At 63.9% G+C, this 57,671-nt stretch carries 39 protein-coding genes (2 of these 39 only partly in view); 18 read left to right on the forward strand and 21 right to left on the reverse strand.

Annotated features, from left to right (window positions below; translation table 11 throughout):
- Together HDC35_RS17515 and HDC35_RS17520 are read left to right on the forward strand one after the other, a co-directional pair.
- Positions 1-65, forward strand: the final stretch of a protein-coding gene (locus HDC35_RS17515) for a CsbD family protein (protein ID WP_184648674.1). Its footprint begins 133 nt before the window's first position; only the last 65 of its 198 coding nucleotides appear in the window; its start codon lies off the left edge, out of view; the stop codon is at positions 63-65.
- A 254-nt stretch (positions 66-319) separates the two neighbouring features.
- A complete protein-coding gene (locus tag HDC35_RS17520) occupies positions 320-2,116 on the forward strand; it encodes a sodium:proton antiporter (RefSeq protein ID WP_184648675.1) in 1,797 nt (598 codons plus the stop codon).
- Between the two features lie 21 nt (positions 2,117-2,137).
- Here HDC35_RS17520 and HDC35_RS17525 read toward each other — a convergent pair whose 3' ends face one another.
- From HDC35_RS17525 to HDC35_RS17570, 10 genes are all read right to left on the reverse strand, one after another.
- Positions 2,138-3,157, reverse strand: coding sequence for a sugar kinase (locus HDC35_RS17525; protein WP_260397816.1), 1,020 nt, complete (start codon positions 3,155-3,157; stop codon positions 2,138-2,140).
- Positions 3,154-3,954: a 2-keto-4-pentenoate hydratase gene (locus tag HDC35_RS17530; protein WP_184648676.1), complete on the reverse strand. Its 801-nt coding sequence runs from the start codon at positions 3,952-3,954 to the stop codon at positions 3,154-3,156. Before HDC35_RS17530 ends, HDC35_RS17525 begins: the two co-directional genes overlap by 4 nt.
- On the reverse strand, positions 3,954-4,700 hold the full coding sequence (locus HDC35_RS17535; protein WP_184648677.1) for a FadR/GntR family transcriptional regulator: 747 nt from the start codon (positions 4,698-4,700) through the stop codon (positions 3,954-3,956). The genes HDC35_RS17530 and HDC35_RS17535 overlap by 1 nt, the downstream gene beginning before the upstream one ends.
- A gap of 82 nt (positions 4,701-4,782) precedes the next feature.
- Positions 4,783-5,670 (reverse strand): alpha/beta hydrolase, encoded by an 888-nt coding sequence (locus HDC35_RS17540; RefSeq protein WP_184648678.1) that lies wholly within the window; start codon positions 5,668-5,670, stop codon positions 4,783-4,785.
- A gap of 8 nt (positions 5,671-5,678) precedes the next feature.
- On the reverse strand, positions 5,679-8,531 hold the full coding sequence (locus HDC35_RS17545; protein ID WP_311770793.1) for a TonB-dependent receptor: 2,853 nt from the start codon (positions 8,529-8,531) through the stop codon (positions 5,679-5,681).
- 114 nt (positions 8,532-8,645) lie between these two features.
- Entirely contained in the window at positions 8,646-9,485 is an 840-nt protein-coding gene (locus tag HDC35_RS17550; protein ID WP_184648679.1) for a rhamnogalacturonan acetylesterase, read from the reverse strand.
- Complete coding sequence (locus HDC35_RS17555; protein WP_184648680.1) at positions 9,485-10,237, reverse strand: SDR family NAD(P)-dependent oxidoreductase; 753 nt, start codon at positions 10,235-10,237, stop codon at positions 9,485-9,487. Before HDC35_RS17555 ends, HDC35_RS17550 begins: the two co-directional genes overlap by 1 nt.
- Before the next feature lie 12 nt (positions 10,238-10,249).
- Positions 10,250-11,533 (reverse strand): MFS transporter, encoded by a 1,284-nt coding sequence (locus tag HDC35_RS17560; RefSeq protein ID WP_184648681.1) that lies wholly within the window; start codon positions 11,531-11,533, stop codon positions 10,250-10,252.
- On the reverse strand, positions 11,530-13,692 hold the full coding sequence (locus HDC35_RS17565; protein WP_184648682.1) for a heparinase II/III family protein: 2,163 nt from the start codon (positions 13,690-13,692) through the stop codon (positions 11,530-11,532). Before HDC35_RS17565 ends, HDC35_RS17560 begins: the two co-directional genes overlap by 4 nt.
- Positions 13,689-15,935: a chondroitinase-B domain-containing protein gene (locus tag HDC35_RS17570; protein WP_260397817.1), complete on the reverse strand. Its 2,247-nt coding sequence runs from the start codon at positions 15,933-15,935 to the stop codon at positions 13,689-13,691. The genes HDC35_RS17565 and HDC35_RS17570 overlap by 4 nt, the downstream gene beginning before the upstream one ends.
- A gap of 115 nt (positions 15,936-16,050) precedes the next feature.
- Between HDC35_RS17570 and HDC35_RS17575 the strand changes: the two genes are divergently transcribed.
- Positions 16,051-19,086 (forward strand): TonB-dependent receptor, encoded by a 3,036-nt coding sequence (locus tag HDC35_RS17575; RefSeq protein WP_184648683.1) that lies wholly within the window; start codon positions 16,051-16,053, stop codon positions 19,084-19,086.
- A gap of 397 nt (positions 19,087-19,483) precedes the next feature.
- Here the strand turns inward: HDC35_RS17575 and HDC35_RS17580 are convergent, their stop codons facing one another.
- A complete protein-coding gene (locus HDC35_RS17580; protein WP_184648684.1) occupies positions 19,484-22,114 on the reverse strand; it encodes a TonB-dependent receptor in 2,631 nt (876 codons plus the stop codon).
- Between the two features lie 16 nt (positions 22,115-22,130).
- Positions 22,131-24,653 (reverse strand): glycoside hydrolase family 3 protein, encoded by a 2,523-nt coding sequence (locus HDC35_RS17585; RefSeq protein ID WP_184648685.1) that lies wholly within the window; start codon positions 24,651-24,653, stop codon positions 22,131-22,133.
- A 174-nt stretch (positions 24,654-24,827) separates the two neighbouring features.
- Between HDC35_RS17585 and HDC35_RS17590 the strand changes: the two genes are divergently transcribed.
- Positions 24,828-25,829 carry a LacI family DNA-binding transcriptional regulator gene (locus HDC35_RS17590; RefSeq protein ID WP_311770798.1) on the forward strand — a complete coding sequence of 334 codons (1,002 nt, stop codon included), beginning with the start codon at positions 24,828-24,830 and terminating at the stop codon, positions 25,827-25,829.
- A gap of 417 nt (positions 25,830-26,246) precedes the next feature.
- Here the strand turns inward: HDC35_RS17590 and HDC35_RS17595 are convergent, their stop codons facing one another.
- A complete protein-coding gene (locus HDC35_RS17595; RefSeq protein ID WP_184648686.1) occupies positions 26,247-27,452 on the reverse strand; it encodes a glycoside hydrolase family 6 protein in 1,206 nt (401 codons plus the stop codon).
- Between the two features lie 192 nt (positions 27,453-27,644).
- Entirely contained in the window at positions 27,645-28,718 is a 1,074-nt protein-coding gene (locus HDC35_RS17600) for a non-reducing end alpha-L-arabinofuranosidase family hydrolase (RefSeq protein WP_184648687.1), read from the reverse strand.
- A 484-nt stretch (positions 28,719-29,202) separates the two neighbouring features.
- On the opposite strand from HDC35_RS17600, the gene HDC35_RS17605 reads away from it, so the two are divergent.
- The 7 genes from HDC35_RS17605 to HDC35_RS17635 all read left to right on the forward strand — a co-directional run bounded on the left by HDC35_RS17605 (position 29,203) and on the right by HDC35_RS17635 (position 39,180).
- Positions 29,203-30,174, forward strand: coding sequence for an alpha/beta hydrolase (locus HDC35_RS17605; protein WP_184648688.1), 972 nt, complete (start codon positions 29,203-29,205; stop codon positions 30,172-30,174).
- A 74-nt stretch (positions 30,175-30,248) separates the two neighbouring features.
- A complete protein-coding gene (gene galA, locus HDC35_RS17610) occupies positions 30,249-33,146 on the forward strand; it encodes a beta-galactosidase GalA (RefSeq protein WP_184648727.1) in 2,898 nt (965 codons plus the stop codon).
- A 102-nt stretch (positions 33,147-33,248) separates the two neighbouring features.
- Positions 33,249-34,592 (forward strand): sugar MFS transporter, encoded by a 1,344-nt coding sequence (locus HDC35_RS17615; RefSeq protein ID WP_184648689.1) that lies wholly within the window; start codon positions 33,249-33,251, stop codon positions 34,590-34,592.
- 18 nt (positions 34,593-34,610) lie between these two features.
- Positions 34,611-35,504 carry a 2-dehydro-3-deoxygalactonokinase gene (locus tag HDC35_RS17620; protein WP_221438314.1) on the forward strand — a complete coding sequence of 298 codons (894 nt, stop codon included), beginning with the start codon at positions 34,611-34,613 and terminating at the stop codon, positions 35,502-35,504.
- On the forward strand, positions 35,491-36,114 hold the full coding sequence (locus HDC35_RS17625; RefSeq protein WP_184648690.1) for a 2-dehydro-3-deoxy-6-phosphogalactonate aldolase: 624 nt from the start codon (positions 35,491-35,493) through the stop codon (positions 36,112-36,114). The genes HDC35_RS17620 and HDC35_RS17625 overlap by 14 nt, the downstream gene beginning before the upstream one ends.
- Before the next feature lie 89 nt (positions 36,115-36,203).
- Complete coding sequence (locus tag HDC35_RS17630) at positions 36,204-37,349, forward strand: aldose epimerase family protein (RefSeq protein WP_184648691.1); 1,146 nt, start codon at positions 36,204-36,206, stop codon at positions 37,347-37,349.
- Between the two features lie 25 nt (positions 37,350-37,374).
- On the forward strand, positions 37,375-39,180 hold the full coding sequence (locus HDC35_RS17635; RefSeq protein ID WP_184648692.1) for an IlvD/Edd family dehydratase: 1,806 nt from the start codon (positions 37,375-37,377) through the stop codon (positions 39,178-39,180).
- A gap of 151 nt (positions 39,181-39,331) precedes the next feature.
- Here HDC35_RS17635 and HDC35_RS17640 read toward each other — a convergent pair whose 3' ends face one another.
- The 5 genes from HDC35_RS17640 to HDC35_RS17660 form a co-directional block, all read right to left on the reverse strand.
- Positions 39,332-40,822: an alpha-L-arabinofuranosidase C-terminal domain-containing protein gene (locus tag HDC35_RS17640; protein WP_184648729.1), complete on the reverse strand. Its 1,491-nt coding sequence runs from the start codon at positions 40,820-40,822 to the stop codon at positions 39,332-39,334.
- Between the two features lie 64 nt (positions 40,823-40,886).
- Positions 40,887-41,810: a Gfo/Idh/MocA family protein gene (locus HDC35_RS17645; protein WP_184648693.1), complete on the reverse strand. Its 924-nt coding sequence runs from the start codon at positions 41,808-41,810 to the stop codon at positions 40,887-40,889.
- The gene (gene araD1, locus HDC35_RS17650; RefSeq protein WP_184648694.1) at positions 41,807-42,796 is read right to left on the reverse strand and encodes an AraD1 family protein; all 990 of its coding nucleotides are present in this window, start codon (positions 42,794-42,796) and stop codon (positions 41,807-41,809) included. Before araD1 ends, HDC35_RS17645 begins: the two co-directional genes overlap by 4 nt.
- Positions 42,797-42,824: 28 nt before the next feature.
- Positions 42,825-44,402, reverse strand: a complete 1,578-nt coding sequence (locus HDC35_RS17655) for an aldehyde dehydrogenase (NADP(+)) (RefSeq protein WP_184648695.1) — start codon at positions 44,400-44,402, stop codon at positions 42,825-42,827.
- A 118-nt stretch (positions 44,403-44,520) separates the two neighbouring features.
- Positions 44,521-45,279 carry a FadR/GntR family transcriptional regulator gene (locus HDC35_RS17660; protein WP_260397818.1) on the reverse strand — a complete coding sequence of 253 codons (759 nt, stop codon included), beginning with the start codon at positions 45,277-45,279 and terminating at the stop codon, positions 44,521-44,523.
- A 199-nt stretch (positions 45,280-45,478) separates the two neighbouring features.
- Here HDC35_RS17660 and HDC35_RS17665 point away from each other — a divergent pair, with 199 nt between their 5' ends.
- From HDC35_RS17665 to HDC35_RS17690, 6 genes are all read left to right on the forward strand, one after another.
- Entirely contained in the window at positions 45,479-46,681 is a 1,203-nt protein-coding gene (locus tag HDC35_RS17665) for a cation:proton antiporter (protein ID WP_184648731.1), read from the forward strand.
- A gap of 170 nt (positions 46,682-46,851) precedes the next feature.
- The gene (locus HDC35_RS17670) at positions 46,852-48,003 is read left to right on the forward strand and encodes a fumarylacetoacetate hydrolase family protein (protein WP_184648696.1); all 1,152 of its coding nucleotides are present in this window, start codon (positions 46,852-46,854) and stop codon (positions 48,001-48,003) included.
- 54 nt (positions 48,004-48,057) lie between these two features.
- Positions 48,058-48,840 (forward strand): SDR family NAD(P)-dependent oxidoreductase, encoded by a 783-nt coding sequence (locus HDC35_RS17675; protein WP_184648732.1) that lies wholly within the window; start codon positions 48,058-48,060, stop codon positions 48,838-48,840.
- Positions 48,840-49,721 (forward strand): SMP-30/gluconolactonase/LRE family protein, encoded by an 882-nt coding sequence (locus HDC35_RS17680; RefSeq protein ID WP_184648697.1) that lies wholly within the window; start codon positions 48,840-48,842, stop codon positions 49,719-49,721. The genes HDC35_RS17675 and HDC35_RS17680 overlap by 1 nt, the downstream gene beginning before the upstream one ends.
- A gap of 60 nt (positions 49,722-49,781) precedes the next feature.
- Entirely contained in the window at positions 49,782-51,191 is a 1,410-nt protein-coding gene (locus HDC35_RS17685; RefSeq protein ID WP_184648698.1) for a sugar porter family MFS transporter, read from the forward strand.
- Positions 51,192-51,278: 87 nt separating this feature from the next.
- Entirely contained in the window at positions 51,279-53,162 is a 1,884-nt protein-coding gene (locus HDC35_RS17690; RefSeq protein WP_184648699.1) for a glycoside hydrolase family 97 protein, read from the forward strand.
- Positions 53,163-53,271: 109 nt separating this feature from the next.
- Here HDC35_RS17690 and HDC35_RS17695 read toward each other — a convergent pair whose 3' ends face one another.
- Both HDC35_RS17695 and HDC35_RS17700 read right to left on the reverse strand, forming a co-directional pair.
- Positions 53,272-55,389, reverse strand: a complete 2,118-nt coding sequence (locus HDC35_RS17695; RefSeq protein ID WP_184648700.1) for a glycoside hydrolase family 2 protein — start codon at positions 55,387-55,389, stop codon at positions 53,272-53,274.
- Positions 55,390-55,944: 555 nt separating this feature from the next.
- Positions 55,945-57,000 carry a LacI family DNA-binding transcriptional regulator gene (locus HDC35_RS17700; RefSeq protein ID WP_184648701.1) on the reverse strand — a complete coding sequence of 352 codons (1,056 nt, stop codon included), beginning with the start codon at positions 56,998-57,000 and terminating at the stop codon, positions 55,945-55,947.
- A gap of 160 nt (positions 57,001-57,160) precedes the next feature.
- Here HDC35_RS17700 and HDC35_RS17705 point away from each other — a divergent pair, with 160 nt between their 5' ends.
- Positions 57,161-57,671: the beginning of a glycoside hydrolase family 3 protein gene (locus HDC35_RS17705; protein WP_184648702.1), read on the forward strand. It continues 1,949 nt past the right edge of the window; the window shows 511 of its 2,460 coding nt (coding positions 1-511); the start codon lies at positions 57,161-57,163; its stop codon lies off the right edge, out of view.

The raw sequence follows: 57,671 nt of genomic DNA on the forward strand, positions 1-57,671 counted from the left end.
AAAAATACGGCCGGGCACAGGATGAAGCCGACCGTGAGATCGACGAATTCGAAAACAGTTACTGATCCTTCCTGGGCCAAAGGAAAGTCCGCGTGGCCATGCCCCGCGGGCTTTTTTTGCGCAATCCGCCGGGGAATGACAACGAGATACTGTCCGCGCCCGTGGATTGCGACGCGCTTGCGGCAGGCGTCCAAATCTAACATGATCGAACCGCAGCCGCAGGCATTTCACAGCCTATCCGCGCCCAAACGGTACCTGCCGGCAACTCGCGGGAAGAAATACAAGCAACCTTCGCATTAAGTCTGCATATGCTGACCATATGTTCGCTATCGACTCCCTCCTCGTTAAAATCGCCCTGATCGGCGTCATCGGTATCGGCGCGCAATGGATCGCCTGGCGCACGGGTCGTCCAGCCATCGCGCTGATGCTGATCGCCGGGATCCTCGCCGGCCCCATATTGGGCCTGATCGACCCCGAACGCGACTTTGGAAGCCTGCGCGAACCGATCATCAAGCTCGCCGTGGCCGTCATCCTCTTCGAAGGCGGGTTGAGCCTCAAATTCCGCGAACTGAGACATGCGGGAATCGCGGTCTTCATGCTTGTCTTCGTCGGCGTGCCCGTGGGCTGGGCTCTCGGAACAGCCGCGGCCTATTATGGCGCCGGATTGTCGTTGGAGCTCGCCGCGCTGTTCGGTGGGGTGATGGTCGTAACCGGCCCCACGGTCATCGTGCCGCTGCTCCGTTCGTTGAACATCGCACCGCGCGTCAAGCATATGCTGAAATGGGAAGCGATCGTGAACGACCCGATCGGCGCGCTGCTCGCGGTCGGCGTCTACAGCTATGTCATTCATGGCGGGGCCGAGGCGAACACGGCGTCGATCGTGATCGATGTCGTTGCGGCCAGCACGCTCGCGATCGTTATCGGTACCGCCGCAGGCTTTTTGCTGACCTGGGCCTTCCCGCGCGGCTGGGTTCCCGAATATCTGAAGGCGCCGGTCCTGCTGACGACAGTGATCGCGGTATTCGTCCTGTCCGATCTCGTGATGCACGAAACCGGGCTGATCACCGTAACGGTGATGGGCGTCGTGATGGCCAACCGCGAAACCTATTCGAGCCACGCGCTGCTGCGCTTCAAGGAGGATCTGACCATCCTGCTGGTGTCGGGGGTCTTCATCATCCTGGCCGCGACGCTGGACTGGGAGGTCGTGCGCAACTTCGAGTTGCGTTTCGTCGTCTTCCTGCTCCTGCTCCTCTTCGTGGTCCGCCCGCTCACGATCATGACCGCGCTGCTCTTTACCAGGATACCGTTCAAGGAGCGGCTCTTCGTCGCGTGGATCGCACCGCGCGGGATCGTCGCGGTCGCGGTGACCGGCCTCTTTGCGCTGCGCCTCTCGGAGACGGGAGTTGCAGGGGCCGAAGCGCTGGTGCCGCTCGGCTTTGGCGTGGTGATCGCGACCATCTTCGCGCATGGCTTCACCGCCGCGAGCTTTGCGCGCTGGCTGGGGCTCGATCGCGGCAAGGGCGACGGCATCCTGCTGGTGGGGTCGAACGGCTGGACGATTGCGTTCGCCGAATTCGTCAAGGCGCAAGACCGGTCGGTGCTGATCGCCGATACGAGCAAATTTGCGCTCCGTGCGGCGCGGCGCGCCGATATTCCCGTTTATGAGGGAGATATTCTGGAGGAGACGCACGATGACCGGATCGACATGGGCCAGTTTCAGCAATTGATCGCCGCGACGGACAACGACAGCTACAACGCGCTCGTCTGCAGCGAGCTGGCGCCCGAAATCGGCCACGACCGGGTGAGCCGTACGGTCGGGGAATCGCGCTCGGCGAGCCGACGTCGCGGCCGGGTCTTCACGTTCAGCGGCCTGCCCATCGAGGCGATGCTCGATCGCCTTCAAGCAGGGTGGACGTTCGGCCGCACTCGCATCACCGAGAAATTCACCTATGCGCAATTCGTCGCGCGGATGAAAAACAGCGGTGGCGAAAGCCTCGCAGTGACGCGGGCCTCGGGCGAAGTCGCGATCTTCTCTACCGACCACCGCCCGACCGTGGAGCCCGGCGACACGATCTGGACCTTCGTACCGCCCACCATTCCCGCCCGCGACGGCTGATCGGGCCGCCGGCGCAGCTTTTCAGCGCGCCACATCCCGGGCGGCGGCGGATGTCCCCATCAATGCGGAGCGGGAAAAGGGCGCGAAATCGCCCCGCAGTCCATGTTTGAGCGCGGCTAGCGCGAGGCCGTTCGTTGCGGCGTCGGCCAGGCCCTGCCCCTGCCACAACCCGTCCAGAACCCCGGCGGCAAAGGCATCGCCCGTGCCGATACGGTCGACGATCGGGGTAATGAGCGCCGGCTCGCTGCTGCCACCCTCGGTCCGCGTATCGATACGCGCGGTCAGGCGGTGGGTGTCCGCGCTGACGATATCCCGCGCCGTCGATGCGACATATTCGAGCGCGGGAAAGGCCTCCAGCAAGGCGAGCGCCGCTTCGCGGCGGCGGTCCTCGCCGTCGCCCGAAAATTCCTGTCCCAACAGCAGCGCCGCATCGCGGTGGTTGCCGAACAGCATCGTCGCCTGCGCGATAATCGGCCGCAAGATAGCCGCGGGATCGGGCTGCCAGCGCTCCCAGAGGCGGCCGCGCCAATTGCCGTCGAACGACACGCCGATCCCTGCGGCGCGCGCGCTTGTCACTGCCGCGAGCGCGGCCTCGGCGCTGCCCGGTCCCAGCGCCGGCGTCACGCCCGACACATGCAACCAGTCCGCACCCGACAGCAGGCGACCCCAATCCCAATCGTCCGCCGCAACCTCGGCAAAAGCCGAACCCGCGCGATCATAGACGACGTCGGCGGGCCGCATGGGCCCCGCCGGGATGTGATAATAAAGGCCCATGCGCCCGGCCGGGCGCAGCACGGATTGCATAGCGACGCCGTGGCGGCGCATCTCGCCCAGCACACCGTCGCCGATCGGGCCCGCTGGGATGGCGCTGATCATTGTCGAGCGGCGGCCCAGCGCGGCGAGCGCAACCGCAACATTCGCCTCGGCACCGCCGACATGCGCGTCGAAGCGCGGCGATTGCAGCGGCAGTTCGCCGCACGGCACCGACACGCGCATGACCACCTCGCCAAAACAGGCGATATTTCTAGGAGACTGCATCATTTCTTGAATCCGGTTTCCGCGACAGCAAGGCAGGAAATCTGGACCGAAGGGCCGAAACGCGCCGTCGCCGTCTCGCCGACCGCGATCGGATGGACGCCAGTAATGGCCCCGGCAGAAATCCACTGTCCCGCCGCCAGTTCGATAATATCGCGTCGATGGAGCTCGACGAGGAAATTGAGCGACCCCCACGGGCCGTCGAGAATATCGATCGGACGTCCCACCCCGACCATATTGTCATCGATCCGCGTTTCGACGGCGATGTCGGTAAAATCGCCCATATCGAGGGTCGGGCCGAGCAGAAGGCCGTTGTTGATCCCGATATCGGCGACGATGCCATAGGGCGCATGCGCGTGGACGTCGGGCGCGGGCGAACTGGCGACCTCGAAACCGGCGCGGATTTCGTCTATCCATGCGGCGCCGTCGTCCACGCCCGTCACGGGCGCTTCGGGGACCGCGCGAAGGCGCAGCATGACCTCGGCCTCGATCGCGGCTGCCCCGTCCGCAAAGACTGCCGCTTCGCCTGGGGCATCGCCATCCAGCACGGCCATGCGCAGCACCGGACCAGCGATCCGCTCGGCACCGAGCCGATCCACGCGCGCCGGGGGAATACGCCCCACCTTCCAGCCGAGGACGGGCGCGCCCAGCGCGGCGCTCAGCCGTCGCTGGATCGCATAGGCATCGGTCAGCGTCGCCGGCACGGGGTCCGGAAAGGCCGGTAGCGCCCGTCCCGTCAGACGCGCCTCGAGCAGCGCCGCGACCGGGTCCGGTGCGGCCGGTAAAGACGATGGATCGCTCATCAGGCCAGTTTTGCGCTCAGCAAATAGCGCTCGCGGCTTTCCGCCGACTGGCGGCGCAATTCGACGATCGCGCGCTCCTCGGTCTCGTCGAGCATCGATTCGATCAAGCGGTTGAAATGGCGCCGCATCGCAAGCCGCGCGCCGGTCGCATCGCGCTTGCGCAGCGCCGCGACAACATCCGCATGCTCGGCCTGGCGCGCCGCGCCATCCTTGCGGCAGACCAGCGAATGGCTGCTGCGCACCTCGGGCAATTCCATCCGCATCCGCCACAGGCTCTCGATCACATGGATGATCGCCTTGTTGCTCGACGCGGCGGCGATGGTCATGTGGAATTCGCGATCGATCGCGCTGATCTCTTCCTCGCTCTTGCCGTCGTCGGCCATCGCTACGAGCAGTTCGTCGAGTTTTTCGAGCGTTTCGCTCGAAATCGTCGGCGCCGCGAGCGCCGCGGCCTCGGCCTCGAACAGCGATCGTGCCTCGGTCAGTTCGAACGCGCTGACCTTGGGCAGGATCGCATTGTCGCCCGGCAGCACCGCTTCGACATAGGCGCCCGCGCCGGTGCGGATATGGATCCATCCCGTCGCCTGCAACGCGATCTCCGCCTCGCGGATCGTCACCCGGCTGACCTCGAACCGATCGGACAGTTCGCGCTCTCCGGGCAACCGCGTTCCGGGAGGGAAAGTCCCGTCCAGAATCAGACGCCGGATCGCGTCTGCAATATCTTCAAAAAGGCGGCGTTCGGCCATGATCAATCGTCTCCCCGCAGGATCGCGGATAGCTTCATACAATTTGGTATGACAAGTTTGAAGAGCCTCGCGGCGACGCGCATCAGTTTTTCGTTTCGCAAGCGGCCACGGCCAGCAGGGCGCGCCCGCACAGGAAGGCAATGGCCTGCCTCGACACCTCAGCCCGCCGTTCGGGGGCGAACTTGCCATGCCCGCCGCCGCGTACGACGAACAGTTCGGAGGGAACCGCCAGCGCATCGAGGCGGCGCTTGAGTTCGATCGACTGGGCGATGGGCACCACCGGGTCGGCATCGCCATGGGCGATGAAAACCGGTGGGCTGTCCCTAGCAATCCAGACGACCGGCGACATCGCCCTCTCGGTCGCGGCCGCCTGCGCACCCTCGCCGACCCAGTTCGCAACCGTCGGGTGCCGCGCGCCGGACGGCGACGCGATACCGGCCAGGTCGGCCGGTCCGTAGAAATCAAGGATCGCCGCCGCCGCGGGAGCGCCGCGGCATTCGGCGCTGTCGATATCATTTGCCGCGGGTAACAGCCCCGCCATCAGCGCCAGATGCCCCCCCGCCGAGGTGCCCGTGACGATGATACGGTCGGGATCGAAGCCCAGCCGCGCCGCGTTGGCGGAGACCCAGTGGAGCGCACAGCGCGCATCCTGCACGGCCGCCGGCGCGCGCGCCTCGTCCGCGAGGCGATATTGCACCGTCACCAGCGACAGGCCCGCCGCCAGATAGGGGCGAAAGCCCGTCCAGTCGGCGGGCCGCGCGCCGCGCGACCAGCCCCCGCCATGGAAGTGGATCAACACCGGACCAGGGGCCGCAACGGTATCCGCATGGCGATAGATGTCGAGGTGCAGCGGCGTGCCCGCGACCGTCCGGTACACGACGTCGCGGTCGATTTGCACCGGTTCGGCCGGGTCGGCCGCAGCGGCAGGCGCCGCCATGGCGACCAACAGCAAGGCGAACAGCGCGCGCACTATTCGGGCTAGATCCGCGCCCGCAGGCCGATGAAATATTTCGATCCATAATAATGATATTGGCGGCTGCTGCCATAGACGGGCATATAAGTCGCCTTGGGCTCGTTAAAGATGTTGAGCGCCTCGAACCGCAGCGACACGCCCTTCATCAGGTCCAGTGACGCGCGAAAGTCGACGGTCTCGCTGGGCCCGACATAGCGCAGCTGGCTGTTCCCGCCGACGAAGTCCTGATAATATTTCGAGCGGTAATTGTAGATCGCCTGCAGCGAGACGGGGCCGATCTCATAATAGGCCTGCGCCGACAGCACATGCTTCGAATAGCCCGACAGGCCCGCCGCGGGGATGATGCCGGGCGACACGGTTTCGGTTTCGGGATCATATTGGTCGCCGAGGTTGACGTCCTGATTCTCGAAATTGGAATCGGCGTAGTTATAGCTGACCTTTGCGCCGAGGCCGTCGAGCGGCTTGGGCAGGAAGCTGAAGCGCGTCGCGGCGGTCAGTTCGAGGCCGTAGATGCGTGATTTGTCGGGGCTGTTGCGCGTCTGGGTAACCGGAACGGTGACCTGTTCGCCGTTGATCGTGAAGGTCTCGTCATAGACGACCGGCTGGAAGCCGCCGTTGAACTGCTTGTAATAGACGGTCGCCGACAGGATGCTATCCTTGTTCGGATACCATTCGATCGCGGCGTCGGCGTTCCACGACATCAAAGGTTTCAGTCCCGGGCTGCCGTTGGCGCGAACATTTTCGATGGCCTCTTCGATCGAGGTGAAGCCGCCGTCGTCGCCGTCGCCGAGCGTGAAGGTGCGCCCGGCGCCGAGCGCGCTGGGGTTCGGGCGCGACATCGCGCGATAGCCCGCGAGGCGCACCAGCGTGTCGGGCGCGACCTCGAAGATCGCGTTGATGCTCGGCAAAATGCGCGTGCTGCGGCTCTCGATCCGCACCGTCTGGAAATCGCTGGTCTCTGCGAGCGTGAACCGGCCGGGGTCGGTTTCATCGGGGACGAGGATGAGGTCGCTGCGCAGTCCGTTCGAGGTGACGTCGGTCCGGACGACGCGGACGCCGAAATTGCCGCGGACGGGCATATTGCCCAGATCGGCATCATATTCGGCCATCACATAGCCCGCGAGCGTGCGTTCGGTGACGTCGCGGTTGGCCGCCGCGCGCAGTTCGTCGGGCAGCCCCGGATCGACGGTGCCCAGATATCCGCCGAATATGCAATCGACGTCAAATGTCGCCCAGCTGTGGATGCTGTTGCCCTCGGCCGCCGACAGATAGCCGGTTTGCGGGAAGGCCTGGCGGCACTGGTTGTTGATCACCCGTTCTTCGTCGATATCCGATGTCAGTTCGAAAGCCTCGTTGCGCAGGTCATAGTCGCGAAAGGTGAGTTCGGACCAGCGCGCGCCCGCCGAAATCCGGCTGAGGAAGCCATCGAGTTCATACGCGGCGTCGAAGCGCCCTGCGATGATCTCGTTGCGGCGCTTGCTCTCGTCGCGGCGGAGGCGGGCGTCGTCCCAGAAGAGATCATGGTTGTTGAGGTCGAAGCGCGGGTCGATCGTGATCGTCGGGACGAAACTGCCCGGCGCGAGTTCATAGATATAGGGGACGCGCTGGTCGCCCACCGGAGTGCGATCGCCGTTCACGTCGTTCCGGTCCGTACGCAGGCGGAAATTGCGTTCGATTTCCTTGCGGATCGTGCGCGAATAGCTGCCGTCGAAGGTCAGCGTCAGCCGGTCGTTCGGCATCCATTCGACCGACAGGCCGCCGCCGAGATATTCTTCCGAGCGCGATAGTTCGGAGCCGTTCGATTCAAGCGAGCTCGATCCTTCGAGGTAACGAACGATGCCATTCTCGTCATATTCGACGTTGGTCAGGCCGCGCCGCGCCTCGGAAATCGTGAGGTCGCGGCGGCTTTCGACGAAGGTGCGGTCCGAATATTGGACGTCGAGGTTGACGTTGAGCCGGTCCGACGGGCGCCACTGGATCGCGCCGAATGCCGCATCGCGCTTGTCCGTCTCGCTGATCTGGCGGAAGATATAGGAGTTGGGGACGAGGTAATAGGGATCCTGCCCGTAATCCTCGCGCTGGAGTTCGTCGCAATTGCCGCTGGCGGCATTGTCGGCGCGGCATGCGACCCAGGTGCTGCTGGCGGCGTAGGTTTCTTCCGGATTGTTGGTGTCGTTGCGCTGGACGCCGATCGCGATGCCGATCGTGTCGTTCGCGAACTGGTCAACATAGCTCAGCGTCCCGCGCCAGCCGATACCGCCCGAGCCCCCGGTGATGCGGTCGCCATAGGGGTTGTACTGCGCCTTGACCTCGCCCTGGATGCGGCGCTTGCCGAAATCGAGCGGGCGCAGCGTGCCGATCTCGATCGTGCCGGCGACGCCGCCTTCGACGAGATCCGCCTGCTGCGTCTTGTAGATCTTGATATTGTTGACGAGTTCCGACGGGAACTGGTTGAAATTGACCGAGCGGTCGCCGCTGCCGTTCGTCGCGTCGCGGCCGTTGAAGGTCGCGTTCGAAAGGAAGGGGCCGAGGCCGCGCAGCGCGATTTCGGAGGCGTCGCCCTTTTCGCGGTGGGTCGTTGCGCCGGTGATCGTCTGGATCGCCTGACCGACCGACAGCGCCGGCAGGTCGCCGATGTCGTCGGCGGACAGCGCGTCGACGATCGCCGTTTCCTCGCGCTTGGTATTGATCGAATTCTGGATCGTTTCGCGAATTCCGGTGACGACGATCGCGTCCTCGTCGTCGGGCGCCGCGTCCTGCGCCATCGCGGGCATTGCGGCGACGAGCAATGTCGAGCCCGCGCCGGCCAGCAAGACGGCGCGGAGCGAGCGCGCGCGGATTTGATTACGAGAATTCACTTCGTCTCTCCCAGATATCGATTCTGTTATGACCAATGCTCTCGAACATCGCAGCATTATTGTCAACCACAATGTATGGCATATTGGTTAGTCCATATTGCCATACACGCGTTGTCAGCGGACGAGCTGGCTCCTGAGCCCCGGCACCGCCCGCGCGAGCGCCTGCGTCACCAGCTTGGCGGTAATTTCGGCGCCGACATCGCCCAAATGCGTGTAGTCGAACTTGCGCGTCACTTGTCCGCGCGCACCCTCGCCGGTGATCGGCGGCGGCGGAGGCGGCGCCGGGCGCGCGGTCAGCGTCGTCCCGGCTTTCGCGGCAGCGAGTTCCTCGGGCGTCGGCGGCTCCTGCGCGAGCTTGGTCGCCGTCTCGGCGCCCATGTCCTGCGCCTGCGCGGCACTGAGCGCGTTCAGGTCGACGAGCGGCACGTCCATCGCCTTGGCGACGCTGCGCACCTGATCGGACCAGCTCGCGAGCGTGTTCTTCAGCTTGCCGTCCTTGAACTCGCGGCGCGTCAACGGGGTGACGAGCACCGGGGTCGCGCCCGCCGCCCGCACCTCTTCGACGAAGCCGCGAAGATTGGCGGGAAATTCCGTCGTCTCGTCGGTCCAGCGTTCGGACTTCGACGACTGGTCGTTGTGCGCGAACTGGATGAGTACCCAGATGCCGCGATATCCCGGAACCTTGGCCTCGGCGAGCGCGATGTCCCAGCTTCCCTCCTGCCTATAGCTGCGCGTCGAACGCCCGCCGCGTCCGGCATTGAGGCATGCGACCGACGATTTGACGTGGTGCGCGCAGAACGCCCCGCCCCAGCCGCTGTGGGGCGCCATCGTCGAATCGCCGACGAGGATGATCTTGTACGGCTCGAGCGGCGGCGCATCGCTGCGCTCGCGCGTCTCGGCTTGCGCGCCGCTCGCGAGCAGGACGCAAGCGGCAGTTGCGATGAGCCGGCGCATCACGAGAAACCCAGCCCGCCGTTGACGTCGAGGCAGACGCCCGCGAGGAAGCTCGCCGCAGGTGAAGCGAGATAGACGATCGTATCGGCGACCTCGTCGGGATGGCCTTCGCGGCGCAGCGGCGTGTTACCTGCGGTCGCGGCGCGTCCTTCGGGTTTCGAGAAGATATCGTGGAAGCTGGTGCCGATCAGCCCGGGGCAGACCGCGTTGACGCGGATGCCCTGGGGGCCGAGTTCCTTTGCCATCGCGCGGGTGTAGGTCATCAGCGCGCCCTTTGCGGTCGCATAGACCGACGCGCCGGGGCCACCGCCGTCGCGGCCCGCGAGCGACGACACGTTCACCACCGCCGAACCTTCGCCAAAGAAGGGCTGCGACGCCTGAAGGACAAGGAACGCCGATTTGAGATTGAGCGTCATGACATGGTCGAAGAAATCCTCGTCCATCTCGCTCAGCGTCTTGCGCGCGACCATGCCGCCCGCGAGGTTGACGAGGATGTCGAGCCGACCGCTGAACGCGACGCCGACCTCTTCAAGCATCGCCTTGACCGCGGCGCTGTCAGTGACGTCGGCCTGGACCAGGAAGGCGTCGCCGCCCGCGTCCTTGATCGTCTTCAGCGTTTCCTCGGCGGCTTCACGGCCGCTGTTGTAGTTGATCGCGACGCGGACGCCGGCACGGGCGAGCGCAATCGACACCGATCGGCCGATGTCGCGGCCGCCGCCGGTGACGAGCGCGGTTTTCCCCTGGAGAGTCATGCAGTTCAATCCTTAATCTTGGTTGTGGGTGGGTTGGGTGGCGACCGGGGCGACGCGACCGCCGACCAGCCAGAAACACAGGAAGGAGATGGGCACGATCGCCGCGGAGAGCGCGAAGATCGGCGCGTAGCTCGTCTTGGTGAGCACAGGGACGAGCCACGTGGTGATCAGCGTGCCCGCGACCGCGGCGGTGCCGCTGATCCCCGCAAGACTGCCGACCGCGCCGCCGCCGAAATAGTCGCTCGGCAGCGTCTGGATATTGCCTATCGCCATCTGGAAACCGAAGAGGATGCACGCGATGAGCAGCACCGCGTTGAGTGGTTCGCTGGCGCCGATCGTGAAGAGCAGCGAGGGAAGCATAATCGCGCAGCCGATGCCGATCGTCGTCATGCGCGCGCGATGGACGGTGCCGCCGCCGCCGATGATCCGCCCCGCGAGCCAGCCGCCGAACAGACTCCCGAGCATCGCACCGACGAAGGGCACCCAGGCGAAAAGGCCGATCTGCTTGACGTCGAAGCCGAAGGTTTCGGCGAGATAAATCGGCAGCCAAGACACGAAGAGCCACCAGACCGGATCGAGGAAGAAGCGCGACAGGATGACGCCCCAGCTCTGACGATAGCGGAGCAACTCGCCCAGAGGCAGGCGGCGGTCGTCGCCCTGCCCCGCTTCGGTACGCCCCGTGAGGATATAGGCGCGTTCTTCTTCGCTGATCCCCGGATGCTTGTCGGGATCGGCCTTGTAGAACCACAGCCAGGGCACGAGCCAGATGAAGCCGAGTACGCCGATGAGAAGGAAGGTTCCGTGCCAGCCGAACTGGACGAAAAGCAAGGCGATCAACGGGGCAGAGATGATCCCGCCCAGCGACGCGCCGGCGTTGAAGATGCCCTGCGCCAGCGCGCGTTCGCGTGAGGGGAACCAGAGCGCGTTCGCTTTGGCCGCGCCGGGCCAGTTGCCCGCCTCGCTGATCCCGAGCGTCGCGCGCAGCACCATCAGCAGCGGCATCGATCGCACCAGCGCGTGCGCGGCGATCGAGAGCGACCAGACGACGATCGAGATGGTGAAACCCATCCGCGTGCCGATCGCGTCGAAGATGCGTCCGAAGAGCGACTGGCCGAAAGCGTAGAAGATCATGAAGATCGTCACGAGCAGCGCGTAATCTTCCTTAGTGGCGCCAATTTCCTTCGACACCTCGGGCCACATCACCGCAAGCGCGTTGCGGTCGATGTAATTGATCACGGTCGCGAGCGCGATCAGTGCGATGACGGACCAGCGGAAGCGGCCCTTGATATTGCTCATTTCTTCGCTCCGGTTTTGGCGAGGTCGAAGCGGCCAACAGGGCCGGTCCAAGCGAGATTGCGGCCGTCGACGGTGAGATCGTGCTGTGCATCGGCGGCAAGGTCGTCGGCGACCGCGATCGCGATGCGACGGCCGTCGACGAGGGTGACGAGGACGAGCTCGGCACCCTTTTCCTTGCGATGCTCGAGCGCCACGACGCGCGCGCTGCTTGCAACCACGGTCTCGGCTGCGGCGTCATAGGCACCGTGTGGTTCGAGCAGGCTGATGAAGGTCACGGCGGCAGCGCCGTCGACGCGCTGGATCAACGCGGGTTCGCGGCGCAAGTTGAACTCGGGATCGTTCGCGCCGCTTTCGGCGAGGATAAAGCTTGTGCCCGCAGACGACAGCATATGGTAGCTGTAGAAGCGGCTGCCCTGCATCCACGTGAGCCGCGCCTTGCCGGCCTTGGTCCCGATCCCGTCGATCCACAGATGCTGATAGCCGTTCGCCTTCCCCAGTACCGGGCGTTCGGCGAGATTGCGGTCGAACGCGATGTCGCTGTCGATAATATGTCCGGAAAAATGCAGCGGCAGGTCATAGACATGCCTGCCGCTGCCAGTTCCGTGGAGGATATCGAGCGCAAGGGGATAGGCGAGGCCTTCGACCTCGATCAGCAGTAGGGAACGGCGGATCGCGACGTCCTTATAGGCGCTGTCGATTTCGGCGATCGTGTAACGGGTCGGACCTTCGAGCGATACGGCAAGCTGGCGCGTTCCGGATTTTTCTCCATCTTTCCAGTTGCCTGCGAAGTGGCTTTGCTCATCAACGACAAGCGTGTTGTGCGCGATCGTCGCGCTCGCCCAGCTGTCGTTTTCGGGTAGGTAACGCCCGCCGCGCTTTGCCTCGACATTGAGGAAGCGCGCGGCGCCATAGTCGGTCACGACCGCACCGGTTTCGTCATAATAAAGCCAGCCAAGCCGGTCGAAATGACCGTGCCCCATGCCTTGCACCGTATTCTTGGCGACGAGCAGCGGGCCCGCAGGATCGGCGTTGGTGCGCAACATCACGAGCGCGCCGCCCTTTCCGTCGGGGCCGTCGGACAGCAGCCGGGAGCCGAACGGCCAGGGCCTTGCCTTGCCCGCCGCGAGATCGGCAGCCATCGCCTGTCCCGCAGGCGTCAGCACCGTGCGTCCCTGCCAGTCGGCGATCGACAGAAAGGCCGGGTCTTTCGTCGCGCCATAGGCGATGGCGACCGCATGATAGAGTTCCTCGGTACGCAGGCTCTTATCGGGCATCGCGTCGTTGATCGGCAGGAAAAAGCCCTCGTGGGTGAGGTCGATCGCGGTGCGGATCGCCTTGAGCACGATGCCGTCGCGATATTCGAAGATCTTGCGGTCTGGATCGTTCGCCGCAATCGCGGCTGCGAAAACGACGAAAGGTTGCAGCGCATAGCGTTGATAATAGGGGCCTTCAGCATAATATCCGTCGGGCGAAAAAAGCAGATCGAGCTGACGCAGGAAGCCCGCCTTGCCGCTCTTGTCGAGCCCGAGCAGCGCCTTGTCGACGAGGTCGCGGTCGCCAAGCAGATAGCCCGACAGGCCGACGCCCGCCGCCGCCCAGGTCGCGTGGTTGTGAATGCGGTTGATGACCTCGGGCGATTCGTCCGACAGGAAGCGCGCCATCGGGCGGATCACCCGGTCGTCGATCCGCTTGCGCTCGTCGGCTGAGAGTCCATCGCGGATTTCGGCATAGCCCTGCACCGCGTTGACGAGGAAGACGCTGTCGTTGAGGCTCTGCCAAAACAAGCGTCCCGCAGTCTGGTTCGCCTTGGCGGGATGCGGCCCGAGTCCCGGATAAAGATCGGCATAGGCGAGCAGCAGATCGCGCACATGATCACGGTAGCGCGCCTCGCCGGTCAAGCGGAAGAGCTGGCCGCCCTCGAAAATAATGCGGTAATTGCGCTTGTGCTGCTCGTGGGTGAAGCCGCCGCCGGGATCCTTGGGCACGGGCACGTTGATGCCCGCCCGGATCGACGCATCGACGTCGCTCCGGGCGCGCTCGACCTCGGCCGCGAAAAGCGGCGCGTAGACCTGCGCTGAAGCGGCGGGCGGCTCTTGCGCGGCGGCGGGGACGGCCGGCAGCGTGGCGGCGGCGAGCAGGAGCGCGAGCCTGCGGGTCACGGGCGCGCTTCCACGACATTGCCGATCATCTGCCCGCGCGGCTGGCCCTTCCAAGCCAGTTCCTCGATGCGCGGCGCCGGCGTTGCGGCAAAGGCATTCGACGCAATGCGCGTTTCGGGCGCGCCGACCGAATGGATGACGACGATGCCGTCCGACTTGGCGAAGCTGTTCTGCGCGATGTCCGTGTGCTGGGCGCCCGAGATACGCAGCGACGCGCCGCTTGCGCCGCTATTGGCGACGCTCGATCCGGTCATCGCGAACCACGGGCCGAAGGTGCTTTCGTCACTGCCCTTGCGCAAGAGGTCGGCGACCATCGCGACGCCTGCGAAGCGGCTGTTGCTGATCGTCAGCCGTTCCATCGGATACCAACCCTTCGGTTCCTGCTCGCCGGTCGCGGCGACGACGACGCCCATTGCCGAAAAATCGCTGTTCGTGATCGTCACATCGTCGGCGAAAGTGCCGGGCGCCATGACGATGCCGTCGAAACGGCCCTTGCCCGGACCGCGCACCGATACGCCGTCGAACGCAATGCTGTAATTGGGCGCGACGCCCGAAGCGACCGCAATCAACGTGTCATCGCCGGGCGATGCGCTTGCGTCGATCACGAGATTTTCAAGCCGCAGCCCGCCGCCGCCGCCGATCCGCGCGAGGCTCGAGGCGACGCGCAACACGGGCTTAGCATCCTTTGTGCCGGCGATGGTCAGCCGGTGCCGCACAGCCAGCGGCGCAACGATGTCAAAGGTGCCAGTGGCGAGCATCAGGACGTCGCCCGCCTTCGTCTCGGCGATCGCTTCTGCAAGCGAGCCCCCCGCCGCGATCGGCCGCGTGACGCCGGCGCCGAACGCGGCCTCGGGCGCATCGCCGCGATACCAGCTCGCGCCGACCTCTTCGCGGGTGACGGGTTTGAGGTCGCGCGGCGCGCCGACGGCGGCCAGCGCGGGATCGGTCGGATAGAGCAAGCCATTGGCGGCACGTTCGAGCGCCACGTCGCGCTGCTCGACCCCGGCGGTCAGCAAGGGCTTGGCAACCTTTGCCTGAATATTGCCCGCGAAGGCGATGCCGCCGATCTCGCCTTCGGCGCGGAAGGGGTCCTGCCCCTTCGCGCCGACGACCAGATTGCGCTCGAACCGGCTGTCCACCGGCGGCGCCGACCGTTCGGCGTCGGCGCCCGCCGCAAGCGTGATGCGCGCGATATCGATGAGGCTGTTGCGCTCGATCCGCGCATTTGTGACCTGATGATAGCGGTTGATCACCGAGTTGGGGACGCCGTTCATCACGGTGATCGCGCTCTTGAACGAACTGCCGGCGAGCCCTTCGAAATAATTGTCGCGCACGATCTGGTCACGGTTGATCACGCGCACGCCGCCGGTATCGGGCACGCCCTTGCCGAAGAAGATGTTACGCTCGACGAGGTTGCCGTTGCCGTGGCGCAGCACGAAGGCGCCCTGCGCTTCGAGCACGAGATTTTCGCGGATAATATTGCCGCCCGATTTGACCGAGACGATCTCGACCTCGCCGCTGGTGCGGTCGAAAGTGTTGCGCTCGACGATCGTGTGGCTATTGGACAGCGACTCCTCACTGGTGCCGATGCGGATCGTCTCGCCGCCGTTCGATCCCAAGGGCGGGCGCGGACCGAAATAATTGTGATCGACGCGATGGCGATTATCGAGCGGGTCGCCCGCGCGGCGGATCACCGCGAGCGTCACGCCGGCATTGGTCTTGCCCTCGAAATGCGAATGATCGACACGGTTGCCCGTGCCGTAGAGCGCAACCCAGATATCTTCGGCGCGCCGGTCGGCCTTGCTGAAGCCGTCGATGACGGTCTCGGTAACGCGGCTGTCGGTGGCGAGCGTTTTGGAATCGCGGCGGAAGCTGATGACCTCTCGGGTGGGGCTAGCGCCATCTTTGAAGACAAGACCTGAGACAAGCAGATGCCTTCCGCCCATGCGCAGGTTCGACTGGCCGGTGATCAGCACCTTGCCTTTGGTCTGTGCGGTTAGCGCGATCGGCTTTTCAGCGGTGCCGGCGCCCGCGAAGACGATCTCGAAATCGCGCCATTCGCCGTCGGCAAGGACGATCGTGTCACCCGGCCGGGCCAATTTTACCGCAGCCTTATATTGCGCCTGATCAGTCACGAGCAGGTCGCGCGCCAACGCTGTATGCGCCGTCGAGACCAGCATCGCGACCGTTAGAATAGCCCTTATCTGCACCGTTCCCTCACCCGTTTTATGATTCTTGTCCATTGGACTATACAAGAGGTAGGACAATATCAACCCGGTTTTGGTATGAATCATGGGTTGACATATTGGCCTGACAGGAGGAGCCTCACTCCAAACCAAGTCAAAGAGGGAGAGTGGGATGATTCGGGGCAGCCTCGTGCGCGTTTCGCGCGGCAGGATGAATTTCGTGGCGATTTTGCTGGGCACGACCACGCTTTCAATGGGTGCGGTTCCCGCGATGGCGCAGGATGCGGCTGCCGGCCCTGCGGCCGACGAAACGGGCAATGACGCGATTGTCGTCACCGGCATACGCAGCTCCCTTGCCACCGCGCTGGGCGAAAAGCGCTCCTCCGACAATATCGTCGAAGTCATTCAGGCCGAGGATATCGGCAAACTGCCCGACCAGAACCTCGCCGAAGTGCTGGAAAATGTCACCGGGGTTCAGATCACCCGCCAGGCCGGCGTCGGTAATGCGGTGCAGATCCGCGGCACCGACGCCAACCGCACCGAAATCAACGGCGTATCGACCGTCGAGTCGGGCGCGGGCCGCTCGGGCATCAGCTTCGAGGATCTGCCCGCCGCGCTGATCGCCTCGGTCGAGGTCACGAAGGTTCCGACCGCGCAGACGATCGAAGGATCGGTCGGCGGGACGATCAACCTGCGCACGATCCGCCCGCTCGACCTGCGCGATCCGCTCATCGCGGCGCGCGCGCAGGTCGAAAACAGCGACCTGTCCAAATCGACCCTGCCGCGCCTGTCCGCCACGCTCGGCAATCGCTGGGATACCGGCATCGGCGAAATCGGCATCGTGGTGAGCGGCAGCTATGCCCGGCAGGATGTCGCCGCGTTCAAGCCGCGCGTCGATCGCGATGCCGTCGTCTTGCCGGGATCGGGCCCGAGCGCCGAGGCTTTTCCCTTCCTGCGCGTCCAGTTCTTCCAGCAGGGATTGGAGAATTACGAATATGAAACCTACAACGGCACCGCCGCGCTCGAATGGAAACCGAACGACGACCTGAAATTCTATTTCGACGCGACGCTGAACAACCAAACGCGCGGACAGCAGAGCCACCGCGTCCAGATTTCGGGCACAGCGACGCCGTCGGTCGTCGATGCGACCGACAACACGGCTTTCGAGACCGTCAACTGGGGCACGCTCGACGGACCCGACGGCCCGATCGACCTCGGCAGCGTCGATGCGACCGCAGCGGGAACTATCGGCATCGGCGGCGCGACCGGAACGGTGATCGACCCGAACATGCGGACGTCGAGCGACACGGGGGCGCGCGTCACCAAAAGCCGCGTGTTCGATCTCGGCACCGAATGGCAGGTGACCGACAAGCTCGGGATGCGGGCCGAAGTGTCGCTATCGACCTCGAAATCGGACTTTCCGAACTTCTCGACGACGCTCGATTTCATCAATCCCAACGGCCCGCAGCCGCAAATCGGGCGCAGCATCGACAATGGCGTGCCGCTGGAATTCGACCTGCGCGGCGGCACGCTGCAATTCGGCATCGACCGGTCGAGCCCCTTTGCACCGACGACGGCACAATTGCTCGACCCCGCCAATTACCAGCTGCAGCAAGTGGCGCAGGGCGCGAACACGACCGACAATCAGGAGAAGGCGGCGCGCCTCGATTTTTCCTATGATACGAGCGATCTCAACCCCTTCGTCACTTCGATCGACTTTGGCTATCGCTGGAACCGGACTTCGGCGGAAAACAACGAATTTTCGCGAAATGTCAGCCTGACCAATACGACGAGCGCGTGGAACCGGCCATCAGGCGATCTGTTTTCCGATATATTGATCCCGGGGCCCCGCAATTTCGACGCGGCCGACGGGCGTCGGCTTTATTTTTCCGACTTCCTGCTGATCGACGGCGGGCTGGCTTTCGACGATCCCGCGAAGGTGCTCGACGCGCTCAACGCCGCGATCGCCGCGAGCAATGCCGCGGCGACCGAGGGGCCGCCCGTCGCGCCGCTGACCACGCCGACCGAATCCTTCGCCGGCTTCTTCAAGATCAAGGAAACGACGAACGCCGCCTATTTCCAGGCGAATATGGAAGGCGAGGTCGCCGGCATGCCGGTGCGCGGCAACGCCGGCTTGCGCTGGCTGCACACCAGCCTGTCGTCGGTCGGCAACAATATCGCAAATGGCGAGGTCACGGGACAGACCGTTGCCAAAAGCTCGTATAATTTTCTGCTGCCGCGCTTCAATCTCGTGCTCGAACCCGCCGACCGCTTCCTAGTCCGCGCGGGCATCGCGCGCGATATCCGCCGCCCGAATTTCGACACGTTATCAACCTCCTTCTCCTTCGGGACGGGTGCGAATACACCGGTTGCGGTGGGTAACCCCGACCTTGTCCCCGAAGCTGTGTGGTCGTTCGACCTGTCAGGCGAATATTATTTCGCACCGTCGAGCCTGATCAGCATCGGCTTTTTCCACAAGAGCCGCACCAACTTGTTCGCGCAGCGACAGGAGGACCCGGCGCCTAATCTCGATGCAAACGGAAATCTCAATATTTCGATCGATCCAGCATGCCCCGGCGGCGGCATTTACAATCCGATCGCCAACCGCAACATCAACAACCCCATCCAGGGGGTCGGCATCTGCGTGCCGCGCAGTTCGACCTTCAACGTCCCCGGAACCACCACCCAGACCGGGATAGAGGTCGCGTTCCAGCACGATCTTTCGGCATGGGAGGATAAGCTGGGTTTTGCCTCGGGTTTCGGCTTTATCGGGAACTTCACCTATCAGAAATCGGGCGGCTCGGCGCGCGAATATCGTACTGCCGACGGCCCGCGCACGATCTTTACGCAGCTCGGCTATCCCGGCTCACAGGACCTCATTACGCTGACCAACCTGTCGAAATATGCGTATAACGCGACGCTGTTCTACGACAAATACGGCCTCAACGCGCGGCTGCGCTACACATGGCGGTCGAGCTATGTGTCGAACGACCCCTTCTTCTTCGGCCTGCCGCTGATCAACGGGGCGCGGGGACAACTCAACGCGAGCATCAATTACGACCTCACCGACAATATCAACCTCGGGGTCGAGGGCATCAATCTGCTGCGCGGCGACCAGAACCAATATTGCGTCAACAACACGGCGCTGCTCTGCTTCCAGGGTCTCACCGACCGCCGGGTCACCGCCGGCGTGAGTGTCAAGTTCTAGAGGTGCGTCCATCGTCCTATCCCGCGGCGAGTTGGATAGGACGATGCGATGTCACGGCGAGAAACGGCAAATTGGGGGGCAGCCCCGCGAGCCTGTCTGGCATTTGGGTTCGAGCGGAGCCGGGCGCAAACGTTCGGAACGCACATTGGCGTCGAGGATGATCACGAAAGGTCGATCAGATTGCGCGCGGGCTCGCGCGGATCGAAGCGGTATTATTGGCTCGGCGAGGTGCTTCGGTCGAGAGCGCAGTCCGGAGCATATCGCGCGCGTCCTCTTCCACCGGCCCCGCGCCCCAATGTCGCCTCCTCTCATCAGAACCTGCCGAGATTTCGGCGGATGAAATATATGCAGCCGCCCGGATCGCGACGCGGTCCGGGCGGCTGCCCCCCTTTTTTTTCTAAAAGTTCACGCGAACACGAAGACCGTAGCTGCGCGCGTCGTTGAGGAAGCGGATGTTGAGCGACGACCCGACCAGTGCCTTTTGCGAGACTTCCTCGTCGAGAAAATTGTTCGCCCAGGCTTCGAGACGGAAATTGTCGATCGTATAGCCGATCCCCAGGTTGAGGGTCGCATACCCCTTCTGCCGGTCCGGGAAGCCGGCAGCCGGCGCGGCCTGGCGCGTTCCATCGAGGAAGACGATGTCGTCCTCGTTGAACTGGCTAAGATAATAGGACGAGCGATAGTTCAGCAGCGCCTGCCAATCGAGACGGCCCGGTCCTGCATCGAACCATTGCGACAGCCGAGCACTGATGTTCATCTTCGATGCAAGCGGCAGGCGGTTGCCCACGAGGCTGATCAGCGGCGAGTTCCCGCCGGCGCCGTAGTCCTGCGCCCGCGAGTCCGCGACAGTGCCCTCGGTGATCTTGGTATCGAGATAGGCAAGATTGAGATCGAGACCGAAATTGCCCGGCAATTTGAACCGCATTTCGGCTTCGGCACCATAAATGCGCGAGGCACCGATATTGCGGTTGACCAGCGAGTAGCTATTGCAATTTCCGGGCACATTGGGCGTCGCGGGATCGGGCGCCGCCCGACCGATGCAGGTCAGGTCCTGAAAGACCTGGTTCGAATAATCATAATAGAAGCCGGTGAGGTTGAAGATCGCCGGGCGGCCGAACACGTCGAAACTGTTGCGGCTGCCGATCTCATAGACGAGCAGCTTCTCGGGACTGAAGGTCTCAGGGATCGCCGATCCATTGAAGCTGTCGTTGAAACCGCCGGACTTGTGGCCGGTCGAGACCTTCGCATAAAGCATATTGTCGTCGCTTAGGTCGAACTCTATGCCCGCGCGCCAATCGACGAAGTTGAATTTCGAACGGCCGATTTGCTGGCCGGGAATCTTGAAATTCGCATAGCTGAAACCGCCATTGGCGCCGGCCGGGCAGTTGACGAAACCATTGTCGATGTCGGGCCGGTCGATGCAGGTGCCGTTGGGATTGGTGCCGTTCGCGATCGCACCAATCTGGCCGATCAACGTGTCTCGAAGACCAGGGGTTTTGACTCCTTCGATCAGGAACTGCGCCATGCCCTGCGGCGTGGTAATATTGCTTACGTCGAAGCTGGGCCGGTCGAGCAGCGCAGGCCGGAAGCCCTCGGTCCCGATGCGCGTGGCGAAGCAACACGCGAAATCCTCGCCGCCGAGCGTCAGCGCCCAGTCGCCGCCGATGCCGTACCGAGACTTCTTCTCGTCGGTGTAGCGGATGCCACCCAAGATTCGCAGCCGGTCGGCGACGTCGAAGGTGCCATCGGCATAGAAGGCATAGCTCTTGCCCTTGACGTCGGGCATCGTGAATTCGGTTGCCGAATAGCAACAATAGCCGCGATCCGAGAGCGCGAGATAGCCGACGGCCTGATCTTCGTTGAAGTAGAACCCGCCCAGGTTCCAGCGGAAACGCTGGTCGTCATTTGCGAAGATTCGCGCTTCGTAAACCTGACTCTTCGACTTCGTCTGCCAGAAATTGCCCGAATAATTGTCATACTGGACTGCCGCCAGATCGCGGCCCGGATAATCGATGCCGTCGCTGGCAGCGTTCACTTGATAGAAGTCGACCGAGCGGTAACTGCCCGTCAACTCGGCGCCGAAGCTCCCGAAATCATAATTGATCTTGCCTTGGACGCCCCAGAGTTCATTCTCCATGTCGCCCTGGAGACCGCGATAGACGACATGCTTGAGGTTGAGCTTGTCAGGCCGCAGGCCGCTCGCCGCCACGGCGCTGAAAATATTAGCACCCGGATAGCCGGTGCCGGTTTCCTTACCGTAATCGCCGACGATAGACACACTGAGCCGGTCGCTCGGTTCCCAGAGCAGCGACAGGCGTCCCGCGTAATTTTCTTCGAGGCCCGCCGGTTTGAGCCCGCTCGCCGGCGCCCCCGTCGAAACATTTTTGAAGCCATAGTCGCGGTTGATATAATAGCCCGCCGCGCGGAGCGCGAAGGTATCCCCAAGCGGGACGTTGATGGCGCCCTCAGCGCCATAGGATGAGCGGTTGGCGATCTCGGCCTGCATATAGCCGCCGAACTCGCCGAGCCGCGGCTTGGCGGTGATGATGTTGAGCGTGCCGGCAAGCGCATTGCGCCCATAGAGCGTGCCTTGCGGTCCCTTGTTCACCTCGACACGATCGAGATCGTAGAACATGAGCCCAAGCCCGCGCGGACGCGGTATGTAGGTGCCGTTGAGATGCGGCGCCGCGCCGGGGTCGCCCAGCTCGGTGCTGTTCGCCGAACCAACGCCGCGGATGAAGATTTCGACATTGCCTTCTTGGTTAGCGATGCTGAGCCCCGGAACCGCGACCTGCAGCTGGCGAAGCTCGGTGATGCCGTCCTGGCGCAGCTGGTCGGCACCGAGCGCCTGAACGACCCCTGAGACATCCTGCGAATTTTGCTCGCGGCGGTTCGCCGTGACGATGATCTCGTCGCGGTCTTCGCTTGCGCCGTCACCCGCCGTTGCGTCTTGTGCGTGGGCGGGCAAGGCCCCCGCCGTCGATAGCAGCGCCACCAGCGCCACACGCGTCAATTTACCCCTGTCCATCTCATCCTCCCTTACTTCAGTCTTGTTTGCATTGCAGTGCCGTTCCCGTCGGCGACACGATCCGCGCCGACGACAGGACCAGATCGAGCGTTCCCGACGTGGCGATGCTGAGCGGCGTCTCGACGCGCGTCATATCGACACCCGCCTTCTCGAAGCAGCGCAGCGGTATCGCGATCCGAGTCCATTTCGCGGTCTTCGCCGCCTCGACAAGCATGGCTCGCAGGGGGAAGCCGCCCGCACACCCCGCACCGCAGCCCATTAGCAGGCTCACCTCGGCCGAAGGCGGTGCATCGACCTTGAGTTCGAGTTCGAGCGCGAGATCGCCATTCGACTGGCGCGACAGGTCTGCCGGAGCGTCCTGGACGATCGCGGCGACCGCCGGCCCCGCACCGGTCCAGCGAAAACGCACCGAATCCTCCTGCGCGGCGCGATCGGCGCCCCGCGCCTGGATCAGTTCGGGACCGGGGTTTGTAGAAAGCGCGCCAGGTGCTCCCAGCATCAGTCGCCGCGCGCTTCCTGGTTTCCCGGCAGCAAACAGCACACCAGGGTCGGCGGCGGCCACGCCAGCGCGGGTTTCAGGCAGCAGGGCAAGATCTCCCTTGTCGGCGAAGGTCAGGCCAAAGCCATAGGCAAAGAGCGGATCGTAATTCTCGTCGCCCACATTGACCGCAGTCTGGTCGCTCGCTTTCGGCCAGCTATAGGGTAGCTTGCCGCGGAAATCGGACTTTCCGAAAAGCACGTCGGCGACGCCACCGCCTTCGGAGCCGGGAAGCCACGCCGCCACGAAGGCATCGGAAGCATTGAGGAAGGGGTTGACCCACATTGCGCGCCCCGACAGAAAAACCGATACGGTGGGGATCCCCGCGGCCTTGAGCGTGTGCAGCAGGGCCAGATTCTTCGCATCGTCATAGCCGACGTCGGGCCGGTCGCCTTGGAACTCGGCGTAGGGATCTTCGCCGAATATGACGATCGCGACGTCGGGCTTCCTGGTGTAGCGGCCCTCGACCGACAGGGTTGCCGATCCGCCCGCGGCTTTCACCTCGGCATCGATGCCTTCCCATATCGATTGCGCATTGGGAAAATCGCTACGCTTCGTGCCGGTTCCCTGCCAGCTGAGCGTCCAGCCGCCCGTCTGCTTGGTGAGATTGTCGGCGCCATCGCCCGCAACGAGGATATTGGCCCCCGGCTTCAGCGGCAGCAGGCTCCCTGCATTCTTCAAGAGTACGAGGGACTCGCGGACCGCCTGGCGCGCCAGCGCGCGATGTTCCGTGCCGCCAAGCAATTCGAAACGCCCGCCATAAGGCCGCGACGAGGGCTTGCCGGTCTCGAAGAGCCCGGCCCGAATTTTGACCCGCAATATTCGGCGCACCGCATCGTCCAGCCGCGCGATCGGCAAGGTACCGTCGCGCGCGTGCGCGAGCGTGGTATGGTACAGCTCTTTCCAGCTGTCGGGTGCCATATACATGTCCAGCCCCGCAATCGCCGATTCCGCACAATCGGTGGCGGTGCATCCGGCCACCTGCCCATGGCCGTTCCAGTCGCCGACGAGAAACCCGTCGAAGTTCCAGCGCCCCTTCATCACACCTGTCAGCAGCGACCGGTTGCCGTGCATCTTGGCGCCGTTCCAGCTCGAGAAGCTGACCATCACCGACTGGACGCCGGCGTCGATCGCGGGAAGATAGGGCGGGCTGAAAAGGTCGCGCAGCTGCGCTTCCGGCATCTGCGCGTCGCCCTGATCCTTGCCGCCGAGCGTGCCCCCGTCGCCCAGGAAATGCTTGGCAGTGGCGATGATGTGCGGACCGCGCAGCCAGTCCTTGTCGCCAACCTTGCCCTGCAGACCCTCGATCAGCGGCGCGGCATAGCTTGTTGCGATCTCGGGCGTTTCGCCGAAACCTTCATAGGTACGTCCCCAGCGGTCATCGCGCACAACCGCGAGCGTCGGGGCGAAGGTCCAGTCGAGCCCCGTGACGCGCATCTCGATGGCAGTGACTGCGCCGATACGACGGATGAGATCGGGATTGCGCGCGGCACCGAGGCCTATGTTGTGAGGAAAAAGCGTCGCGCCGACGACATTGTTGTGACCGTGGACGGCGTCGCTGCCCCAGATCACCGGGATGCGCGGCAGCTTGCCGTTCGGTCTCATCGAGGCGGCATAAAAGGCGTCCGCGGCGGCGAGCCAATTTTTTGCTGGCGCATTGTAGCGCCCGCCCGGATCGGAATTGCCGCCGTTGAGTACCGAGCCCAGATGATAGCGGTAAACGTCGTCGGGGGTGACGCTGGCGATATCGGCCTGGATGATCTGACCAACCTTCTGCTCGAGCGACATCGCCGCGATCAGATCGTCGATGCGCCGCTCGACCGCAGGATCGGAAGACTGAGCCGGGGTGCGGGCGGGCCAGGCGTCGGGAGCGGCTTCTGCGCTGGCCACCGGGCCGCCAACCGGCGCCAGGCTGGCCGCGTTCGCAATCGAACAGGGAGAGGCCAGCGCCGCAAGCGACGTGACCCCGAGCGCCATGACAGCCCCACGCGGCAAGTTCATCTCCCCTCCCCATTTTGTCAACGTTTACCGATTCTCGGTCAACGTTTACCGCCGCACATCGACAGAAGTCAAGCGAGCCGCTATGAGGCATGAAATTGCGCGCTATCGCGCCGTATCTAGCGACCGGCACCAGGATAGGAGGGGCAGATTTCCAGGCGAACCACGATCGTCGATATCGCGCGCGTCGCCGGGGTCACGCCCAAGACCGTTTCACGCGCGCTCAACGACGCCCCGCATGTGAGCGCGGCGGTGCGTAAAAGGGTCAAGGAGGCAGCGGCGCAGCTCGACTATCATCCCAATCTTGCCGCCCAGAGCTTGATTGCGCGCCGGTCCTTTCTCATCGGCCTCACATATGAACGTCCAAGTCCGAGTTATGTTGTCGAACTGCAGAATGGCGCGCTCGGACGCCTCGAGGACGGGCGCTACCGTCTCGTCGTCCTCCCCTTCAACCATGTCGCAAGCCGGCCCGAAGAACTGGGAAGGCTCCTGCTGCGCGCCGGGCTCGACGGCGTCCTGCTCGCGCCGCCGGCCTGCGACCAACCCGAACTGCTCGACGTGCTCGAACGGCAGAAGCTTCCCTACGCCCGGGTCACTCCGCACCGCGAGCTTGCGCGCGGCATCGTCGTGACGATGGACGAAGTCGCCGCAGGCCATGCCGTCGCAACGCATCTTCTGTCGCTCGGGCATCGGCGCATCGGCATCATCCTCGGCGACCCCTCCCACGCGGCCAGTCTTGGTCGCATGGAAGGCTATCGGCGCGCCTTCGCCGAAGCGGGGGGCGCGATCGACGACCGGCTGATTGTCACCGGCGACTTCACCTACGACGTCGGCTACCGCGTAGCGCGAACCCTGCTCGCCCACTCCCCCCGCCCCACGGCGATCCTTGCCCAGAATGACGATATGGCGGTTGCCGCGATAGCTGCCGCGCGCGATCTTGGCCTGAGCGTGCCTGGCGATCTTTCGGTGGCCGGGTTCGACAATTCGGAAGTTTCGCGAACCGCCTGGCCGCAGCTCACGACCGTCAACCAGCCGGTTCGAGAAATGGCTTGGGATGCCGCGAACCGGCTGATTGCCGCGCTCGATGGCGAAAGCAATTCCGCAGCGCCGTCCCGGCATGACCATGCACATGAATTGCTGGTTCGCGCTTCGACGGCTCCACCGCCCCCGATGGACTGACCCCGGTCGCGGCAATGGCGCCGCCCATCCTCGGAAACCGGCGGGCTCACAAACTAATTCGCTCGCGCGCCTGCCCGGGAAACCGCTACCCTGCGGTTGGTGCGACGGCGCAACGCTCGGGATTCGACGGACGCCGGCCTTGATCTGTCAATTTTCCGCTTCACCGGGGGCAGATCAACGGCTGGGTTTCCGGCTGGCGGAATTCGCACTGTGCTCGACCATCTTCCGCGATACCGGTTCGCTGCCTCTCACTCGGCACTAGGTTTCCGGGTGGCTGGTGACATAGTCCATCACCGTTGAAAAGGGCGCCAAGCGCCGATGCCAACAGCTCTCAGGGATACGCCGACCGCCCGATGGCCCCTGATCTCGACAGAAAAAAGCGACGCGCCCGGATCGAGGCACGCGACCATTCGCAAATTACCATTCCGGTTGCACAGGCGGCTCGGCAAGCTCAATGAGCTCGCGCGCCTGCGCCGGAAACCATTGTCCGGCGGGCGGCGCAATCACGCCCCTTTCAGGGTCCGCAGGTCCAACTGTCCCGCGAAGGCATTGTCCGTCGGACTCACCCGGGACCTTGATCCACAGGAAGGCGTCGACATAAGGATTGTCGCTCTCCAATGTCGGGCGCCTCCCGAGACCTCGACCCGGAGGATTGCACCAGACCTCGGCGTCGCGATACTTGTCCGCGGGCGGTTTCCATGACCCTTTGCCGTTGCGACTGGTATCGATCACGGCATGTTTTTGCCGGGCCGGATCCCGCTTCAGTCCCTTTCGAACAAACAGCCGATCATAAGCCGCATCGATCGTCTTCCAGGTCCGATGATCGCCGAAAGTCGCAGAGCTGAACTGGCTTGGGCAATCGCGCGGATCGAGCGCGCTCCGGGTAACAAGCGCGATACAGTCGCTGACCCAGCGGGCATAGGGAAGCGCACGCGCGTCGCTTTCGTAGTTGGAGACGTTGAGGAAGAAGCCCGTCACCTTGGCGACATCGGCCCGGACGAGGCGGCTCGCGATTTCGCCGGGGGCGAGCCAGCTACTTCCGGTGCCGTCGAGATAGATCTGCACCTTGGGCAAGGCGGACAGGATTGCCACGGCGCCCCGCAATTGCTTGTAACGTTCCTTGGCGGCGGCTTCGCCCAGGACCTCGGGCCGACAGGGTTCAAAATCGCCCTCAAGCGTGCGGTGCCACGGAATCACCCCCAGACCGTCGGGCTCGAGTATGATAATTGCCGCCCTATCGCCGACACCAGCCGCAAATCCCCGGATCCAGTCAAGATAGGCGGGGCCGTCCATGGCGCCACCCGCGGAATAGAGGGCGCAATCGCGATACGGGATATTATAGGCAACGAGGACGGGGAGTTTCCTGTCGTCCGCAGCCCGATCGACGGTATCGCGTACAAGCCCCTCGACAAGCTGCGGCGTGCCGGATGTAAACCAGGAAGCCGACGGAATGCGCGAAAGCAGGAGGGCATCTTGCTTCGCTGCCCCTTCCAGCTTTTCGGAAGCCTCGATCGTCGTGCTTCGCGGATCGACGAACAGGCCGCCATCACGCTCGGGCGCGGCGGCGGCGTCCGAGCCGGCAAAGGCTAATCCCAGCAGGCCAGCGATCAAAAAACGCCGCATTCCGTAATCCTTTGTCGTCATGCAACACCTCACAACAGCGCAAATCGCTAGCCCGCACGGCCCGTCGGCGAGCGGAACAGACGCGCCTATCGTGCCTGCGGCGCCCCCGCCCGCCACGGCGCGTGATGGGCCGCCGTATCCTGGCGGACACCAAGGTGTGGAGTCGACCGGTGTCGTACGATGCGGGGGCGATTATTTCCGGCACATTCCGGAGATCGGATTGGCCCCGCTCGCAGTGATGATCCCCAGTCGGTAGGGCAATTCGATATATTCATATGTCTTACCCTTCCCCATATCGAGCCCCTGGTACAGGAACCGGAGGGGCTTGCACGGATCGATTGCCATGGTCTGATCGCTGGTCGAGCGGATCATCTCGCCGTGAGAAACGCCTTCGGACCAGACGCGGCCCTTGAAGCGCACATTGTCCGAGTCCGCGAATATGTTCATGCGGTCCGCGGTCAGCGGCTTCCACTCGCCGGCCAGGCTGTCGCTGGTCCACGCGCGGAAATAGCGGCCCTTGGGACCGATCGCTTCGATCAGCGTCAGATAGCTGTTCGTTCCGGCGATCTTATAGGTGTTGCTGGCCTCGAATATATCTTCCCTCTTGCCCTCCATGACGCGCGTCGTGTTGCGGAATCCCTTGGGAAACTCTGCCAGCGACGTCTCGGCGCGGTAGAAACTGCCATTGTCGTTCGTGAAGAATAGGTAGCAGTTGCGGTCGTCGCAGATGTTCCAGAAATCAAGCCATCCCGGCCTTCCGTTCGGCTGTTTCACGATCTCGGGCACTGCGCTGTAATAGGGCTTGGGCGCGCTCCACGACCTCGGATCGCTAATATCGCTGCTCGTCGAATAGAGCGGGTCCCCGCCCTGGTAAACGAGGTACCACAGCTTCTGCGGCGCAAAATAGAAGACCTGCGGCGCGGCACGATAGCCCGGCCCCATCGGCGAATTCTCCAGCCCGATAATCGGTGCTTTCGACGCGTCTTTCCAGTCCTTGAATGAGGTATAGGCCACTCCCCAGCCCTTGTCCGTCGCCGTTGTCAGAAAGACATGATATTTGCCGTCATGGTATACGATCGAGGGGTCTTTCACGCCATGAAAACCCGGAACGGCGTCCGCCGGGGGCGTGATCAGCGGGGGAGAGGATACCCAGCGAAAGCCGTCGGCTTGCGAAGCGCCGGTCCATGCCGCCGCCGATACGACGGTGCCCAGCGCAGCAATGGCTGTCAGGATTGATCCGGAATAGGGTCTGTTCTTCAATTTCATGTTTCCTCTCGTTGGTTTTCCGGCTTTGCGGCCGACACTTTGGCGAACCTTTCAGAAAGCCGTAGCTCGCATCGGTCCGCTAGTTTGAAAGCATTTTCCTGCCCACGACGATCCTGCATTTTCGCAGTTCGACGAGACGAAAATCGCACCAGGGACGCACATCGGCGCCCGCGACGGGGCCGTTTGCGGATAGGCCCGTGACCCGATTCCCGGTCGACGCGGCCCCCACCGAAGTGACCGCCAAGCCAGCCAAAGCGACGGAAAAGCGGCGTCGAGCCTTCATCTCCCCTCCTTTTGTCTAAGTATTATTCGGCTGCACATAGCCTTGGTTCCGGAGAAAATTCAAGCTGATCCACACACAACCAGTGATTATTGCGGTAGAAACAGGTGCGATGTTGACCAAAATTTCCTCCATATATACTCATACATTTTCAGCCAGCTCTAGAATCGGCAGCGGCCGCGTTGCAATGGGAGAGGCCAGGACATGTCGAATTTCAGCCGCCGTGCGGTGTTGGGTGCGGGAATCGCGCTTGCCTCCACCCCGCATGTAGTCCTGTCGAATTCGGGCGACGAAACCGTCGAACTGTGGCCGGGAACACCGCCGGGCGCGACGCACGCGTCCATCGCACGCAAGGTCGACGATCAATCGCGCGACCCCGCCAGACCCGACCGCTGGATCAGCGGGATCGACCGGCCCGTGCTGGTGGTCCGGCGCCCAGCGCAGCCCAATGGTGCAGCGGTCCTGGTCGTTCCGGGAGGAGGCTATTGGTTCCTGTCCTACGACAATGAGGGGATCAGCCAGGCCGACTGGCTCAATGCGCGGGGTATCACCGCGTTCATCCTGCTGTATCGCCTGCCCAATGAAGGCTGGCAGCAGCGCGAAAACGTACCTTTGCAGGATGCGCAGCGGGCGATGCGCCTGATCCGGTCCCGGGCACAGCATTTCGGCATCATGCCGGATCGCGTCGGCGTGCTGGGCTTTTCCGCTGGCGGCCATCTGGCGGGATCGCTGGCCACATGCCATGCCGAATCCGTTTATACCCCTGTCGATGAGGCCGACCGCTTTCCGGCACGGCCCGATATTGCCGGCCTCATCTACCCGGTGATCAGCCTCGATGCGCCTTTCACCCACGGGGGTTCGCGTGCCGCCTTGCTCGGCCAGAACCCGACAGAAGCGTCTCGCAAAGCGCGTTCGGTAGAGCACCGCGTCACGGCCGACACGCCCCCGGCATTCCTCATGCACGCCGCCGATGACGGGACAGTGCCTGTCGCCAACAGCCTCGCCCTGTTTCAGGCGATGCAGGCGAAAGCTCGCCCCGCCGCACTCCATATTTTCGAGCGAGGCGGGCACGGCTTTGGCGTGCGGTTGCCCGCGAGCGAACCCGCGTCGGCCTGGCCGGAGCTGTTCGCCGCCTTCGCCGCCAGGCAGCGAATTTTCGCGCAACAACAAAATTGATTGTCCGCCCTGCCCAGAGGGCAAGAACAGGTTCGAGAGGAGAGGTCGTGTCCAGTCCCAATTCACCGATCGCCATGAAGCGCAGGGAATTTATCGCGTCGGCAGGCTTCGTCGCCGCGCTGGCGCCAGCGGTCGGAGTCGAGGCCGCGAGTCTTAAGGCCGGGAGGCATCACCACCTGCCCATGCCCGCCCCTCGCACCGTTCTGCCGTCCCGCCAGGAAGCTGATGAGCCGGGCCGTCTGCTGCTGGATCGCGCCTGGCAATTTCATCGGGGCGATATCCCTTTCCCGGAAATCAAGGGCCATGGCTGGACCTACTCCAGCGCCAAGGCGGGTCAGGCGCAAGGTCCTGCTGCGACCAATTTCGACGATTCGGACTGGCAGACCGTCGACCTGCCGCATGACTGGGCGGTCGACACGCCGTTCGACAAGGACGCCAACCCGTCGCAGGGTTATCGGCGGCGCGGCTATGCCTGGTATCGGCGCACCCTGCGGCTGGAGCCGGAGGACCGCGGCAAATATATTGAACTGCAATTCGGCGCGATCGCCACCAATGCGACGATCTGGTTCAACGGATCGGTCATCGCGCATAATTGGAGCGGCTACAATTCCATCAATCTCGACCTGACTCCCACCGCGCGGTTCGGCGATCATCTGAACACCATCGTCGTGCGCGTCGATGCCGAAAAGATGGAAGGCTGGTGGTACGAAGGCGCCGGCATCTATCGCCATGCGTGGCTGGCGAAGCGTCCGCCGGTCTATATCGAGACCGACGGCATCCACGCCGACCCGAGGCTGGGGCCGGACGGCCGCTGGACCGTGCCGGTAACCGCGACGCTGGGCAATATTCTCGAGGGAGAGGCAAGCGCGACAGTCTCGGTAGAGCTGACCGACGCCGAGGGCCGCCTGATCGCGGGGGGAAGCGCCGAAGCGACGGTGCCGCCGCTCGGCACGCAGGAGGCGCGGCTCGACCTCGCGGTCACCGACCCTAAGCTGTGGTCGGTCGATACTCCGAACCTCTACACGCTGCGCGCCCGCCTGACGCGCGAGGGCCAGCACGACGACCTGCGCACCATGCGCATCGGCTTTCGCACCTTCCGCTTTGACGCCGACCAGGGATTTTTCCTCAACGGCGAGCCGCTCAAGATCAAGGGCACCTGCAATCACCAGGATCATGCCGGGGTCGGCGTCGCGATGCCCGATACGCTGTGGGAATGGCGCATTCAGCGGCTGAAGGCGATGGGCTCGAACGCGATCCGCTGCTCTCACCATGCCCCCGCCACCGAACTGCTCGATGCCTGTGACCGGCTCGGGATGCTCGTGATGGACGAGAACCGCAACTTCAACACCAGCCCCGATTATATGGCGCAGCTGCGCTGGCTGGTCCGGCGCGACCGCAACCGGCCCAGCGTCTTCATGTGGTCGGTGTTCAACGAAGAGCCAATGCAGGGAACCGGAGCGGGCTATGAGATGGTCCGCCGCATGGCCGCCGAGGTGAAGGCGCTGGACGACAGCCGACCCGTCACCGCGGCGATGAATGCGGGCCTCTATGCGCCGAAGAATGTCAGCCAGGCGGTCGATGTCGTCGGGTTCAACTACCAGCAGGGCGAATATGACCGGTTCCACGCCGCCAATCCGAAGCTACCCTTGATCAGTTCGGAGGATACGAGCGCCTTCATGACGCGCGGGGCCTTCGAAAGTGACCCGGAGAAGCACGTCATCGCATCCTATGATGACACACGCTCCGACTGGGGCAATACGCATCGCCAGGCATGGAAGGCGATCGCCGAACGCCCTTTCGTCGCGGGCGCCTTTGTGTGGACCGGGTTCGATTATCGCGGCGAGCCAACGCCTTATGAGTGGCCCTCGGCGTCGAGTTTCTTCGGCATCATGGACCTGTGTGGCTTTCCGAAGACCGCCTTCCTGCTGCATCGCGCGCAGTGGGTGGACGACCGGCCGCTGATCGACATCGCGCCACACTGGAACTGGGCGGGGCGCGAGGGACAGCCCGTCACGGTGATGGTCCCGACCAATGTGGAGCGCGTCCGGCTCGTCCTCAACGGCAAGACCGTGGGGGAAGAGGCGGTCGATCGGTTCGATATGCCGCGCTGGCAAGTGCCCTATGAGCCCGGCCGGCTCGAGGCGATCGGCTATCGCGGCGGACGCGAGGTCGCACGCGCGGTGGTAGAGACCACCGGCGCGCCCGTGGCGCTGCGCCTGACGCCGGACCGGATGCTGATGGCCGGCGATGGCGAGGATGTTCAGCCGGTCACGATTGACGCGGTCGATGCCAAGGGACGCCACGTCGCCACCGCCCACCTACCGGTCAGCTTCGCGATTTCGGGCGGCGATATCATCGGGCACGGTAATGGCGATCCCAACAGCCACGAGCCTGAAAAAGGCAACCACCGCCGCTTGTTCAACGGCCTCGCGCAGTTGATCGTGCGGTCGGATGCCGCCAAAGGACCGCTGGTGGTGACCGCAAGCGCGGCGGGCCTGCGTTCGGCGCGAGTGAACCTGCACCGGCTGCCGGCCACGCCGCGCGAGCAGGTTCCGGCAACGCCGTCGGTGCAGGTTTTAGAGGGCTGGCGCCAGTCGCCCCCGTCGCGCGAAAAGCCCGATCCCGACATGAAACCGTCCGATACCGACATGAACAGCTGGCTGTGGCTGAACACGGGCGAACTCCATGCGGCGCAGGAAGAGGCGCGCTGGGTCGTCGTGCGAACCAGTTTCACCCCTCGCCACCGCGCCCAGGCGCGTGGCGGCACGTTGAAGTTCAGCGGGATCGTCGGACGCGCGGAAGTCTGGCTCGATGGCAAGCGAATCGCCGACAAGCAGGGATATGGCGAGGCCGCACTGGAAGCTCCTCTGCCGCCAGGCAATGCCGAGCGGATCGTGACGCTTCTGGTAGAGAATGAACCCGGCAGGCCCGGCGGATTGGCAAAAGCGGTCGCAGTGGCGGATCGCCGATAAGCCCGGCGGGCGCGCGACATGGATTGGACGCAATCCGAATATTGACGGACCGGCGTGCCCTATATACTCATACAAATAAGATTCAGGAGAGGATTGAATCGCATGCCTGCCATTCCCCAAGCAACCCATACCCCTGCTCCGCCGCACGAAAAATCGGGCGGCTATGGAAAGCCGCTGGCGTTGCTCGCCAGTCTTTTCTTCATGTGGGGCTTCATCACGGTCATCAACAACACGCTGCTACCGCACCTGCGCAGCGTGTTCGAACTCGATTATACGCAGACCACATTGATCGAATCGGTCTGGTTTATCGCCTATGCGGTCGCGTCCATGCCCGCAGCGTTCCTGATCGAGCGCGTCGGCTACAAGAAGGCGATCATCATCGGCCTTCTGGTCATGGCCGCGGGGGCGCTCGGCATGGTCCCCGCCGCCCGCCTCCCCTCTTATGAGATAACTTTGCTCGCGCTGTTCGTGATCGCGTGCGGTATCGCGCTGCTGCAGGTGGCCGCCAATCCCTATGTGGCCGTGATCGGGCCACCGGAATCGTCGGAATCGCGCCTCACGCTGGTGCAGGCATTCAACTCGATGGGCACCTTCTTCGCTCCCTATTTCGGCGGCTACCTCATCCTCAGCCGGACGACCGGCGGGACGTCGCTCGAGGGTGCCCAACTCACCCATGCCGAGCGGCTGGCCGACGCGCAGGCGACCCAACTGCCCTATGTCATGGTCGCGGGGGTGCTTGTCCTGATCGCCCTGGTCTTCTGGCGCGCGAAGCTGCCCGCCTTGGGAGCGGCCACCCGCCGAGCCCATGCATCCGAGCGGACAACCATCCCGCTGTGGAAGGTCTGGGCGCACCCCATCTACAAGCATCGCAACCTGGCTTTCGGCATTCCTGCGATCTTCATCTATCTGATCGCCGAAATCGGCGTCGCAAACCTCTTCATCAACTTCGCGATCCTGCCCGAGATCGCCGGGATCACGCCCGCGCAGGCGGCCAATTATCTGGTGCTACTGTGGGGCGGCATGATGGTCGGCCGCTTCGCCGGCGCCTTCATCATGCGCGCCTTTCCCGCCGACAAGGTGCTCGCCGTCTATGCGTCCGCCGCTTTCCTGGTGATGATCGGCGCCGCCACACTGCACGGGCCGCTGGCGATGTGGTGCCTGATCCTCGTCGGCCTTTGTCATTCGATCATGTTTCCTGCAATCTTCGCCATGGGGATAAAGGGTCTGGGGCCGCTGACCGAAGAGGGCTCGGGCCTGCTCATCATGGCGATCGCCGGCGGCGCGCTGGTCGTGGTGCAGGGCTGGCTGGCCGACACCGTGGGTCTGCAGAACAGCTTCTGGCTCACCGTCGTCTGTGAAGTCTATATCATCTTCTACGCGCTGTGGGGCAGCAAGCCGACCCACGCCCTGCCGCCGGAACAACTGAGTGATCCGGAACAGGCATAACCGGCCGGGTCTCAGGCGATGATCGAACCGCGCATCGTCGGGGACTGGGGCAGCACGCGCCTCAGGCTCTGGCGCCTGGAGGAAGGCCAGGTCACGGACAGGCGCGAAGGCCCTGGCGTGATCGGCCTCCAACTGGCTCCCGCCGATGTGCTGCTGGATGCGATCGCGTCCTGGCGTGCGGATGGCGCCAGGCGCGTCACCCTGTGCGGCATGGCGGGCGCGCGGGGCGGCCTTTATGAGGCCGGCTACGCCCCCTGCCCTCTCGATGCCCCCCAATGGGCAGAGCGGACGGCTGCCTTCGCGCTTGACGGCCTTGCCGTCCGTATCGCCGCCGGATGCGCGCACGACCGCGGCGGCGGCTTTCGCGACCTGATGCGCGGCGAGGAAACGCAACTGTTCGGCGCAATGGCGCTGAACCCAGCGCTGACGGTGGGCCGGCATCTGCTGATATTGCCGGGCACGCACAGCAAATGGGCCGTGGTCGACAATGGCCGCATCGCCAGCTTTCGCAGCTTTCTGACCGGGGAACTGTTCGCCCGGCTCCGGGGATCCAGCCTTCTGCCCGAGCCCGCGAGTGCGCCGGGCGGCGAAGAGGCGGCTTTCGCCGCTGGCGTTGAGGCGGCACGCGATGGCGGGCTGCTCGGCAATCTGTTTCTCACCCGCTCCGCGCAGGTGGACGCGGGGGAGTCGCCCGAATGGGCATCGACCTTTCTGTCCGGCCTTCTAATCGGAAGCGAATGCGTCGAAATGACCGGCACTGCCCCTCCCGCTGCGCTGGTTCGCATCATCGGCGCGCCAGGCTTGGCGGAGCATTATGCAGCGGCACTGGCCCGGTTCGGAGCCGGTACCGAGCGACTCGATGCGGACGCCTGCACCCTCGCCGGATTAAGGATGATCGATGCCTATGATTGATGAACTGCTGGCGGCGGGCGCTCCGCCCATTGTCGCGATATTGCGCGGTATCCAGCCCGATGAAGCGCTTGGTGTGACGGCGGCGCTGGTCGACGCCGGCATTCGCATGATCGAAGTGCCGCTGAACTCCCCCGAGCCGCTGGCGAGCATCGCGGCCATGCAGGAACGCTTTGGCGAGCGCGTTTTGATCGGCGCGGGCACGGTGCTGACGGTCGAGGCGGTGGATGCCGTTGCCGACACGGGCGCGCGCCTGATCGTCACGCCGAATTCCGCCCCCCACGTCATCGCGCACTCCGTGGAGCGCGGTCTGGAGGTCATGCCGGGCTGCATGACGCCGACCGAAGCCTTCGCCGCCCTCTCCGCAGGAGCGCGGCGGCTCAAGCTCTTTCCGGCCGGATCGCTCGGCATCGGGCATTTCAAGGCGATGCGCGAAGTCTTGCCGAAAAATGTCGGGGTCTGGGCGGTGGGCGGCGTCGACGCAACCAACGCTGCCACGTGGATGGCCGCCGGTGCCGCCGGGGTTGCCGCCGGGGGCAGCCTCTATCGTCCGGGCCGGACCGCCGAAGACATTGGCCGGATTGCGCGCGATCTGACCGTGGCGCTCGCCTGATCCGCGGCGCGCGAAAGATATTCCGCTTGTTTATCGGCGCGTAATCGGTAATTTGTCTGAGTATATTGAAACGATCGGGAGAGACATATATGGCGTCGACATTTGGCACCGTTGGAAAGGTAGCAATCGCAATGGCCGTCGGCATCGCTTCGCCCGCATTCGCCGCCACCGCAAGCAAGCAGTCCTTTGGATCGCTCGCGGACGGAACACCGGTCGAACGCATCACCCTGACCAACGCGAATGGCGTCTCGGCGAGCGTCATCACGCTCGGCGCAACGCTCCAGTCGCTGATGGCGCCCGACCGCGACGGCAAACCGGGCGACGTCATCCTCGGCCACGACACGGCGCAGGAATATCTGGTCAAGCCGCAATTTTTCGGCGTCAGCGTCGGCCGCTTTGCCAACCGCATCGGCGGGGGCCGCTTCACCCTCGACGGCAAGGAATATGTGCTCGAAACCAATGACGGTCCGAACCACCTTCACGGCGGCCTCAACGGCTTCGACAAGCGGATGTGGACGGTCGAGTCGCTGAAGAACGGGTCGGAGGCGCGCGTGGTGCTGCGCTATGTCAGCCCCGACGGCGAAGGCGGCTATCCTGGCACGCTGACGTCCACTGTAACCTACGCGCTGAACGAAAAGAACGAACTTTCGATCGAATATCGCGCGACGACGGACAAGCCGACGATTGTCAATCTGACCAATCACGCCTATTTCGACCTGTCGGCCGGCACCGCGCCGGGCGGCGTGATGGATCACAAGCTGACGCTCCAGGCCGACAGCTTCACGCCGGTCGATGCGACGCTGATCCCTACCGGCGAACGGCGATCGGTTACCGGGACGCCCTTTGACTTCCGTCGGCCCACACCGGTTGGCGCGCGCGTCCGCGACGGCCGCGACGACCAGATCCGTATCGGCACGGGCTATGACCATAATTTCATTATCAACGGGACGGCAGGAACGCTGCGCCCCGCCGCCCGACTGGAAGATCCGCTGTCGGGGCGGGTGATGGACATGTTCGTCACTGCGCCGGGCGTGCAATTCTATTCGGGCAACTTCCTTGATGGCAGCGTCATGGGGCGGAACGGTCGCATATACCGTCAGGGCGACGGACTGTGTCTGGAACCGCAAATCTTCCCCGATGCGCCGAACAAGCCCGATTTCCCGTCGGCACGGCTCGATCCCGGACAGACATATGTGAACAAGATGGTTTTGCGCTTTTCCTCGTCAGGCAAATGATCACCGCAGAAGGTTTTCGAAGATTATGACAGACAATAATTCCAACGAGCGGCCAAAGCTTCGTTCGCGCGCCTGGTTCGACGACCCGGCCAACGCCGACATGACCGCGCTCTATCTTGAGCGGTATATGAACTTCGGCCTGTCGCTCGAGGAACTCCAGTCGGGCAAGCCGATCATCGGCATCGCGCAGACGGGCAGCGACCTGTCGCCCTGCAACCGTCATCACATCACGCTCGCCGAACGCGTTCGCGAGGGTGTGCGCGAGGCGGGCGGCATCGTGATCGAGTTTCCGGTCCACCCGATCCAGGAAACCGGCAAGCGGCCCACCGCCGGGCTCGACCGCAATCTCGCCTATATCGCGCTGGTCGAGGTGCTGTTCGGCTATCCGCTCGACGGCGTCGTGCTGACCATCGGCTGCGACAAGACGACCCCGGCCTGCCTGATGGCGGCGGCGACGGTCAACATTCCCGCGATCGCCCTGTCGGTCGGCCCAATGCTCAACGGCTGGCACAAGGGCGAGCGCACGGGATCGGGCACGATCGTGTGGAAGGCGCGCGAACTGCTGGCAGCAGGCGAGATCGACTATAAGGGTTTCATCAAGCTCGTCGCCTCCTCCGCGCCGTCGACCGGTTATTGCAACACCATGGGCACCGCGACGACGATGAACTCGCTAGCCGAGGCGCTGGGCATGTCGCTGCCGGGATCGGCGGCGATCCCCGCACCCTATCGCGACCGGCAGGAATGCGCCTATCGCACCGGCCTCCAGATCGTCGAGATGGTTGCGGCCGACCGCAAACCGAGCGACGTGATGACGCGCGAGGCCTTCATCAACGCGATCCGCGTCAATTCCGCGATCGGCGGCTCGACCAACGCGCCCATTCACCTCAACGCCATCGCGCGCCATCTGGGGATCGAATTGTCGGTCGACGACTGGCAGACGTTCGGCCGCGAAGTTCCGTTGCTCGTCAATCTTCAGCCCGCGGGCGAATATCTGGGCGAGGATTATTACCGCGCGGGCGGCGTGCCCGCCGTTGTCGCCGAACTGATGAAACAGGGATTGATCGAGGAACGCGCACTCACCGTCAACGGGCGGACCATCGGCGAGAATTGCCATGAAGCAGAGATCGAGGACGAGCGCGTGATCCGCCGGTTCGATCAGCCGCTGAAGCCCGCTGCCGGTTTCTCCGTGCTGCGCGGCAACCTGTTTGACAGCGCCATCATGAAGCTATCGGTGATCTCGCCCGAATTCCGTGAGCGTTACCTGTCCAACCCCGACGACCCCGATGCGTTCGAAGGGCCGGTGGTCGTGTTCGACGGCCCCGAGGACTATCACGACCGCATCGACGATCCGGCGCTCGGGATCGATGCGAGCACATTGTTGATCATGCGCGGGGCGGGACCGGTCGGCTATCCAGGCGCGGCCGAGGTCGTGAACATGCGGCCCCCGGCGTATCTCATCAAGGCAGGCATCCATGCCCTTCCCTGCATCGGCGACGGGCGGCAGTCCGGCACCTCGGGTAGTCCGTCCATCCTCAATGCCTCCCCCGAAGCGGCAATGAACGGCGGCCTCGCGCTGCTGAAAACGGGCGACCGGGTTCGCATCGACCTGCGGAAGGGCGAGGCCAATATGCTGATCTCCGACGAAGAACTGGCGCGGCGGCGGGCGGAGCTCGAGGCCGCGGGCGGCTATTCCTATCCGGCCCACCAGACGCCGTGGCAGGAAATGCAGCGCGCCGTTGTCGGTCAGGTCGAAACCGGCGCGGTGCTCGAAACGGCGGTCAAATATCAGCGGCTGGCCCAGACCGTCGGCGTACCAAGGCACAATCACTAAAAGCGAACAGGCTCCCCCGTGCCGCATATGAAGGCGGCGATCAAATAGGCCCGGCGAACAGATCGCCGGGCCCCCTTTTCTCTTGGGTATATCCGACACCAGCCACCCCGGTCGGGAGCGACACGCCCGGGGGGGCGCGGCTGGTTCGCGCTTATTCCACCATGACAACCGCGATCGACTTGGCAGGCAGGTCGAACGCCAGCTTACCGCCTGCCAGCTTGCCCGAATAGCTCGCCGGCTTGATCGCATCGGGCTTTGTAAAGCTGTTGTGCGCGTCGATCGTCGTGCCGCTCAGCACCCTGCCCTTCGCCTTGCCGGTCAGGTTGGTGGTGACACGCGCCGCCTTGTCGGGATCGACATTCACGAGCGCCAGCCAGAGCTTGCCATCCGTTCCGCGCGCCGCCGACACATCGACCGAAGGAATGCTGACATCGCCCAGCACATAATTCGGCCCCGTCGCGCGCGCCGGATACGGCGTCGCACCCTGAAAAGGCACATACATGTCGAACACATGATAGGTCGGGGTGAGGACCATTTTGTCCTTGTCGGTCAGTATCATCGCCTGAAGAACATTCACCATCTGCGCAATATTGGCGATCCGCACCCGGTCGGTATGGCGGTGGAAGATGTTGAGCGTCAGCGCGGCGACCTGCGCGTCGCGCAGGCTATTCTGCTGATAGAGGAAGCCTGGCGTCGATCCCGGTTCCTGATCGTACCAGGTGCCCCATTCGTCGACCGCGAGGATCACCTTCTTTTCGGGATCATATTTGTCCATGATGACACTATGCCGCGTAACCAACTCATCCATCCGCAGCGCATTTTTGAGCGTGCTGGCCCATTCCGTTTCGGAAAAACCCGTCGCCTGCCCCTTCTTCGCCCAGTCCTTGGGAATGGTGTAATAATGGAGGCTGATCGCTTCCACCTGCGTCCCCGCGCGCTGCATCAGCACTTCGGTCCAGTTGTAATCATCGGCGTTCGCGCCGCTCGCGACCCGTACCGTACTTGGCGCATGCAGCCCGGCATAGGAGCTGAAACGGCGCGTCAGATCCGCCGCATATTCGACGCGCATCTGTCCGCCGCAGCCCCAGCTTTCGTTGCCGACGCCGACATATTTCACGGTCCAGGGCTTCTCGCGGCCATTGGCGCGGCGCTCCTGCGCCAACGCGGAAGAACCGTCGGCCGTCATATATTCCAGCCACCGCGCCATCTCGCGGGGCGTACCCGATCCCATATTGGCGGCGACATAGGCGTCGGCGCCGATCAGTTCGGCAAAATCAAGGAATTCATGGGTGCCAAAGGCATTGCTTTCGGGCACCCCGCCCCAGAATTTGTTCAATCGCACCGGGCGCTTGTCGCGCGGGCCGATGCCGTCGCGCCAGTCATAATCGTCGGCAAAGCAGCCGCCGGGCCAGCGCACCATCGGCACCTTGATCTTGCGAAGCGCCTCGACGACGTCGGTGCGATAACCCTTGGTATTGGGAATGCTTGAATCGGGACCGACCCAGATACCTTCGTAGATGCCGCGCCCCAGATGCTCGGCAAAATGGCCATAGACGGCGCGCTCGATCTTCGGTCCCGGCTTGCTGGTGTCGATGGTCACGTTCACATCGACCTGCGCCTGCGCGCCGGAAGCCATGAGCATGGCGGACGCCGCCAACAGCGCGCGATTCAATAGCTTCACTCTTCCCTCTCCCTCATTATCGTTTTCACGTCCATTCGAACGGCTCGACGGCGACACGCCGGCCCAACAGAAAGGCATCCGCCACCAGGCGGAAGGGGGTCAGATCGATATCGCGACGCCCTTCGGCGATGAGCTGCGCGAAATGGCGATAGATCCGCGGATACTCGCCTTCATCGCCGACATCGACCGCTGCGCCGTCGATCGCCATGCGCGACGCGCCGTCGGCCAGGGTGAGCAGGCCGCGATCGGTTTCTATGTCGATCGTCCAGGTCTGCGGACCGCGCTGGTCGAAATCGAAGGCGACATGAACCGGGACACCGCCGCTGTCGAGGCGCAGGTCGGCGGCGATCGGCGCCTGCCGGTTCGAGGGGAAGCGCAGTTCCGCCTGCTCGAGCATCAAAGTGTCGGGCAGCAGCCGGGTGATCACCGACAGGGCGTTAATGCCGGGGTCGAACACGCCGATGCCCGGTTCCCAGATCCACTCCTGCCCCGGATGCCACACGCGGACGTCTTCCTTCCAGTTGATCGTGACCTTATGGATCGTCCGGTCGCTCAACCATGCGAGCGCAGGGTCGACCGCAGCGGCGGCACGCGAGTGCCAGGACGCGAAAAACGTCCGGCCAGCCTCGGCCGCCATGCCTGCAAACGCTTCCGCTTCGTTCAATGTCGCCGCCGGGGGCTTTTCGATCATGACATGCAGCCCATGTGCCAGCGCCTGCTCGACAAGCGCGAGCCGTCCACGCGGCGGCGTGCAGATCGAAATGGCCCTCACTTGCGGCATGGCTGCCATCATCGCGCCAATGGTCCGGAAGGCCGGCACGCCCTGCGGAGGCTCATGGCCCGTCACCGCGGCGACCAGTTCGAAATCGGTGCTCGCCGCCAGCGTCGGGACATGCTGATCGCGGGCGATCTTGCCGATCCCGGCAAGCGCTATCGGCAGCGCGCTCATAGCGGCAAAACGCTGGTTTGCGCGGGTGCGGCCCGGCCAAGCGGGTTGCGCAGCGGCAGAGAGAAGGGCGCAGCCGAAATCTCGAATATATCGCCGTCGATCAGTGATACATCGTCACTGAAGGACAGAGTTGCGGTCCCGAAGAAATGGACATGAATGTCGCCGGGGCGACGGAACAGGCCATATTTGAAATGATGATATTCCAGATTGGCGATGGAATGGGCCATGTTGAGTTCGCCCGTGACGAAGGGCTTTTCCCATAGCGTATCGCCATTGCGAACAATGCGGCTGACGCCCTGCACATCGTCCGGCAGCGGGCCGGTCAGCAATTCGGGGCCAATCGCTGCCTGACGCAATTTGGAATGGGCAAGCCACAGATAATTGCCCCGCTCCGTCACATGGTCCGAAAATTCATTGGCCAGAGCGAAACCGAGACGTCGCGGCACCCCATCGCCGTCGATCAGATAGATGCCCGCAATCTCCGGCTCCTCGCCTCCGTCGAGCGCGAAGTCGGGGGAGAGGAGCGGCGCACCGGGTGGCACCAGGCAGCTGCCGTCGCCCTTGTAGAACCATTCGGGCTGGGCTCCGGGTCGGCCGTCGGCCGGTTTGCCACCCTCGACACCCATCTGGAACATGCGCAGCGAGTCGGTCGTCGCGCCGTCGGCGGCCGCCTTGTGCATCTTGTCGCGCCCCTCGGCTGAGCCCAGATGAGTCAGGCCGGTGCCGGTGAGGTAGAGGTGGGCCGGATCGGGATGGTCGATCGGCGGCAGGATACGCCCTTCTTCCAACGCCTGGCCGAGGTCCACCGCCACGCCCTTCCGCGCCAGCGCGGCGTCGGGGAGCGATACACCGTCCGCCAGTGCCAGCCGCGCCAATTCATAGCTGGTGGGCACGCCGTTCACTTCGAATGGCGCGCCCTGACCATCGCAGGCCGAAAGGGTTCGTCGGCCGTCGGCCATGCGCAGTTGCACCAATCGCAATGCCATCGTCATTATCCCGCGATCCCGTCCTGTTTCATTCGGCCATAAGCCGGCCGTCCAGCCGGTGCGGAAGGCCTTGCTGCGCCCCCGGTTTCAGCACATCGGGCAGCAGGCTAGCCGGGAAGTCCTGATAGCAGACCGGGCGCAGGAACCGCTCGATCGCGCGCGTGCCCACCGAAGTACTGCGGCCGTCGGACGTCGCGGGAAACGGACCACCATGCACCATCGCGTGGCAAACCTCGACGCCGGTCGGCCAGCCATTTGCGATCAGGCGCCCGGCCTTCTCTTCGAGCAGCGGCACGAGACGAGCGACCAGGGGCTCGTCGGCCGCGGCGAAATGGACCGTCGCGGTGAGTTGCCCTTCCAGCCCCGCGACGACCCGCGCCAGCGCCGCCTCGTCAGCGCAGCGGACAAGGACGGACGACGCGCCGAACACTTCCTGCGACACATGCTCATCGGTCAGGAAGTCATCGGCCAAGATCGAAAACAGCGCCGCCTGCCCCTGATGCGGGCCCTGCGCGTCCTTGCCGCGCGCGAGCGCGGCGACACGGGCATTGCCGATCAATTGCCCGACACCCTTTTCATAAGCGGCATGGATCGCCGGCGTCAGCATCGTCGCGGCAGACGCTTCGGTGACGGCCTGCGTGGCCGCGGCCACGAAACGGTCGAGCGCCGGTCCTTCCAATCCAAGAACGAGGCCGGGGTTGGTGCAGAATTGGCCCGCACCCATCGTAAGCGACGCCACATAGGCCGCACCGAGCGCCTCGGCCTTCTCCTCCAGCATCGCCGGCATCAGCAGGACGGGGTTGATCGCACTCATTTCCGCATAAACGGGAATCGGAACGGGACGCCGGGCAGCGATATTCATGAGGGCGAGCCCCCCCGCCCGCGAACCGGTAAAGCCAACCGCGCGAATCCGAGGGTCGGCCACAAGCGCCGCGCCAACATCGTTCGATACCGCATTCAGCAGCGAGAAAACGCCCTCGGGCAGGCCCGAGGCAGCCACCGCGCCAGCGATGGCGCCCGCCACCAGTTCCGACGTCCCGGGATGCGCCGGATGCCCCTTCACGACCACCGGACAGCCCGCCGCCAGCGCGGAGGCCGTGTCTCCCCCCGCCACCGAGAAGGCGAGCGGGAAATTCGACGCGCCGAACACTGCCACCGGGCCGAGCGGGACGTTACGCGAGCGCAGGTCGGATCTCGGCAAGGGCTGCCGGTCGGGTATCGCGGGATCGACGCGCAGCCCCAGCCAGCCCCCGTCGCGCACCTCTGCGGCGAACAGACGGAGTTGCCCCACCGTCCGGCCGCGTTCGCCGGCAAGCCGGGCGAGCGGCAGGCCGGTCTCAAGATGTGCACGCTCCAGCAGTTCATCGCCGAGCCGTTCGATATTGTCCGCGATCGCCTCGAGGAAAGCCGCGCGGTCGGAAAGCGGCCGCGTCGCATAGTCCCTCGACGCCGCCTCGGCGAGCACGCAGGCCCGACTCACATGCTCCGGATTCGCGGCGCCGAACGGGGGCTCCAGCGGATGGCCCGTTTCGGCCTCTATCCCGCGAAAATGCTCGCCAGCGGCGACGCGCCCCTGTCCGATGAAGAGTTCGCCGGTAAGTGTCACATTCGTCTCCCAGAGGTGTTTACGACCGCCGGGATAATAACTCAGACATTATAATGCAAGCCGCGACGCGCCCTTATCTGCGCATTCCTGCCACAATCGTAGCCGGTCCAATCCAGGGTCAGGGCGCGGACGCGGCCATCAGCGCGCCGCGCGTGTCGTGGAAAGCCATGTTGACCAGGTCGGTCATTGCGGCACGCGACGCCTCGGAATCGCCCGCCGCCACGGCATCGAACACCCGGCGATGGTCGGGAATGGGATCGCGCCGCAGGGGCGCGTGGCGCTGCTTGAACACCGTCGTCCAAGCGACCGCCGCGCCCACGCCGCTGGTGAGAGTAATCAGGAAAGGATTACCCGACGCCTCGAGTAGCGCGGCGTGAAAATCCTGGTCGGCCTGGCGACCTGCCTCGGTCGCCAGCGTATGTTCTTTCATGGCTTCCAGCGCCTTGTCCATCCGGGCAACATGATCGTCGGCTCGCCGTTTCGCGGCCAGCGCCGCCGCCTCCGGCTCGACGACGCGGCGCAATTCGAAGAGACTTTCCAAAAGGCTGTCGCTGGGTTCCAGTTCGAAAATCCATTGCAGCACATCGGGATCGAGCATGTGCCATTTAAAACGCGCACTGACCTTCGTCCCTGTCTTCGGCCGCGATTCCACCAAACCCTTCGCGGACAATATCCGGAGCGCCTCGCGATAGGCCGTGCGCGAGATCTTGAGCCGCTCGCTCGCCTCGATTTCGCCCAGCAGCAATTCGCCGGGCGAATAACGCCCCGATACGATCGCGATGCCAAGATCGCGGGCCACCGACCCGTGGATGCGCAGACGCTTGCCATCCGGGGCGGGATGAAAGCCTTTCGATGCAGTCAGATCGTCCATACTCATAGCTTAACGCCCTTCCATGCCGAGGCAAAGCCCCGCGCCGTCGTAACAAAAGGCTTGATACCATCCACCCGATCAATTTTGTATGAGAAATAACGAGCCGATTCGAAGCCCGGCCGACAGGAGCGACGCCTTCGGCGGCAAGCTATCGGCAATGGGTCGAGCGAATGGCTTGAGTAAGGGGGCGCGCGTGCACGGGACCATGTCGACAACGGAAGTCTTCCTTATCGCGCTGCTGATCATTTTCTCTGTCCCTTATCTCGTCTGGCGCCTGACCCGAATCGATTATTACGCGCCACTTGTCGTCATGCAGATCATCGGCGGAGTGGTACTGGGGCCCGGCGTGCTCGGCGCCGCCTTCCCCGACTATTATGCCTTCGTATTTCACCCCGAGGTCGTGGCGACGCTTAATGGCATCGCTTGGTGGGGGGTGATGATTTTCGTATGGATCGCGGGCCTTGAGCTCGACCTGAAAGATGCATGGCAACGCCGGATGGAAACGGGAGTGACCGCCGGGCTGGCGCTGATCGTCCCGCTGATCTTCGGGTGCATGGCGGCGCTCGCCTTGCTCGCGCTTGACGAAGGTTGGGCCGGGCCGCGCGGCACGCGTTGGCAGGTCGTATTGGGCATCGGCATGGCGTGCGCCGTGACGGCGCTTCCCATCCTGGTCCTGCTTATGGAAAAGTTCGGAATCTTGAGAGACGCACTGGGGCAGCGCATCCTGCGCTATGCCAGCCTCGACGATATCGCCATCTGGGGCGTCCTGGCCCTGATCCTGCTGGACTGGGATCGCATCGGCCGGCAGGCCATATTTGTCGCGACCTTCGCTGCGGTGGCCTGGCTGGTCCGCAAGGTGACCCCGCGCCTGCCCGAGCGCGACCGCTGGTTCGGCGCGCTAATCTGGCTGGCCGCATGCGGTTTCGCCGCGGACTGGTGCGGGCTGCATTTCATGGTCGGCGCCTTCCTCGCGGGTGCCGTACTCGAAGCGGAGTGGTTCCATCAGGAGCGGATGGATCTTTTTCGCGACCATATCCTGCTTGCGATCATGCCGGTCTTTTTCCTCAGCACCGGGTTGAAGACGCAGTGGGACGTGGGCGGTGCCGCGGTATTCGGGGCCGCCACGCTGCTCCTGCTGGCCTCGGTCGGCGGCAAATTGCTCGGCCTGTGGTTCGCGGGCCGGATACTGAAATGGCCGAAGGGCGAAGCAAGCCTCATCGGCTGGCTGTTACAGACGAAGGCGCTCATCATGATCATCTTTGCCAATATCCTGCTGGACCGGCAGATCATTTCGCCAGAAACCTTTACCGCCCTGCTCTTGATGGCAATCGCCAGCACCATGCTCACCATTCCGTTGGCAGCGCCTAAACTCCAACGATTGATCGCCGGGCAGACACGTACGTCCTGACCGTGCGTCGGATACGGAGGGCGCCGCAAGACGGGGCTCTAACGTTCGCCCTCGGCCGCTAGCGCAGAGGGCAGAACCGCACCGGCGATACGGTCGAAATTCTCTTGACAAGCGCAACCTACGCGCGGAATGGTAGCGGTATCATAACGTGCATTGAGAGAGGATTGCAGGTGAGCGACGCTTCCACAGCGGCAGATTTGCTGTGCGCCGACTGGCGGTCGGCAACATTTGTCGGACGAATTGCAACGCCGGAGGGTCCCTCGCCGATCCTGATCCGCGACGGCATGGTCTATGACGTGGCGGCAACGGCGCCGACCGTGTCCGCGCTTTTGGCTATGGATGACCCCACGGCAGCCGCCGGAGAATGCCTCGGCGCGCTTGACGGGCTGCTGTCCGACCTGCCCCTCCTGTCGCCGGTCGATTTGCAATGCGTCAAGGCCGCAGGGGTAACCTTTGCGGTGTCGGCGGTAGAGCGCGTGATCGAGGAACGCGCGCGCGGTGACGCCAACGCCGCAGCCAGCGTGCGCGCGAAACTGGAAGACCGGATCGGCGGCAGCATCCGCTCCGTCGTTCCGGGCACTGCAGAAGCCGCGACGCTCAAAGCGGCGCTCGCCGACGAGGGACTCTGGTCGCAATATCTGGAAGTGGCGATCGGCCCGGACGCCGAGATTTTCACCAAAGCCCCGGTGCTTTCGACCGTCGGCTGGGGCGCGGAAATCGGCGTGCGTTCGGATTCGTCGTGGAACAATCCCGAACCCGAAATCGTCCTGGTTGTCGACCCGCGCGGACGGATCATGGGCGCGACGCTGGGCAACGACGTGAACCTGCGCGACTTCGAGGGGCGCAGCGCCCTTTTGCTGGGCAAGGCAAAGGACAATAACGCGTCCTGCGCGCTCGGCCCCTTCATCCGCCTGTTCGACCAGGGCTTCGCGATGGACGATGTGCGCGAGGCGGTGGTCGAGCTGACCATCGCGGGCGGCGACGGTTATCACCTGGCCGGCCTGTCCTCGATGCGCGAGATCAGCCGCGATCCCGAGGAACTCGTCCGTCAGGCGCTCAGCGAGCATCAATATCCCGACGGCTTCGCGCTCATGCTCGGCACGCTTTTCGCGCCGACGCAGGATCGCGACGCACCTGGCCGCGGCTTTACCCACAAGGCGGGCGATGTCGTGCGAATTTCCTCGCGGCGCCTCGGCACCTTGGTCAATCGCGTCACGACGTCGAAGGCCGCGCCGCCGTGGACGGAGGGCATTACCGCGCTGATGGCAAACCTCGCCGGCCGCGGGCTGCTGCAACCGCAAACCGTGCGGGAATATAACTGACATGGGCGCGATCCGACGATTCCCCCTCCCCGTTTTTGCCGGAGACCATCATTGCTGAAGCTGAAGACCCCAACCACGGCACGCGCCGTATATCCCAGCCTGGAGGATAAGCATGTGCTCATCACCGGCGGCGGCGCGGGCATCGGAGAGGCGCTCGTCGAGGCCTTTGCCCGTCAGGGCGCGCGCGTCCTGTTCGTCGACATTGTGGACGACCCCTCGCGCGATCTTGTCGAACGGCTCAGCGCCGAAACGGCCCATGCTCCCCTTTACCGTCACTGCGACCTGCGCGACATCGACGCGGTCCGGCGCACGATCGCCGAGTTTGAGCAGCAGAGCGGCGGAATCGACATTCTGGTCAACAACGCCGCCAATGACGACCGCCACAGCATCGAAGACATCACACCCGAATATTGGGACGAGCGCATTGCCGTGAACCTGCGCCATCTGTTCTTCGCCGCGCAGGCGGTCCTTCCGGCAATGCGGCGGGCCGGCGGCGGCGCCATCATCAACCTTGGGTCGATCAGCTGGCATCTCGCGCTTGCCGACCTCGTCCTCTATCAGACGGCCAAGGCGGGGATCGAGGGGTTGACCCGTGCGCTGGCGCGCGACCTCGGTCCGGACAATATTCGCGTCAACACGATCGTTCCCGGTAACGTCCAGACCCCGCGCCAGATGCGATGGTACACGCCGGAGGGCGAGGATGAGATCGTCTCGGCCCAATGCCTCAAGGCCCGAATCCAGCCCGACGACGTCGCCGCGCTTGCCCTGTTCCTCGCCTCCGACGATGCACGTATGTGCACCGGCCATGAATATTTCGTCGACGCGGGCTGGCGGTGATGGCGGGACCGGCCGAACGCGCTTGCAAGGTGGGCGCCGAGCTTGGCGAAGGACCGTGCTGGTCCGCCCCCGAACAGCAACTCTGGTTCGTCGATATCAAGGGATTGAAGATTCATCGCTTCGACCCGGGGGCCGATAAGCTCGACAGCTGGGACGCGCCCGCGCAGCCCGGCTGGATATTCCCGACCGAATGCGGCCGGATGGTGGCGGGCCTGCAAAGCGGCCTTCACCTGTTCGATCCAGCAAGCGGCGGCTTTGACCTGCTCGCGACGCCCGAGCCGTCGGAACCCTGCAACCGCCTCAACGACGCCATCACCGACCGGTCGGGCGCCATCTGGTTCGGCAGCATGGACGATGGCGAAACGCGGGCGACGGGCCGTATCTATCGGTTCGCCAACGGCGAGGTCGTCGCCACCGCCATTCCGCCATGTGCGATTACGAATGGGCCCGCGCTGTCGCCCGACGGCGGCACGCTCTATCATGTCGATACGCTGGGCGGCTCGATCGACGCCTATACGCTCGATGAGAGCGGTCTGCCCGTTTCGAGCCGCCGCCTCGTCACCATCGACACGCGGCAGGGCTATCCCGACGGGCCGTCCGTCGACGCCGAAGGCTGCATCTGGATCGGCCTTTTCGGCGGCTGGAAAGCCCATCGTTATACGCCGACGGGCCAGTTGCTCGAAGAAGTGAGCTTCCCTGTGGCCAACATCACCAAGATCGCATTCGGGGGCGCGGATCTTTGCTCTGCCTATGCGACAACGGCGCACAAGGGCCTGTCGCCGGCCGAACGCGGGCAGCAACCCGATGCGGGCGATATTTTTACTTTTCGTGTCGACGTGCCGGGCCTTCCGGCACCGAAAGCGTCGCTGACCACCAGTTAGATCAGAATCGTTGCGCGACGTCCGGACAGAATGGCGCGCGCACAAGGGAGAGGGAATGACATGCGCGAAGACGCATCAGCACAAGTCAACATGGCCTTTATCGCCGCCATCGTTTCGGTGGCGACGATCGGCGGTTTCATGTTCGGATACGATAGCGGCGTCATCAACGGGACGCAGGACGGGCTCGAACATGCTTTCGATCTGAGCAAGCTCGGAACGGGGTTCAATGTCGGGGCCATTCTGGTCGGCTGCGCTTTCGGGGCGTTTGGCGCCGGCCGCCTCGCCGACCGGATCGGGCGGCGAAGCGTCATGATGATCGCGGCGATCCTGTTCCTGATCAGCGCCCTCGCTGCGGGCGCTGCGCCATCATCATCGATTTTCATCCTTGCCCGTCTGATCGGCGGGCTCGGCGTCGGCGCGGCGAGCGTCCTCTCCCCGGTCTATATCAGCGAGGTGACGCCGGCCTCGATCCGCGGACGCCTGTCCAGCATCCAGCAGATCATGATTATCACTGGCCTTACGGGTGCCTTTGTCGCCAACTATGCCTTGGCCGCATCGGCGGGAGGATCGCAGGCAGAATTCTGGCTGGGCTATCCCGCATGGCGCTGGATGTTCTGGATGCAGGGCATTCCGGCCGTGATCTATTTCATCGCGCTGCTCTTCATCCCCGAAAGCCCGCGCTACCTTGTTGCGCGCGGACAACAGGATCGCGCCCGCGCCGTCCTGACGCGCTTGTTCGGCGCCGCCGAAGCCGACCGCAAGATCAAGGAAATCGACGCGTCGCTGGCGGTCGATCATCACCGGCCGAAACTGTCCGATCTGATCGACCGGTCGACGGGCAAGGTTCGCAGGATCGTCTGGACGGGTATCGGCCTCGCCGTCTTCCAGCAACTCGTCGGCATCAACGTCGTCTTCTATTATGGCGCAGTGCTGTGGCAATCGGTCGGCTTCAGCGAGAATGACGCGCTGCAGATCAACATCGTTTCGGGCACGGTGTCGATCCTTGCCTGTATTGCAACCATCTTCCTCATCGACCGGATCGGCCGCAAGCCGCTTTTGCTCATCGGCTCGGCGGGCATGGCAGTGACCCTGTCGGTCGTTGCGCTGTGCTTTTCCAGCGGAACGCTCGAAAACGGCACGCTGCATCTTTCTGACAATGTCGGCATGATCGCGCTGATCGCCGCCAGTCTCTATGTCATCTTCTTCAATCTCAGCTGGGGGCCCGTCATGTGGGTGATGCTCGGCGAAATGTTCCCCAACCAGATCCGGGGATCGGGACTTGCCGTGGCGGGCTTCGCGCAGTGGATCGCCAATTTCGGGATCAGCGTCAGCTTTCCCGCGCTGGCAGCCTCGATCGGGCTCGTCGTAACCTACGGCTTCTATGCCGTATCGGCGCTGATCTCCTTCTTCTTCGTGCGGGCGATGGTCCACGAAACGCGGGGACTGGAACTCGAGGAGATGCAAGGCTGAGGAGCCGTCCGGCAGCCCTCCAGATCGCGGAAACCGACAACCAATCGCCGTCACAATCGGTGACCGCATCATCAAGGAAGATGAAAAATGATCCCGATCCTTCTCGCGGCGGCAGCGCCGCTGGCAGTCGCGTCACCCGATCAAAGCATCGTCATCAGCATCGCGGCCGACGGCAATACATATTCCGTGACCCGTAAGGGAGAAGATATCGTCCGCGACGCGCCATTGGGCCTGGTCATGGCGAATGCCCCGGAATTTTCCGGGCGGGAACAAACCGGTGCCCAAAAGCGATCGATCGACCGCACCATCCCCTTGACCGCCACGAAGGCGAACGAGGCCAGGGATCATTATAACGGCGCCGTCATCCACTTTCGCGAAAGGGGGACGAACGGGCGAACGATGGCGATAGAAGCGCGCGCCTATAACGATGGCGTTGCGTTCCGTTACGTGCTGCCGGGCGGCAAGCCGGTTGCCGTCGCGGGAGAGAAAACCGGATTTCGCATGACCGGCGACACACGCTGCGAGGTGACCGAATTCAGCAGTTCGCACGAATTGGCGTGGAATTCGGTGACGATCGCCACGCTCGACCGGGCCAAGCTTTACGACCTGCCCATGCTCTGCGCGACGTCCTCCGGGCGGACCAGTTTCGCCTTCGCCCAGGCAGGGATCGACGGCTATGCAAGCTCCGCGCTGAAGCCGGTCGACGGCGGTTTACAGGTTCAACTGTTGTCGCCCCGCGACAACCCCGGTCTGGCGGTCCAGTCCCCCGACGGCCTGCGCAGCGCCTGGCGCGTCATCATGGCCGGCGATCGCGCGGGCGACCTGATTGCTTCACCCCTCATCGGCAATCTGTCGCGGCAGGCCAGCGGTGATTTCTCCTGGGTGAAGCCGGGTAAAGCCGCATGGGACTGGTGGTCCGGCCCGTCGACTTCCGAAAAACCGAGCATGGAGCGTTATCGCCGCTTCATCGATTTTGCGGCGCAATCGGGCTTTCGCTATTTCATGGTCGACGCGGGCTGGGCGTATAATTCTGGCGAGTGCTGCGGTGTCGAACCGAACCCGGATACCGACATCACCCGCGCCGAACCCGGCATCGATATTCCCGCCCTCGTGCAATATGCGAAGGGCAAGGGTGTGGACCTGCTGCTCTGGACGCATTGGGCCCATCTCGATGCCCGCATGGACGAGGCGCTCGACCTTTACCGGCGCTGGGGCATCAAGGGCGTGAAGGTCGATTTCATGGAACGCGACGATCAGCAGATGATCGATTTCTATGTGCGCGCTGCGGAAGCGACGGCAAAACGGCACTTGCTGCTCAACATGCACGGTGCCTTCCCGCCTTCGGGTCTTCAACGCACCTATCCCAACTACATCACGCAGGAAGGTGTGTTGGGCGCCGAATGGAACAAGTTCGGCTGGGGCCGGGTAACCCCCACGCACAATGTGAAGCTGGCCTATACGCGGATGCTGCTGGGGCCGATGGACTATACGCCGGGCGGCTTCCGCAATGGCGCGAAGGCGGCCGGTCCGGGCGACGGCTCTATGCCGACCACTCGACATACGCGCGGTCAGGCGCTGGCCCAGTACGTGGTCTACGACAGCCCGTTGCAAATGGTGTCCGACAAGCCCGAAGCCTATGCGAACGCCAGCGGCTTCGATTTCATCAAGCAGGTGCCGACCGCGTGGGACGAAACCCGCTTCATCGAAGGCACGCCGCAAAGCCATGTCGTCCTTGCCCGTCGCGAGGGGCAGGACTGGTATATCGGCGCCATGACAAACGAAGCGGCGCGCCGGGTAGATATCCCGCTTTCGCTGCTCGGATCGGGACGCTTTGAAGCAACCATATGGCAGGACGGCGCCTCCCCAAACGACGTGGAACGCACGACGCGACAGGTCACAAGCCGGGATACGCTGTCCATCCAGATGAGCGCAGGCGGCGGTACCGCCATCCATATCAAACCCGCATCCTGACATAAATTCGGGGCAACGAGAAAGGCCGCCGCGCTCGGTAAGCACGACCGCCTTCATTTCGTCCCTTGCAATCATCTGCCGGGACGCGGCGACGCGGCAGCGCCGCTGATCATTCCCCCGCTATCCCGGCCGGCCGGTCGGGAAGCGGAGCGTTGGGGTCGTAGGTCCAGACGGCCTCGTCCCGCAGATCCCCCGAAGACAACTCCATCCGGTTGCTTCCCGGCGTCAGGGCCACATCGGTCCAGGTCGCGACATGGTCGATCACCGGCACTTCGGGATGGGTGCGTCCGTTCACCGTCAGGCGAACCGACGGCTGATTGCTGAAGGCCCGGACCGTCACCCGATCCTGCGTGCGGTACGTATGGCGGCGCTCGGTCAGGTGCAGCATCGGCCGATCGGACCAGTTGGCCTGATACCAATAATAGGCATCCTTCCGCACCGCGCGATCATAAGTCACAAGGCCCTTGTCGTTCATGCCATTATGATCCCCTTCGCTCCGCCCGTCGGAGGCGAGGTCGAAGCCGACCCAGATGAAGGAACCCCACAGATAGGGCAGGTCCCGGATCCCCCGCCAATTCTCTTCATGATAGGCCGTCTGATATTGTTCGGGATGCCAGGCACTCGTCGTCACCGGCGGTGCCGGGTTGCTCTCCTGCGCGCGGATGCCCGCGCCCGCGCCATATTCGCCCACCGCGAAGGCGCGCTCGGGAAAGCGCTCACGAAATTTCCGCGCCCATTCGCCCAGCGAACCCTTCTGATCGGGATACCAGCCGAAATAGCGGTTGAAGGCGCTTAGATCGGCAACCAACGCCTTGGGGTTGTCGTCATTCTGGCAGCAATGCGCGTAACTGGTCGGACGCGACGGATCGGCGGCGCGCGCCGTCGCCTGCGCGGTGCGTAGCACGCGTAGCACATCGTCGCTCACCTCATAGACCTCATTGCCGAGTCCCCAGACGACGACCGACGGATGGTGCGCATTTTGCGCGATCAATTCCCGCATCTGCCCGGCGACATTGCGCTCGAACGCCTCACCCGCGTCGATCGCGCCGTTGAGCGGGATTTCCGTCCACACCAGCAGGCCCAGACGGTCCGCTTCGTCATAGGCGTGCTGCGGATGCTGATAATGCACGAAGCGAACGCCCGTCGCGCCCATGTCGGCGATGATCCGCATATCCTCCGATATTTCCTCGTCGGAAACGGCGGTTCCCTTGCCGGGCCGCTGAGCATGGAAATAATTCACGCCATACATTCGATAGGGCTTGCCGTTCAGCAACAGCCCCTTGTCAGCCGTCACTTCGATCGAACGGATGCCGAGCGGAAGCTCGACGCGGTCGCGCACTCTCCCCTTCGCATCGGACAGCGTCGCGACCACCTTGTAGAGATAGGGATCGACGATGCCGTTCCACAGGCGCGGGTTCGACAGGGCCAGTTCGGCGGTTACTTCGCTTGTACGAGCGGACGGCAGGCTGGCCCGATCTTCGGCCCGGGCGACTTCCCGGCCCGCCGCATCCTGCAGGCTGATCCGATAGCGCACGCGCATATTGGCCTTCGTATCGTTCGAAAGCCGCAGACGCGCACGAATCTGCGCGGCGTCAGCCGTCGCCTTGGGCGTCGAGACATAGACGCCCGGGCCACCATTATCTTTCATGTCGAAATGCAGCGCGTCCGCCGATACCAGCCAGACGCGGCGGTACAGGCCCCCGAATACGGTGAAATCGCCGCCCAGCGGCGCTATGTCCGGCAGGCGGCTGTTATCGACGCGGACGGCGATGCTGTTGCTGCCCGCTTGCAGGGCGTCGGTGATATCGAAGCGGAAACGGGCATAGCCGCCTTCGTGCCGGCCGATGCTGCGTCCGTTGACCCAGAGATCGGTTGCCAGCGCGGCTCCGTCAAATTCCAGGAAGTAGCGGCGATCGGGCGCCTTCGCGGGCATCGTCACATGGGTTCGATACCAGGCAGGCCCGCGATAATAGTCCCCGCCATCATCGCCATCGCTGCCGTTGAACGTGTGCGGCAATGTGACGCGGGACCAGCTTTTATCGTCATAATCGGGCGATCCGGCGTCTGCCGCATCCGCGCGATGGAAGGTCCAGACGCCGTCGATCGGTGTCCTGCCGCGCTCCGCTGCCTGGGCCGGGCCTGCAGCCAAAAAGCCGAGAATGAACAGAAAGGTCCATAGCGGAGCCGTGAGCCGCCGGACCGTGAAATTGGCAATGCTGCTGAACATAGCGATTATTTATCTCCCGAGACCCTTCTGCGGGCTTTTTTGTCGCTCTCGATATGGCGCCGGCGAATGGAAGGATGCCGCTCCCAACACAGGCGTGACCGCAACCTCATTTTGTTATCGCTATCATCAGACAAATATAATGTCCATCAGTCCAAACGGTCGGACCGCCGGCCGATAACGCGGACCAGGGAGAGGGAAAGAGCAGATGGCTGACGCGGGTCGCGACCTGCCTACCAGAAAGCTTGCCATGCGCGGATTGGCGCTGCCGGTTCCGGCGGGGGGCGACCACCCGAAAATTGCCCCATCCATCGCAGCTATAACCAGACTTTTATCGACGCCGTGGATCCGGACCGGCTTTACTGGATTCAATATGTCACCCAGTCGGCGTTCCAGCACGGCCTGGTACCGATGTATCGGGACACGGGCGACTTTCTGGCCGAAACACCGGGGCGGTGAAAGACGCCGAAGCGATCGAACGGATAATGGCGGTTACGAAGTAAAGGACGGAGCGCGGCGGGGGCTACCACGGATTGGGCAATGTCCCCGCAATGCCTTCTATTGTAGCGGCGCGGTCGTCTCACGCGGGATCAGCGTGAAGTCCACGATTTCACACCGCTCGAGCGGCTCGTCGCCGTTGCGCGAAGCGATATCCGCCATCAGGATTTGCAGCGCCGCGCACGACATGTCCGAAATCGGCTGGCGGACGGTCGTCAACTCCGGCCATATGGTGGTTGCCAGGGCCGTATCGTCGAAACCGCAAACGGTGAGTTGGCGCGGAACATCGATGGCCCTGCGATGTGCCGCGGCGACGGTTGCGGCTGCCATATCATCGTTGCTTGCAAAGATCGCCGTGGGGCGTTCGGGTAGGTCGAGCAGACGCTCGGCGGCGGCGAGACCGGACCGATAGGTAAACAGGCCCGGTGCAATCAACGCGGGATCCACGTCGATCCCCGCTTCGGTCAGAGCCGCGACATAGCCTTCGCGTCGACGGCCGCTCGCGGCCTGATCCGGACTGCCCTCGATAAAGCCGATCCGCCTGTGGCCAAGCGATAGAATATAATCGGTCATGGCGCGTGCCGCATCGAAGTCGTCGATATTCACTGACGATATACCCTTGATCGGCAGACCCGAAGCGACGGCGACCGCCGGGATTTTCTCCCTGCGCACCAGATCGGCCAGTTCCGGCGAGTTACACAAGGGCGGCGGCAGGATCAGGCCGTCGATCCGGCTGTCGAGCAGATGTCGGGCGGCAGCGATCTCGCCCCCGGCATCGCATTTCTCTACGATCAACTGGACATCGTTCCGGCGCGCCTCGTCAAGACTTCCGACGAGAAATTCGCTCAGATAGGCAGCACTGGGGTTGCTGTAGAGCAAGCCGATCCGCACCCCCCCGCCAGCCGCCAGCCGCCGCGCAGCAATATTGGGAGAATAGTCGAGTTCAGCGATCGCTCGCTCTACGGATTCACGCGTCGCCGACCGGACATTCTTGCCGCCATTGATGACGCGCGATACCGTCATTGGGGAAACGCCAGCCTTTGCAGCGACTTCGCTGATCGTCACCTCGCCGCGACCGCGCCTCGACCCGCGCACCGATCCATTGCCATTCGTCATGCGCGATCTTCTATCGTTCGCAGCCGCTTTTGGCCAGCACCCTACCCCCGAAGAGCGATAAACGCGGATCGATCCAGATTTTTGGGGTTGATAGCGCTCCCATTTAATATGTATGAGTAATGGCAATTGAACAGAAGACGCTCAAGGGAGAGTGAGTGAAATGTTGTTGAATCGAGCGCAAACCGCTTTTTTGGGGACCTCTTTGTCCGCGGTGACTCTGGCACTTTTCGCGACTCCTACCGGCGCGCAGCCGTCGCAACCGGGCACTGCCCATCCGGAACTCTGGCCTGTGGCGAAAAGCCAGGGCCTGATCGACGCAAAAACCGAAGCGCGCATCACGACCCTGATGAAGCGCATGTCGCTCGAGGAAAAAGTTGGGCAGATGATCCAGGCCGACACGGCGTCGGTCAAACCGGAGGATCTGCTCAAATATCCGCTGGGGTCGATTCTGGCGGGCGGCAGTTCGCCGCCGCTGAATGCGCCCGACCGCTCGCCCGCCGGGCCGTGGATCGAAACCGTCCGCGCCTTCAACGCCATCGCGATGGAAAAGCGGCCAGGCCATGTGCCCATTCCGATCATGTTCGGGATTGACGCGGTGCACGGCAACAACAATGTCGTCGGCGCGACCCTGTTTCCGCATAACAGCGCTCTTGGCGCGACCCATGATCCCG

Origin of the sequence: Sphingopyxis sp. JAI128 (assembly GCF_014207235.1) — a bacterium.
GTDB lineage: Bacteria > Pseudomonadota > Alphaproteobacteria > Sphingomonadales > Sphingomonadaceae > Sphingopyxis.

Coding starts and splice junctions, on each gene's coding strand:
- HDC35_RS17520 (WP_184648675.1), top strand. CDS start 320: ATGTTCGCTATCGACTCCCTCCTCGTTAAAATCGCCCTGATCGGCGTC.
- HDC35_RS17525 (WP_260397816.1), bottom strand. CDS start 3,157: ATGATGCAGTCTCCTAGAAATATCGCCTGTTTTGGCGAGGTGGTCATG.
- HDC35_RS17530 (WP_184648676.1), bottom strand. CDS start 3,954: ATGAGCGATCCATCGTCTTTACCGGCCGCACCGGACCCGGTCGCGGCG.
- HDC35_RS17535 (WP_184648677.1), bottom strand. CDS start 4,700: ATGGCCGAACGCCGCCTTTTTGAAGATATTGCAGACGCGATCCGGCGT.
- HDC35_RS17550 (WP_184648679.1), bottom strand. CDS start 9,485: ATGCGCCGGCTCATCGCAACTGCCGCTTGCGTCCTGCTCGCGAGCGGC.
- HDC35_RS17555 (WP_184648680.1), bottom strand. CDS start 10,237: ATGACTCTCCAGGGGAAAACCGCGCTCGTCACCGGCGGCGGCCGCGAC.
- HDC35_RS17560 (WP_184648681.1), bottom strand. CDS start 11,533: ATGAGCAATATCAAGGGCCGCTTCCGCTGGTCCGTCATCGCACTGATC.
- HDC35_RS17570 (WP_260397817.1), bottom strand. CDS start 15,935: ATGGACAAGAATCATAAAACGGGTGAGGGAACGGTGCAGATAAGGGCT.
- HDC35_RS17575 (WP_184648683.1), top strand. CDS start 16,051: ATGATTCGGGGCAGCCTCGTGCGCGTTTCGCGCGGCAGGATGAATTTC.
- HDC35_RS17580 (WP_184648684.1), bottom strand. CDS start 22,114: ATGGACAGGGGTAAATTGACGCGTGTGGCGCTGGTGGCGCTGCTATCG.
- HDC35_RS17585 (WP_184648685.1), bottom strand. CDS start 24,653: ATGAACTTGCCGCGTGGGGCTGTCATGGCGCTCGGGGTCACGTCGCTT.
- HDC35_RS17595 (WP_184648686.1), bottom strand. CDS start 27,452: ATGCGGCGTTTTTTGATCGCTGGCCTGCTGGGATTAGCCTTTGCCGGC.
- HDC35_RS17600 (WP_184648687.1), bottom strand. CDS start 28,718: ATGAAATTGAAGAACAGACCCTATTCCGGATCAATCCTGACAGCCATT.
- HDC35_RS17605 (WP_184648688.1), top strand. CDS start 29,203: ATGTCGAATTTCAGCCGCCGTGCGGTGTTGGGTGCGGGAATCGCGCTT.
- galA (WP_184648727.1), top strand. CDS start 30,249: ATGAAGCGCAGGGAATTTATCGCGTCGGCAGGCTTCGTCGCCGCGCTG.
- HDC35_RS17615 (WP_184648689.1), top strand. CDS start 33,249: ATGCCTGCCATTCCCCAAGCAACCCATACCCCTGCTCCGCCGCACGAA.
- HDC35_RS17620 (WP_221438314.1), top strand. CDS start 34,611: ATGATCGAACCGCGCATCGTCGGGGACTGGGGCAGCACGCGCCTCAGG.
- HDC35_RS17625 (WP_184648690.1), top strand. CDS start 35,491: ATGCCTATGATTGATGAACTGCTGGCGGCGGGCGCTCCGCCCATTGTC.
- HDC35_RS17630 (WP_184648691.1), top strand. CDS start 36,204: ATGGCGTCGACATTTGGCACCGTTGGAAAGGTAGCAATCGCAATGGCC.
- HDC35_RS17635 (WP_184648692.1), top strand. CDS start 37,375: ATGACAGACAATAATTCCAACGAGCGGCCAAAGCTTCGTTCGCGCGCC.
- HDC35_RS17640 (WP_184648729.1), bottom strand. CDS start 40,822: ATGCTCATGGCTTCCGGCGCGCAGGCGCAGGTCGATGTGAACGTGACC.
- HDC35_RS17645 (WP_184648693.1), bottom strand. CDS start 41,810: ATGAGCGCGCTGCCGATAGCGCTTGCCGGGATCGGCAAGATCGCCCGC.
- araD1 (WP_184648694.1), bottom strand. CDS start 42,796: ATGGCATTGCGATTGGTGCAACTGCGCATGGCCGACGGCCGACGAACC.
- HDC35_RS17660 (WP_260397818.1), bottom strand. CDS start 45,279: ATGAGTATGGACGATCTGACTGCATCGAAAGGCTTTCATCCCGCCCCG.
- HDC35_RS17665 (WP_184648731.1), top strand. CDS start 45,479: ATGTCGACAACGGAAGTCTTCCTTATCGCGCTGCTGATCATTTTCTCT.
- HDC35_RS17680 (WP_184648697.1), top strand. CDS start 48,840: ATGGCGGGACCGGCCGAACGCGCTTGCAAGGTGGGCGCCGAGCTTGGC.
- HDC35_RS17685 (WP_184648698.1), top strand. CDS start 49,782: ATGCGCGAAGACGCATCAGCACAAGTCAACATGGCCTTTATCGCCGCC.
- HDC35_RS17690 (WP_184648699.1), top strand. CDS start 51,279: ATGATCCCGATCCTTCTCGCGGCGGCAGCGCCGCTGGCAGTCGCGTCA.
- HDC35_RS17695 (WP_184648700.1), bottom strand. CDS start 55,389: ATGTTCAGCAGCATTGCCAATTTCACGGTCCGGCGGCTCACGGCTCCG.
- HDC35_RS17700 (WP_184648701.1), bottom strand. CDS start 57,000: ATGACGAATGGCAATGGATCGGTGCGCGGGTCGAGGCGCGGTCGCGGC.